This window comes from Micromonospora globbae, from assembly GCF_036184225.1.
Classification (GTDB): Bacteria; Actinomycetota; Actinomycetes; order Mycobacteriales; family Micromonosporaceae; genus Micromonospora; species Micromonospora globbae.
In genome coordinates this window covers 1777253-1833498 of the sequence record NZ_CP108084.1, presented here as the reverse complement: position 1 = coordinate 1833498, position 56246 = coordinate 1777253, and the positions used below count along the sequence as shown (strand labels likewise).

The following is a 56246-nucleotide window of genomic DNA, read 5'->3' as shown; positions in this document are numbered from 1 at the left end:
GCGCGGTCCAGTCGCCGTCGACGAGGTGGGTGAGCAGCCGGACGTACGCGCCGAACATCGCCTCGGACACGCCGGGCGGGAAGAGTTCGGCCACCAGGTCCCAGTTCAGGTAGAGGCCGCCCTCGCGCTCGGTGACCTGGTTGTCCAGCCACACCTGCGGGGTCTGCGAGCTGGTCCACACCGGGTCGCCGAAGCACTCCCGGACGTCGGTGTTGAACAGTTCGCCGAGGCTGAGCGCGCTCGTGAAGACGACGGGCGCGAGCACGCCCCGGTCGGACCGGGCGCGGGCGAGGTCCCGCAGCACCTCCACCCCGGAGTACGCGCTGTGCGCCACGTCCCGCGCGAACTGCTCCTGCAACCGCCGGGCCCGCGCGACGAACGGGATGTCGTCGGTGGCGTCGACCTCGAGCAGCAGCAGGTTGGTGAAGTCGCCGCTGAGCAGCGGCACGTCCGGGTGGTACGGCGTGCGGTCGTACAGCGGCAGGTTGAGCAGGAAGCGGTGCCGGCTGCTCCAGGCGGCCAGAACCTCGGCGAAGGCCGTGAGGAAGACCATCGACAGGGTGATGCCGTGCTCGCGGGCGCGGGCGGCGAGTCGGTCCCGGTCGGTCCCGGAGAGCCAGTGGTGGTGGCGGACCACCCGGTGCCCGGAGATCCGCTCCGGCGCCACGGCGACGGGCAGTTCCGGGCCGCCGGGCAGCTCGGGCACCCGCTGCCGCCAGTACGCGGCGGCGGCCTCGCGGCTGTCGGCGCGGCGGCGTTCGTGGGTGGCGAGGTAGCGCGGGTAGCTGTAGTCGATGGGCGGCAGTGGTTCGTCGGGCCGGCGGTAGAGGTGGGCCAGGTCGGCGAGGAGCACCCGGAAGCTGTGGGCGTCGGCGACCAGCATCTCGATCTCCACGTGCATGCGGGTCGCGCCGTCGGGCAGCAGGGAGAGCTGGATGTCGAAGACCTCGCCGCGGTCCACGCGCAGGCTGCGGTGCGACAGGGTGTCGCGCAGGTCGGTGAGCCGCCGTTCCCGGTCGGCCTCCGGCAGGTCGCGCAGGTCGTGCACGGTGAGACCGGGCCACGCGCCGTCGGGGGTGACCTGCTGGCGGCCGTCGTCGAGGAAGCGGGCCCGGAGCATGTCGTGTCGGCGGATCAGCGCCCGCACGGCCCGTTCCAGCCGCGACGGGTCCACGTGCCGCCCGTCGAACTCGTTGTAGAAGTGCGCGCCCACGCCACCGAGGGCCTGGTCGGCGGCGCGTCCGACCCAGTACGCGTGCTGCATCGTCGCCAGGGGGAACGGCGCGTCCGGATCGACCTCGACGTCGTCCTCGACCGGCTCGCCGCCGCCGGTCGCGTCGGCGGCGCCCGGGCCGACGAGCCCGTGCCACTGCCGGACGGTGCGGTGCTCGATGAGCTGCGCGAAGGTGAGGTCCGCGCCGGCGGCGGCCCACGCGGCGGCGAGCCGCATGAGGCCGATCGAGTCGAGTCCGCGTTCGAGCAGGTCGTCGTCGGGTGACACCGGCTCCTCGAGCAGCGCCGCGACGTCGGCGCACATGCCCTCGATGGTCAGGGTGGTCGGCACTGGCATCGCTACTCCAGGTCAGGCGCGGGGGACGCGGATCGAGCGGTCGGCGAACCCGATGAGGTCCAGTCGCTCCAGACCCTCGCGGACCCGGGGTGTGAGCAGGCCGATGTTGGCGAGGGCGGTCACCACCCGGGCGAAGATGGCCTGCCGGTACTTGATCATCAGTTCGTTGTGGGACGCGAAGTCGACGCCCTCGGTGCGGTCGACCTCGATGCGCTCCCACACGTCCTCGAGGAGGAAACGGCGCCGCATGAGGCTCGCCGCGTCGAGCACCATCTCCTCCCGGTCGGCCAGCTCGGCCCGGGTCATCTCGCGGTAGATGCCCTCCAGCGACAGGACGCCGAAGGAGACGTGCCGGGCCTCGTCGCGGGCCACGAGACGGGTGATGTCGCAGATGAGACGGTCGTGGAAGGTGCTGTTGGCCAGCCGGAACGCGGCCATGGCCAGCGCCTCGACCACGATCTGCATGCCCAGCGCCGTGATGTCCCACCGGGTGTCGGTGAGCAGGTCCTCCAGCAGCTCGGCCAGGGCGGGGTTGATCGGGTACGGCTCGGGAACCTTCTCGCGCAGGTAGCGGGAGAACGCCTCGACGTGACGGGCCTCGTCGGCGGCCTGGCTGGCCGCGTAGTACTTGCTGTCGAGGTCCGGCACGACCTCGACCAGCCGCGCGGCGACCACCAGGGCGCCCTGCTCGCCGTGCAGGAACTGGCTCACCATCCAGGACTGCAGTTCCCACCGGAACGTGTCCCACATCCGCCGGCCGCGCCGGGCCAGCGGTGAGGCGTCGAACGACGCCATGGCGAACGCCGAGTCGTCGGGCAGCGGCTCGCCGAACGGCACCTCGATCGACCAGTCGACGTCGGTGCTGGCGTTCCACTGTGCGCTCTTGGCCCGCTCGTAGAGCGAGAGAACGCGGGGCATCTCGGAGTCGTACCGCCACGTCAGTCGGGCCGGCACGGGCGTGGTCACCGACAGTCCAGACATGCGCCCAAGGTACCGACAGTGGACACAAGATGCCAGACCCTTGATGACAGATACGATGAACGGCGGTACGGTCTCACCGTGGCGCCCCGATCCCTCCCGGCCTCCGTGGGGCAACGGCTGCTCGGCATCATCGACCACTACCGCGCCGACCACGGCGCGCTGAACTGCCCCCTGCTCTGCCGGGTCACCGGCGACGTCGACCTGGCCGCCCTGGAGGCCGCGCTGACCGGGCTCACGGCCCGGCACGAGGCGCTGCGGACCACGTTCGCGGGGCGGGGCCCCCGACTGTCCCAGCTCGTGCACGACCCGCGGCCCGTCGCGCTGCGCGTGGTCGACCTGCGGGGCGAGCCGGATCCGCACGCCGCGGCCGACGCCGCCGTCACCGCCGAACTGGCCACCCGCGTCGACGTGGCGCAGTGGCCGACCCGGGCCACCGCGTGGCGGGTGACCGACCACGAGGTGGTCCTGTGCTTCACCATGCACCACCTCGTCACCGACGCCTGGTCCTGCGGGCTGCTGTTCGAGGAGCTGCGCGCGCTCTACGCCCGGCAGCGCGGCCTGCCCGCCGAGCTGCCCCCGGTGCGGTGGCAGTACGGCCAGTTCGTGACCTGGCAGGAGCAGCGACTGGCCGGTGACGACCTGGAGCGGCAACGCGAGTTCTGGCGTACCCAGTTGACCGGGCTGCGGCTGCCCCGCCTGCCGTACCGCGAGCCGCCACCGGGCGCGACCCCCGGCGTGCTGGGCGGTGACCTCGACGCGGAGGTGGCCGGCGCCATGCGGGAGCTGGCGCGGCGGCACCGGATGACCCTGTTCACCGTGGCGCTGGCCGTCTACTACGCCGTCCTGCACCGGGTCACCGGGCAGGGCGACCTCGCCGTCGCCTCGCTGTTCGCCAACCGCACCCGACCCGAGATCCAGCGCACGGTCGGCTTCTGCGCCAACATGGTGGTGCTGCGCACCCGCCTGCCACCGTTCGCCACGTTCGAGAGCCTGCTGCGGGCCACGCACGCGACCACGGCCGCCGCGTTCGCCAACCAGGAGCAGCCCTACCAGGCGGTGCCGACGGGCAGCGCCAACCTGGGCGGCCGGGTCGACGACGTGGTGTTCCAGATGATGGCCGAGCTGGCGCACCGGGTACACGTGGGCGGGACCGAGTTCGAACTGCTCGTGCCGGAGGCCATCGGCAGCCGGTTCGGCACCGAACTGGCCGTCGCGCCGCGCGGGCACGGGCTGCGGGTCCTGCTGTTTCACACCCCGCGGCTGGCGCCCGCCGACGCCGAACGGCTGCTCGACGGGTACCTCACCGTCGCCCGGGCCGCCGTGGCCGAGCCCGGGGCGCCGCTGTCGGCCCTGCTGCGCCGCTGACCGCGCGTCGCCCCCGGGGCCACCGGTCGTCAGCCGACGATGAGCTCCGCAGCGCGCTCGCCCAGCATCATGCTGGTGAGCGCGGCGGGTGCCCGCAACGGCACGGGCACGATGGAGGCGTCGACCACCCGCAGGTTGGCCACGCCGCGCACCCGGCACCGGCCGTCGACGACCGCGCCCGGGTCGTCCGCCGCGCCCATCCGCGCGCCGCCCACCAGGTTCAGCCGGCTGTACGTGGTGGCCCGCAGGACCTGGTCGAGCTGCTCGTCGTCGGCCATGAGCCGGTCGTCGACGAGCGCGAACCGTGCCACCGTCTTGGTGAACGCGGCCTGGTTGGCGATCTCCCACGCGTGCCGGTACGCCTCCCGCATCCGCGCGAGGTCGCCCTCCGCCGAGTAGAAGTTGAGGTCCACCACCGGCGGCGCGGCCGGGTCGGCGCCGCGTACGCCGACGCGCCCCCGGGAGGCCATCGCCATGTCGCCGATCATCACGGTGTTGACCTGGTCGGCGCCCACGAGCTTGTCCAGGCCCGCCCCGGCGCCGCGCGAGGTGCTCATGCCGGTGAACAGGCTCAGGTAGAAGCCCTGGTCCGGCTCGTGGCCGGGGATGCCGGCGAGCCGGGCGATGAGCTGCGTACGCGGCCAGTCGCCGGTGATCGTCTCCGGCTCGGGCACCACGAGGATGATCGCGCCGGGCTGGTCGATCACGTCGGCGCCCACCCCGGGCAGGTCGACCAGCGGGGTGATCCCGGCGGCCCGCAGCTCGTCGGCGGGGCCGATGCCCGAGCGCAGCAGCAGGGCCGGGCTGTACGGCGAGCCGGCGCAGAGGATCACCTCGCCGGCGCCGATGGTCTCCCCCGCCACCTGCACGCCGACGGCACGCCCGTCGGCCAGCACCACGCGCTCCACCTCCGCGTCCCCGCGCACGACGAGATTGGCGCGGGAGCGGGCCGGGTCCAGGTGCGTGAGCGTCGTGGACATGCGCAGCCGGTCCCGCCGGTTCTGCGGGTACATCCCGATGCCGACGGCGTCGGGGGCGTTCATGTCCTCCTGGTACTCGTGGCCGAGCGCGAGCACGGCCTCCAGGAAGCCGTCCATGGCCGGGGTCAGCTCGCCACGCGACCAACGGGTGATCGGGACGGGGCCGTCGGCGCCGTGGTAGTCGCGGTCGCCGAACTGCTGGTCGCTCTCCAGCCGGCGGAACGCGGGAAGCACGGCCGACCAGTCCCACTCCGGCAGACCCCGGGCGGCCCACGCCGCGAAGTCGGCCGCCGGCGCGCGCATCGCGCCCCGGTCGTTGATCTGGGTGGAGCCGCCGACCACCCGGCCGCGCCGCAGCGGGGCCTCCCGGCCGGCGACGACCGTCGCCCGCAGGTCCCAGTCGAAGCCGTCCTCCGCGTCGACCGAGCCGGTGCGCAGCACCTCGGGCACCGCCGCCCCGGTGAGGTCCGGCCCGGCCTCCAGCAGCAGCACGGAGCGCCCCGGATCCTCGCTCAGCCGGGCGGCGAGCACCGCCCCCGCGGCACCCGCACCGACGATCACGTAGTCGTAGCGAAGCATGGGCACAGGGTAGCCGAATACTCGACATGCCACGCCGCACAGCATGTGCTATCCGCGATTCTTCATTAGACTCACGCCCATGAACACAGGTCCGGAAATCATCCCCACGCTGCGCTACCGTGACGCGCCGGCCGCCATCCGCTGGCTGGTGGACGTCATCGGTTTCCGTGAGAACCTGGTCGTCCCCGGCCCGGACGGTTCCATCAGCCACGCCCAGCTCAGCTGGGGCAACGGCATGGTCATGCTGGCCTCCGAGACCGACGGCAGCGACGGGCGCATGGTCATGCAGACCGGGCCCGCCGCCGTCTACGTGGTGCTCGACGACGTGGCATCGCACTACGAGCGGGTCGTCGCCGCCGGGGCCGAGGTCGTGCAGAAGCTGCGCGACGAGGACTACGGCGGGCAGGGATACTCCGTCCGCGACGCCGAGGGCAACCTCTGGAGCTTCGGCTCCTACCGGCCTTCCGTCTCCTGACCCACGCCACCCGCCGACCGGGCCGACCGGCCGGCCACGCATCAGCGCGGGTGGTGGCCGGCCGGGCCCCGGCCACCACCGCAGGAACCCGGCGCGGCTCAGCGCGTGTCGCCTGGCCCGTCCAGCAGCAGCCCGGCCAGCTCCGCCCGGAAGTCCGCGACCGTACCGTCGAACGTGGCCAGCCACCACGCCCTCCGGTACCAGCGGTGCAGCGGCTGTTCCCAGGTGAAGCCGCTCCCCCCGTACGTCTGGATGGCCGCCTCGCACGCGGCGGTCGCGGCCTCGCGGGCGGCGGCCGTCGCCGTGACGACCGCCAGGTCGGCCGCCGGCCCGGACTCCGCGTCGACCGACCAGGCCGCCCGGTAGGCCAGTGACCGGGCCGTCTCGACCTGGCCGTAGACCTCGGCGAGCGGGTGGGCGACGGCCTGGTTCGCGCCGATCGGCCGCCCGAACTGCGTCCGGCTGGCGGCGTGCCCGGTCGCCGTGGCGAGGGCCTGCGCCGCCACGCCGACGCCCTCGGCCGCGAGCAGCGCGAGCGCACGCCGCCGGGTCAGGGCGAGCACGTCCGCGGCCCGGTCCGGCGCGACGAGCGGGACCGACGGCACCGCGGCGAGTTCCACCGACGCCACGGGCCGGGTCGCGTCGAGCCCGTGCGGCCCCGCGTCGACCGGGCGCGGACGCAGGTGCTCCCCGTCGACGAGGCGCAGTTCGACGCCGTGCGCACCGGCCGCGGCCACCACGACGTCCGCGGCGTCCACGAGGTGCGGTACGCGTATCTTGTGTCCGGTCACCGTGCCGTCGGCGGCGACGACGCAGGTCGGCCCGGGATGCGCGCTGCCCTTCGCCGCCGCGGACCTGGCCGCCGTTCGGCCGCCGTTCGCCGCCGCGGACCCGGCGCCCGTCCGGGCCTCCCCGCCGCCGGCCACGGACCCGGCGCCACCGTCCGCGGCGCGGATCCAGGCGGCGAGGGTGTCCGGGCCGCCCGGCTCGGCCCACGCCAGCGTCGCGGGTCGCCGCACCGGCCGGCCCGCCGCCCCCAGTGCCGGGGCGGCCAGCCCCACCGTGGCCCACCAGGGCAGCGGGCTGCCCGCGCGGCCGAGCTGCTCGGCGATCAGCGCCAGCTCCACCGTGCCCAGCTCCGGGTCGAGCCAGCCGAGCCCGACGGCGTCGGCCCACGCCTGGCCGCTCCCCGCGGACGCCCGGCCGTCGGCCAGGTACTTGGCCGCGGTGTCCCGCAGCGCCTCCTGTTCGCCGGTCAGTGCGAAGTCCATCTGCTGTCTCCTCGTGGGCGGGGCGGATGAGGTCCCACGGCGCGGCGGGCCGCGGGCGGATGAGGGATGCCGGCGCGGGGGGGCGGACGAGGCGCGGGCTGCGGGGGCCGCCACCGGTCAGTACGACCGGGGCAGGCCCAGCACCCGTTCGGCGACCACGTTGCGCAGCACCTCGGAGGTGCCGCCCTCGATGGTGTTGGCGCGGCTGCGCAGCATCTGGTGCTGCCAGTAGCGGTCCCAGCCGTCCGGCTCCCCGCCGCCGGCGAGCAGCCGCACCGCGAGCGTCGTGAGCCGCTGGTGCGCCTGCGACCAGCGCAGCTTGATCACGGAGGTCTCCGGGCCGGGTACCCCGGTACGCGCCAGCTCGGCCAGGGCGCGCCGGTTGGTCCAGCGCAGGCCCTCCAGCTCGACGTAGCGGGCGGCGATCTCGTCGCGGACGAGCGGGTCGCCGTCCCTCCCGCGGGCGCGGGCGGTCGCGACCAGGCGGCGGAACGCCACCTCCAAGCGGGCGGTGAGCGTGAAGCCGAAGGTGCCCCGCTCGTGGGCAAGGGTGGTCATCGCCACGCGCCAGCCGTCACCGATGCCGCCCACCACCGCGTCGACCGGCACCCGGACCTCGTCGAACTCGATCTCGGCGAACTCCGCCTCGCCGGTCATCTGCCGGATCGGGCGGACCGTGACGCCCGGCGAGCGCAGGTCGACCAGGAGGCAGGACAGTCCACGGTGGCGTTTCTCCTGGGGGTCCGTGCGGGCGAGCAGCAGGCAGTGGTCGGCGAGGTGGGCGTAGGACGACCAGACCTTGCGCCCCGTCACCACCAGCTCGTCGCCCTCGCGCCGGGCCACGGTACGCACGGCGGACAGGTCGCTGCCGGCCTCCGGCTCCGAGAAGCCCTGGCAGAAGACGATCTCGCCACTGAGGATGCGGGGCAGGTACCAGGCGCGCTGTTCGGGCGAGCCGCAGGCGATGATCGTCGGACCCACCATCCCGAGCCCGATGACGCCGATGTGCTCGGCCGCCTCGGCCCGCGCGGTCTCCTCCAGGTAGATGGCCTGGTAGACCGGGGACAGGCCGCGCCCGCCGTGCTCGGCGGGCCAGGTGATGCCGGCGTAGCCGGCGGCGTGCAGCGCCGACGTGAACGCCCGGACGGCGGCGATGTCGCCCCACCGGCCCTGGGGCGGGGCCCCGTCCGGTCCGGCGGCCGCCGGGACGCTGCGGGCCAGCCAGTCCCGCAGCCCGGCGCGGAACTCGGCCTCCTCGGGACTGTCACGCAGATCCATGCGCCGCATCGTACTCGTATCTCGTATTCTTTTGCAGTATCTTGGGTCGACGCGTTCCCTGCCCGGAAGGGGTGCCATGGCCAGCCTCGCGGACGACGCCGCGGTCGAACCCACCACTCCCGGCCGCTACCGGGCGCACCTGTCCGAGGACTGGTCGGTGTGGGGGCCCAACGGCGGTTACCTCGCGGCGGTCGCGCTCCGCGCGGCGGGGCACGCCGCCGGCGGCATGCTGCCGGTCAGCCTGAGCTGCCAGTTCCTCGCACCACCCCGGTACGGCGAGGTCGAGGTGGAGGTCAGCCGCGTCCACGGCACCCGCCGGGCGGCGGCCTTCCACGCCGTCCTGCGGCAACGCGGCCGGACCGTGCTCGCCGCCCACGTCTGGACGATCGCCGGCGGCCTCGTCGGGCCCGAGCGGCGCTGGATGCCGCCGCCGGACCTGCCCGCGCCCGAGGAGCTGCCCACCCTGGTCGACCTCATGCGCCGCGACGGCCTGCCGGTGCTGCCGATCTGGGAACAGTGCTACGAGGTGCGGCTGTCCGGCTGGCCCGCCGGCGGCTGGACCCCGCAACGGGACGGTGTGCCGACGATCCGGGGCTGGCTGCGGCTGCACGAACCGCTGCCGGCCGGCGCGGACCCGTGGCTCGCGGCGGCCCGCCTGGTCTTCGCCGTCGACGTGGTGCAGTTCCCCGCGATCGTGCAGGCGTTCGAGCGGACCACGTTCATGGCGCCGAGCATGGACCTGTACGTGGGCTTCCAGGGCGCGGCCGGCGCCGACGCCGGTGAGTGGCTGCTGGTGGAGGGAGAGGCGGCCGCCGCCACCGGCGGGATGCTCGGCGCCCGCGCCCGCGTCTGGTCCGACGCCGGCGAACTGCTCGCGACCGGCGGGCAGCAGATGCTGTACCGGATGGCGAGCCCCGCCTGACGGCGCCGGGGGCGCGCCCCACGTCACCGCGCCCGGCGGTGCCGGCGCTCGCGCACCACGTCACGACCCCGGCACACGCGCCACGTCATCCCCGCGACCGCACGCCGGCCGCGCCGCCCCGGACGGTCGGTCCCCGGGGCGGCGCGGCCGGACCAGCGTGTCGTGCGGACGGCGAAGCGGGCCGTTGCGTCAGGGGGCCGTGCGGCGGGCGTAGCGGCGCAGCGCCACGAGCAGGCAGATCCCGCCGAGCCCCACCACCCAGGCGGCGGTCTGGAGCACCGGGACCAGCACCGGCCCGCCCGCGGAGAGGCCGACCAGCGCCTCCGTGGCCACCGAGAACGGGTTGGCCCGCACCACCGGCTGCACCACCTCCGGGAACGCCGACACCGGCACGAATCCGGAGGAGAAGATGAACAGCAGTGTCGCGGGACCGGTCAGCGACGGCGGCAGGGACTGCTCGTCGCCCGGGCCCGAGCCGCGCCAGAGCGCGATGGCCGCCCACATCAGACCGAACAGCGCGATCACCGCGACGAAGCCGACGGCGGCCAGTGCGCCCTGCCGGAACCGGAAGCCCAGGAGCATGGCCACGCTCGTGGTGAGCAGTCCGATCAGGACGATCCGCAGCACGTCGCCGGCGACCCGGCCGGCCAGCAGCGCGCCCGGGCGTACCGGCATGGTGCGGAGCCGGTCGACGAGCCCGCCGTGCAGGTCGCGCAGGAACCCGACGGCGCTCGACGGCGCGCCGAACGCGGCGGTCGACAGCACCACCAGCGGGGCGAGCCGCTCCAGGTAGTGCTGGCGGTCGCCGTCGCCCACGATGCGGCCGAAGACCGCGTACTGGGTGAGCAGCAGCAGGACGGGGAAGGCGAACGCGTACACGAGCGCGGGTGGTGCCCGGAAGAACCGGCGCAGGTTGCGCCCGGCGAACAGCGACGCCTGTGCGAGAGTGCTCATCGGCTCCTCCGGAACGAACGCGCGGCGGCGAATCCGAACAGCAGCGCCAGGGCCAGCAACCACACCAGCGCCGGCCACACCGCCTCGTCGGCGCCGTCGGTGGAGAGCGCCCGCAGGGCGTCGACCTGGGCGGAGAACGGCGAGACCCGGACCACCGGCTGCAGCCAGCCCGGGAAGGCGTCGACCGGCACGAAGGCCGTGGAGACGGTGGTGAGCACCAGGTACGGCAGCGTCAACGCCGAGTACACGTGCTCGGGGTCGCGGGCGCCGAGCCCCAGCGCCGTGCAGCCGGCCGCCAGCACCACGGCGAAGCCGACCGCCAGCAGCACGAACCCGACCGCCGCGGCGGCGCCGGCGGTGAACCGGAAGCCGACCACCGTGGCGGCGACGAGGATGACGGCCACCGCGACGGCGGCCCGGGCCGCGTCGACGACCAGCCGCGCCAGCGGCACCACGGCCGCGCCCATCGGCAGCGTCCGGTACCGGGCGATGAGGCCGCTGCGGGCGTCACCGGCGACCATGTAGCAGGCCGACATGGCGACCAGGGCGGTGGTCTGCACGACGATCGCCGGTGGCAGGAACTGCTCGTAGGCGATGCCGTAGTCGGCCATCAACCGGCGGAAGACCACCATGAAGCCGGCGAAGAACGCCAGCGGGAAGACGACGGTCAGGCCGACGGACCGGCCGGCGCGGGCCTGTCGCAGGTTCCGGGCCGCCAGCACCGCGAACTGCTGGACCGGGCCGGCCGCCGGCGCCGCGGTCGCGCTCACCGGCGGGCTCCCGCCGGATCGGGCACGCCGGCGCCGGTGAGGGACAGGAACACCTCGTCCAGGGTGGGCCGGCGGACGGTCACGTCGTCGGCCTCGACGCCGGCCGACTCCAGCCGCCGGACGACCTCGGTGAGCGTGCCGGAGCCCGCGGCCAGCCGCAGCACGTCCTCGTCCTCGGTCAGGTCGGGGAAGGCCGCGCGCAGCTGCGCGGACGCCGCCGCCCGGTCCCGCGGGTCCTCGATCCGCACCTCGCAGACCGCGCCGCCGAGCCGGCCCTTGAGGTCGTCGGGCGTGCCCTCGGCCACGACCCGGCCGTGGTCGACGAGCAGCACCCGGGCGGCCAGCTGGTCGGCCTCCTCCAGGTACTGCGTGGTCAGCAGCACCGCCGTGCCGTCGTCCCGCAGCTGCCGGACCACCTCCCACAGGGCCCGTCGGCTGCGCGGGTCCAGCCCCGTGGTCGGCTCGTCGAGGAAGAGCACCGGCCGGTCCACCACGAGGCTCGCGGCCAGGTCGACGCGCCGCCGCAACCCGCCGGAGTACGTGCGTACGGCCGCGCCCGCGACCTCGCCGAGGTCGAAACGCTCGATCAGCTCGTCGGCCCGGGCGGCGGCGGCCCGCCGGCCGAGCCCGAGCAGCCGGCCGAACAGGACCAGGTTCTCCCGTCCGGTCAGCATCTCGTCCAGCGCCGCGAACTGGCCGGTCACCGCGATGCTGCGGCGGACCTCGGCGGCCTGCCGGACCACGTCGAAACCGGCGACCCGGGCGGTCCCGGAGTCCGGCCGCAGCAGGGTCGTGAGGCAGTGGATGGTGGTCGTCTTGCCCGCGCCGTTGGGCCCCAGCAGGCCCACCACCTCGCCGGCGGCGACCTCGAAACCGACCCCGTCGACCGCCACCGTCGCGCCGAAGGACCGGCGCAGGTCGCTCACCTGGATCATCTGTTGTGACATCGCACCACCCTCACACCAGGAATCCCCGAGACCATATCAACGCTCGTATCTGGAAACCAGATACGAGAATGGGTCAGTGGTCGACGCGGGCCGGCCGCACGACGCGCCGCCGCCGGGACGAGGCCGCGAAGGCCGCCTCGACCCGACCCACCAGGCCGGACCGGACGCACTCCGCGGCGATGCCCACGCTCGCCTCCACGTCGGCGGCCTGCGCGGTGCCGTGGCAGATCACGCACACCCCGCGTACGCCCAGCAGCGCGCCGCCCGCCTCGGCGGCCAGACCCGACCGCACCGCCCGCGTCACCCGGCGCTGCCGCTCCCGCGCCAGCGCGCCGATCGGGGAGAACGCCCGCACCGCGTCGAGGGCCAGGCCCACGGTGGCGTCCAGCGTGCGCTCGTACATCTTCAGCGCCACGTCCCCGGTGAACCCGTCGGTCACGGCGACGTCGACCCGGCCGCCGAGCACGTCGTACGCCTCGATCTGGCCCACGTAGCCGGGCATCGCGGCGAGCAGCAGGTGGGCGTCGCGGCGCACCGGCCCGCCCTTGACCGACTCGTGGCCGTTGGACAGCAACCCGATCCGGGGCCGCTCCAGCCCGAGGCGGCAGCGGGCGTACTCCGCGCCGAGCACCGCGAACTCGACGAGCCACTCGGGCACCGCGGTCGCCGTCGCGCCGATGTCGAGCAGCACGGTCGGGCCGGCGCCCGGCACCGGCAGCACCGTGGCCAGAGCCGGGTTGGTCACCCCCGGCACCCGTCCCAGCCGGACGGCCGCCGCGAGCACCGCGGCGCCCGTGTTGCCCGGCGTCACCATGGCGTCGGCGCGGCCCGCCGCCACCTCCCCGGCCGCGACCAGCAGCGAGGAGCGCCGCTTGGCGTACGTCGCGGCGACCGGCTCGTCGGCCATCCCGACGACGTCGGGGGCGTCGACCAGCCGTACGCCGGGCGGCGGGGCGCCGGCGGGCAGGAGCGGACGCACGAGCGCCCGCGGGCCGACGAGCGTCACGTCCACGGTGGCGGCCGCGGCCAGGGCCCCCGCGACCACGGGCGCGGGTCCCAGGTCGGCGCCGGCGACGTCGACGGCCACCCGCAGCCGCCTGCCCGCCGGGTGCCGCGCGGTCACCGGCGCGCTCCGCCGGTGAGCGTGTCGGCCGTGGACGTACCCCGGCGGTCGTCCGGCGGTGCGTTCCCGCCGTCGCCACCGGCGGCCGTGACCGCGCCGTTTTGGTCCGGTGTGGCCGGCTGGTCTCCGGCGGCCGGTGCGCCCCGAACCGGCGCGTCGGCCGACGCGCCGGTGGTGAGCCGGGCGCGCAGCGCGGCCCGGGCCGGCGCCAGTTCCGCCGCGAACGCGGCGAGCAGACCGGCCTGGTCCGGCCCGTCCGGGACGGCCGTCCCGTCGGCGGCCAGGTCGGCCGCGAGCAGCGCCACCCGCCCGGCCAGGTCGCCGCCGCGCCAGCCCAGCGCGTAGCCGAGGGCGGCCTCGTCCCAGGCGCCGGCGCGGCCGGGAAGGCCACCGCGGGCACGGCAGTCGGGATCGACGAGTTCGACGGCCGCGAGCAGCGCCTCGGCCTCGGCGAGGACGGCCGCGGCGGCGAAGCGCCAGGCCTGGTCGCGGGCCCACCGCCCGCTGCGCCGGGCCGCGGCGACCAGGTCGAGCAGAGCCGCGAGGAGCGCGCCGACCGCGGCCACGGCGGGTCGGTCGCCGGCGGCGGCGAGGGCCGCGGCACGCACGGCCGGGGCCGGGGCGTACGGGCGCAGCCGCAGCCGCGCGACGCGGACCAGGGGCTGCGGCGCCCTTGCGTACGCGTCGGCCAGCACCGCGCGGCCGTCGTCCGCCCGCCCGTTGCCGGCGGCGAAGCGCTCCAACCGCCACTGCAACTGGTCCAGCATGATGTGGCTCGTGCCGTCGAAGACGCCGTAGAGCAGCACGTCGCGTACGCGGGCGGCGTACCCGGACTCCTCCACCAGCGCCCGGGCGCCGAGCACCGCGCGTCCCTCGGTCACCGCCTGCTCGGCCAGGACGCAGCAGGCGTACTTGGCCACGGCGGTGACGTGCGCCGCCGCCGGGCCGATCGCGTTGATGAGGAAGGTGGCCTTCAGCGCCGTCGACGCGACCAGCACGTCGAGCGCGGCGGCCCGGAACAGGTGCTCGGCGATCGCGCCGAGGTGGACGATCGGCTCGCCGTAGACGTCCCGCTCGCGGGCGTACCGCAGGGCGTCGGCCAGTGCCCCGCTCGCCGCGCCGGAGGCCAGCGAGCCGATCCCGCCCCGGGACAGCGCCAGCGTGAGTTGCAGCAGGTTCGGCCCCTCCCCCGGCGCGCCGATCACGTCGGCCGGTGTGCCGGTGAACCGTACGCCGGAGATGTCCGCGGCGGCGGCCGGCAGCGTACGCCAGCGGGGCAGGGCGGTGACCGTCTCGTCCCGCTCGGCGAGGAACAGGCCGAGGTCGTCGGTGCCGGCCACACGGGCCAGGGTGACCAGCAGGTCGTGGCGGGTGCCGCCGTTGATGAGGTGCTTCTCGCCGGTGAGCCGGTGCCCGCCGTGGACCGGCTCGGCGCGGGTGCGGGTCCTAGCGAGGTTGCTGCCGTTGTCGAGTTCGGTGAGGAGCAGGGCGGCGGCCCCGCCCCGCCGCAGCACGGCGCCGGCCCGTCGGCACTGCTCGGGGGTGCCGGCGACGTACAGGGGAAGCAGGGCCAGCGCGTTGACGCCCAGCGTGATGGCCAGGCTGCCGCTGTGCCGGGCGGCCACCGCGTTGAGCGCGTTGACGTGGACGGCGGTGGCGGTGTCCGGGTCGAACACGGCCGTGACGCCGAGGTCGCGCAGCTCGGCCAGGACGTCGTCCGGCGGGCAGCGGGTCGCGTCGGCCGCCGCCAGCCGGCGGGCGACCTCCGGGCGGTCGAGGTGGCCGGCGAGCGCCGGCACGGGAGCGAGCTGGTCCGTCGACAGCGGACAGAGCCGCTGCCACGCCGACGCCTCGTCTGGTGTCACCGGCACCTCACCCGCGTGGACAACAGATACGAGATACATGATAGCGGTCCGTGGGGCGCCGGCTCACCCCCTGACGTACGCCTCGACGGCCGGACTCCCGGCGGTGGCGCGGGTCCCGTGGCCGTCACCGTCCCCACGGGCGTCATGCGCCGGGCCCGGCGCTCACCTCTGCGGCTTGGGGTGTCCCGGCGCTCACCTCGCGCGGCTGCGGCGTCCCGGCGCGGTCGAACTCCCCGTGCGGGGACCGCGTCCGGGCGGGTGAGCGGCGCACGAGCAGGCACCCGGTCAGCGCCGCGGCGATGCCGGCCAACCCGGCCGCCGCGAAACCGCCCGCGGGCACGGACAGGTCGACGGCCACCCCGACGATCGGGGATCCGAGCGCGAAGCCGGCGCTCTGCGCCGAGGACTGCATGCCGGTCGCCTCCCCCCGCACGGCGGCCGGCGCCAGCCGGCTCACGGCGTCGGCCACCGAGGACAGCGTCGGCGCCGCGAGCAGCCCGGCGCCGACGACGGCCAGGCACAGCAACGACCAGTCGGTGGCCAGCCCGGCGGGAATCGTCACGAGGCCGAGCAGGCCGAGGAGCAGCCACGTGGGCGCCGGCCGGGGCAGCACGCCGTAGACCAGCCCGCCGGCGACGGAGGCCAGGCCGAACACCGCGACGACCGCGGCGGCCCAGGAGACCTGACCCGCTTCCTCGAGGGCCGCGACGATGGCGAGGTCGACGCCGCTGAGCAGCGTCGTGGTGCCGAACGCCATCACCAGTACGGCGATCATGCCGGCGCCCAGCCATTCCCGGCGCGGGGCCGGGCCGGCCGCCCCGACGTCCGCCTCGCCCTCGGCGCGTACGGGCGGGTTCAGCAGGGCGATCCCGGCTCCGCCCGCCACGATCGCCGCGCCGACCCCCCACGCCACCACGCCGGGGGACGTCGTCGACGCGCACAGGATCACCACGGCCGGGCCCACGACGTACGACAGCTCACCCTGCACCGATTCGAGCGCGAACGCCGCGCGGCGCTGTCCCGCGGTCGTCATCGCGGTGATCGCCTGCCTGGTGATCGCCTGGGCCGGCACCATCAGCAGACCCGCCGCGAAGGCGGCGCCCAGCAGGACCGCGTACGGCAGGACCGGCACGCCCAGCCAGAACACGACCTGCGCGACGGTGGTCACGAGCAGCACGGCACGCGGACCCCGCCGGTCGACCATGCGGCCGAGAAGGGGCCCGCCGAGCGCCACCCCGGCGGTCAGAGTCGCCGCGACCCCACCCGCCGCCGCGTAGCTGAGGTCCAGGCCCAGCACCACGTACATCGTCAGGGCCATCACGTCGGCCGTGATCGCGGTGCGGGCGAGCAGCGAGACGCTCAGCAGCGGGGCCATGCCTGGCACGGCGAGCACCTGCCGGTATCCGGTCACCCGAGCGACGCTAGATCACCCACCGGGCTCCAGGAACTCCTTAACTTGTTGCCACCAGCATAATGACTTCTTATGGCCAGGGATCTTGAGCCCGTGCTGCTCCGCGCGTTCGTCACCGCCGTGCGGGAGGGCAGCATGAGCCGCGCCGCGACGGTGCTCGGGCACACCCAGCCCGCGCTCAGCCAGCAGGTGCGCAAGCTGGAGGGCGTCGTCGGCCGTCCGTTGCTGCACCGGTCACCGTCGGGTGTCTCGCCGACCCGGGCGGGTGAGGAACTCCTGCCGTACGCCGAACGCATCCTCTCCCTCTCCGCGCAGGCACTCACCGAGACCGGGCGCGTGCTCACCGGCCACTGCGGCGTCGGGTTGCTGGAGGACCTCGCCGCGTCCCGGCTTCCGCAGGCCCTCGCCGACCTCGCCCGGCTGCACCCCGGCGCCACGCTGGAGGTGCTCTGCCTCTCCACCGCCGCGATGCGGGAGGCCTACGACGCGGGCCGCGTCCATCTCGTACTCGACGAGGTGCCGCACATTCCCGGGCCGCCGCGCTGGACCGTACGCCGCCCGCTGGTCTGGGCGATCGGCCAGGACGTGGACGTGACCGCCGACCCGCTGCCGGTGGTGCTCTTCTCGAACACGTGCGCCTGGCGTACCGCGGTCGTGGAGACACTGGACCGCGCCGACCGGCGCTGGCGGGTGGCGTTCGAGAGCAACAGCCTGGTGGGCGTGCTCGCCGCGCTGCGGGCCGGGCTCGGCGTCGCGGCGCTCATGCCGGTCAACCTCGAGCCGGCCATGGCCTGCCACGACGCGGACGCCCTGCCCCGCCTGCCGGACGTCGAACTCGGGCTCGCCCGGCACCCCCGGACCGACGGTGATCCGCTGGTCGACGCCGTCGAGACCGCACTACGGCGCATGATCTGAGGTCCACGGCCGGCCGGCGCGCCGGTCTCCCCCGCCGAGAGAAAAGAACCGGCCGCGGACAGTCAAAAAACGAGAAACGAGGAGCGAAGAACCGCGTTCCAGCCGATACGCTCCCCTCATGGCTACGGCTGGACTGCTGCTCGCGGCCGGCGCCGGGCGCCGGCTCGGCATGCCGAAGGCCCTCCTGCCCTACCGGGGGCGACTCCTCGTGGAACACGCCGCCGACGTCCTCACCACCGCGGGCTGCCGTCCCGTCGTCGTGGTGCTCGGCGCGGAGGCCGACCGGGTCCAGGCCCGGGCGCGGCTGCCCGAGGTGGTGGTGAACGGCGACTGGGCGACCGGGATGGGGTCGTCCCTGCGGGCCGGGCTGTCCGCGCTCACCGACGACACGGCCGAGGCCGCCGTCGTCACGCTCGTCGACATGCCCGGCCTGACCCCGGCCGCCGTACGCCGGGTGGCCGCCGACGCCACCGCCGACGGCCTCGCCCAGGCGACCTACCGCGACGGCCGCCGGGGCCATCCGGTGCTGCTGGGCCGTCTCCACTGGCCGGCGGTGGCGCACGCGGCCACCGGCGACCGGGGCGCCCGGGACTACCTGCGCGCCCGGGGCGACACGGTCCGCCTCGTGCCCTGCGCCGACGTGGCCGACGACACCGACATCGATCTTCCGGAACAGGCGGTGGGTCTGGATGCGTGACCACCTGGTCGACCTGCTGACGTGGTGGGAGGCGGGAGCACCGGTGGCGGTGGCCACGGTCACCGGCACCCGGGGCAGCTCGCCCCGTCCGGTGGGCACCGCGATGCTCGTCGGCCCCGGCGGCACCGTGGTCGGCAGCGTGTCCGGCGGGTGCGTCGAGGCGGCGGTGTACGCCGAGGCCGAGGAGGTCCTCGCCACCGGGCTGCCCCGCGCGCTCCGCTACGGCGCCGGCACGGAGACGGCGACCGGCGTGGGCCTGACCTGCGGCGGCGCGATCGACGTGTTCGTGGAGCGGATCGACCGCGACACCTTCCCCCGGTTGCCCGAGGTGGTCGCGGCCGTGCACGCGGGTGAGGCGGTGGCCGTGTCCACCTGCGTGGCCGGGCCGGCGGCGTGGCTGGGCCGCCGCGTGCTGGTCGGCCCCTGGGGCCGGCACGGCTCGCTCGGCCCGGCGTGGCTCGACGAGGCGGTGGCCCGGGACGCCCGTGACCTCCTGGCCGAGGCGCGGACCGAGGTCCGCCACCACACGGTGGACGGCGCGGAGATCGCCGTGCTGGTCGCCGCCTACCCGCCCCCACCCCGGATGATCGTGTTCGGGGCGACGGACCACGTGGCGGCCGTGGCCCGCGTCGGCGCACTCCTCGGCTACCGCGTCACCGTGTGCGACGCCCGACCGGCGTTCGCCACCCGTCGGCGCTTCCCCGACGCCCACGAGGTCGTCGTGGACTGGCCGCACCGCTACCTGGCCGCCGAGGCGCGCGCCGGCCGGGTGGACGGGCGCACCGTGCTGCTCGCCATGACCCACGACCCGAAGTTCGAGCTGCCGCTGCTGCGGGTGGCGCTCCCCCTGCCGGTTGCCTACCTCGGGGCGCTGGGCTCCCGGCGCGCGCACGCCGACCGGGTGGCGCAGCTACGGGCGGCCGGGGTCGGCGAGCAGGCGCTCGCGCGGCTGGCCGCGCCGGCCGGGCTCGACCTGGGCGCCGCCACGCCGGCGGAGACCGCTGTCAGCATCGCGGCCGAGGTGATCGCCGTGCGCAACGGTCGCGCGGGTGGCCGGCTCACCGACGGCACCGGCCGGATCCATCCCCCACGCCCGTCGAGCAGCCTCGACGGCCCTTCCGACGAGGACGCCGACCGCGTTGATGTTTGCCGGTCGACGGCGATGGCGCCCGGGGCGTCCTAGCTCGCCGCCGTCCTGCGAAGTCGGTCCTCCTGCGCCGGGGGCTGACCCGAAGCCCGGCGCTGCCTTGAAAGGATCTGCCGGGATGGTGTCGTATCGGGGCCCCGCCGTTCGTGGAACCAGTGTGCGGCGGCTGGCCGGGCCGCCGGTGGTCGGGAAGGGCCTCGTCCGGGGTCTGGGAGGAGACGAGCGTGACGGAGTACCTGATCAGCTTCAACGACGAGTGGGTGCCCCCGCACACGGCGGAGGAGATACGCGAGAAGGGCGTGGCCGGCCGGGCCGTGATCGAGGAGATGCGGGCCCACGGCGTCCTGGTCTTCAGCAACGGCGCGCTCGACCGGTCCACGGCCGTGTGCAGTGTCGAGTCGGTCGACGGCAAACCCGTCTTCACCGACGGCCCGTACGTGGAGACCAAGGAGCACCTCGGCGGCTTCGCCGTCGTGGACGTGCCCGACGACGAGACGGCGCGGTACTGGGCCGGCAGACTCGCGACCGCACTCGACTGGCCGCAGGAGGTGCACCGGTTCCCTGGTCCCGGGGAGAAGTGAGCGCCGTGCCCAGGCGCGCGCGGTCCGACCTCGACGTCGCCGTGCCGCCCGCGGGTTCGTCGGCGCGCGGCGGCCCCGTCGAGGTGCGCCCCCTCCCCACAGCGGAATCCGTCCGAGCGCCGCTGGTGTCGTGACCGTCCCCACCGTCGAGCAGGCGATCACCCGTGCCCACCACGAGGAGTGGGCGCGGCTGGTGGCCGGTCTCGCGCGCCGCTTCGGCGACCTCGACGTCGCCGAGGAAGCGACAGCCGATGCGTTTCTGACGGCTGCGGAGCGGTGGCCGCGCGAGGGCGTGCCACCCAACCCCGGCGGGTGGCTCGCCACGACCGCGAACCGCAAGGCGATCGATCGGCTCCGCCGCGAGTCGCAGCGCGACGCCCGGCACCGGGCGGCCCGCCTCGTGTACGACGACACCCCCGCCGAGCCGACCGGCCCGGTCGAGGACGACCGGCTCAGACTGGTCTTCACCTGCTGCCACCCCGCGCTCGCCCCGGAGGCCCGGGTGGCGCTCACCCTGCGCCTGCTCGGCGGCCTCACCGTCGCCGAGATCGCCCGCGCCTTCCTGGTGCAGGAGGCCACGATGGCGCGACGGATCACCCGCGCCAAGGCGAAGATCACCGCGGCACGCATCCCCTACCGCGTGCCCTCGGCCGACGACATCCCCGCGCGGCTCGCCGGCGTCCTCGCGGTCGTCTACCTCATCTTCAACGAGGGCTATCTTCCCGGCGAGGGGGACGAGCCGGTACGCGTCGACCTCACCGCCGAGGCGATCCGCCTCGGCCGTCTGCTGCGCACTCTCCTCCCGGACAACGGCGAGGTCGCCGGCCTGCTCGCCCTGATGCTCCTCACCGACGCCCGGCGGCCGGCGCGCGTGTCCCGCACCGGGGAGTTGGTGACCCTCGCCGAGCAGGACCGCGGCGCATGGGACCGCACCCTCATCGCCGAGGGCAACGCCCTGCTCCGCGAGCGGATCGACGCGGTGGCGGCCGGCGGTGACCCACCCGGGCGCTACCAGTTGCAGGCCGCGATCAACTCGGTCCACACGGACGCGCCGTCCGTCCGGGACACCGACTGGTCGACGATCGCCGCCCTCTACGACCGGCTGGTGCTGCTCGACTCGTCGCCGATCGTGCGGCTCAACCGGGCGGTCGCGGTCGCCGAGGTCGACGGCCCCGGGGTCGGGCTCGCCGAGGTCGACCGGCTCGCCGAGGTCCTCGACGGCTACCACGCCTTCCACGCCGCGCGCGCCGACCTGCTGCGGCGGCTCGGGCGCGGCGGCGAGTCGCGGGCGGCGTACGACCGGGCCATCGGTCTCGCCGGCAACCCGGCCGAGCGCGCCTACCTCGCCCGCCGCCGCGACCAGCTCGCCAGCTGACCGAGACGCCGACCCCGCGCGCCCTGGCCCGCGCCCAGCCGCACATAACTGTGATTATGGTGTGCGTTGGTTATGTCGCGATTGTCCGGACTAATTATCGGATTATCGTTACTAGCAATCCGATAATTAGCGCGCGGCGCTGCGAAGAGGAGCGCGCGGCGGATCAGGAGTCGTCAGACCGACGACCGCCCCCAGCCGCAGCAGGCGCGGCGTCGGCAGCGGTCAGAGCGGCGGGCCCGGTGTCGCCAGGGCCGGAGCGCGGCAGCGGGAAGAGCGGGGGCCCGCTCAGGCCGGCGGGGCCAACCGGCCGGCGGCGGCCAGACGCCGCACGGCGGCGTCGAGCGGTACGGCGTGGCTGGTGCGACCGCCCACTCCCCTGGTGGTCGTGGCGGTGAAGAGCGAGTTGAGCAGCGCCTCCTCGACCGCGTCGAGGACGGCCGCGAAGATCGGGTCGAGGGCCGAGTCCGGGATCGCCGGCCGGGTCGGCGGGGCGGTGCTGAACGCGATCGCGTAGTCGCCACTGCCGTGGCTGTACGACGCGCCGACGCGTCCCATGGCGAAGACGGCGCGGCGGGCGACGCGGCCGAGCTGCCGGGCGTCCAGCGGCGCGTCCGTGGCGACGACGATCATGCACGAGTTGCCGGCCGGTTCGGTGCGGTCGCGCTCCGGGATCAGCTCGTCGGCCGGCAGCGGCACCCCCCGTACGGTCAGCACCCCGCCGAAGTTGGACTGGGTGAGGGCGCCGACGGTCACCGGCTCGCCGCCGGCGCGCACGGTCCGGGACGAGGTGCCGATCCCTCCCTTGTAGCCGAGGGCGGTGGTGCCCGTGCCCGCGCCGACGCAGCCCTCCGCGACCGGGCCGCCCGCCGCTCCGGTGATCGCGTCGAGCACGTGCTGCTCGGTGACGGGCCGGCGGCGGATGTCCGACAGGTGGCCGTCGTTGGTCTCCCCGACGAGGGGGTTGAGCGACACCGCGTCCGGCCGGCGGCCCATCAGGTACGTGAGCACCGCGTCCGCGGCGCGGAACACCGACAGGGTGGCGGTGAGGACGACCGGGGACTCCAGGACGCCGAGTTCGTCCACCTGGGTCGAGCCGACCAGCTTCCCGTAGCCGTTGCCGCGGTACACGGCGGCGGGCAGCGTCCACCGTTGCGGGCCCAGATGGCTCGGGACCACCGCCGTGACGCCGGTGTGCAGCTCGGCGCCGTCGTCGACGGTCGTGTGCCCCACGAGCACGCCGGGAACGTCGGTGACGGCGTTGTGCGGCCCGGTGGGCAGGTCGCCGACGACGACGCCGAGGTCGCGGACGCGGGCGCGGGGCGGGGAGCCGGCGGCGGGCCGCCGCGAGGCGCGCTCACCCATGCGAGTCGCGGGGCCGGGGCGCGCCGAACCAGGTGGTCAGCGCGTCGAGGAGGTCGTCGGTGCCGTCCGGGCCGAGGGCCCACGCGACGTAGCCGTCCGGGCGGACGAGAAGGGCGTCGGCGGGTGGCGGTGCCGGTACGTCGGCGGTGACGAGGTCGACGCGGTCGCGCCATGCGTCGGTCAGGTCGGCGAGGTGACCGGAGCCGGTGAGGTCCACCAGCAGTGGCCGTCCGGAGTGCATGAGGTCGGCGAGGCGGGTGGCGCGGGATCCGACACGCAGGTCGAGGTCCGGGGCGAAGCGGCCGGTCAGGGCGTGCGGTGTGCCGTGGTGCATCCGGTAGCGGACGTCCGCGCCGGCCAGGAGGTCGGTGATCTGCGCGGTGGCGTCGGGGGTTTCGAGCAGCTCGGCGACGACCTGACGCAGTGCGGTGATCGCGGGTCCGGGGGACATCAGCGCGAGCTGTGCCTGGCTGTGCGTGGTGACCCGTTCGGCGGCCGGGTGGCGTTCGGCGTGGTAGCTGTCGAGCAGTCCGGGTGGGGCCCAGCCGTGCACCTGCGCGGCGAGTTTCCAGCCGAGGTTGGCCGCGTCCTGCAGACCGAGGTTGAGTCCGGGCGCACCGACCGCGGGATGCACGTGCGCGGCGTCTCCGGCGAGGAACACCCGATCGCTCCGGTACGCGGTCGCGACCCGGGCGTTCGCGGCGTACCGGCGGCGGAGCAGGTGCGGTCCCGGGGTCGTCGGTGCGGCGATCGGCAGGTCCTGTCCGAGGACCCGGCTCAGGCTGGCGCGTAGCTCGTCGATGCTGACCGGGGTCCCGTCGGCGATCGGGGGTCCGTTCCACTCGATCACCGACACCATCACCACGCCGGGCGCGTACGGCACCACCGCGTAGGCGCCGCGTTCGGTGCGGTGCCAGGCGTACAGGCCGATCCGGTCACCGCTGGGCAGGACGAGCTCGGCGGTGGACGTGCTGATCGACGAGGGTGGCACGGCCACGTGCGCGGCGCGGGAGACGACGCTCGGATCGGTGAACCCGGCGAACGGAACACCGACCTGCTTGCGTACGCCGCTGCGGGCGCCGTCGCAGCCGACGAGATGACTGGCACGCATCTCGTAGTCGCCGTCGGGGCCCTCCACCTGCACGCTCACATGGTCGTCGGCCTGGCGTAGTTCCCGTAGCCGGTGTCCGCGACGCAGGTCCACGCCGAGGTCGAGGGCGCGCCGCTCCAGGTGCCGTTCGAGGTCGGCCTGGCGGATCCGCAGGCCGTACAACGGGTTGTCGGCCAGGTCGGACAGTTTCAGGGGCAGCGCGCCGAACTGGAACGCGGGAGTGGGCTGCGGTCGGTCGCCGGGGCCGCCGAGGGTCTGGTACAGCCCCCGGTGGTCGAGGAAGCGGACGACCTGGCCGATCAGGGCATTGGCCTTGTGTTCGGTGCCGGGCTCGGGCAACTGTTCGAGCACGACCGGGCGTACGCCGGCGAGCGTCAGTTCGGCGGCCAGCATCAGCCCGACGGGACCGCCCCCGACGATGATCACGTCGTCGTTCATCAGATCCTCCCCCCGCTCGGGTTGGCGGCGCGGGCGGTGCGGCGAGCCCGCCGCACCGCCGCGTCCGTCGTCGCGGGCGCCCGGATGGCACGGACCTCCCGCCGCCAACACGCATGCGGGGCACCGTAGCGACCACGGATCGCGCCGGACGCCACTACCCCTCGTAGTTCGAGACAGTGCTCGTGGGATAATGAGGTAGACGTCGGCTGATGCGCCGTGACCATCGGCGCGGCGCCGGACGTACGCGTCAGCCCATCGCGTCGAGGACCGGCACGAGCTGTTCCTCCTCGTACGCGAGGTGCCGCTCCAACTCGTCGGTGAGCTGGTCGACGCGCCGGCGTACGTCGGCCGGGTCGGCGGCCCGGTCGCCGACGGCCGCCCTCAGCTGGTCGACGAGGTCCGCCACGCGGGCGTGTTCGGCGCGGAGCCGTTCGAGGGTCGGCCCGAGTCGCGGGTGCCGCGCGGCGAGTCCCACGAACATGCCGGTGTCCTCGTACGTGTGGTGCAGGTGCAGTCCCTGGCAGACGGCCAGGCAGTTGACCCGCAGCTGGGCGCCCAGTCGGGGTCCCGTCGTGGCGACCTCGCGGCGGATCAGTGCCAGTTCCCGACGGAACCCGTCGTGGATCCGGACGAGGGCCGCGCCGAGGGACGGCGCGTCGGGTGGTCCGCCGCTGGTCCGCTCCAGCGCGACGACGGGGATGACCCGCTCGGTCTTCGCCTGGCACGCGGCCCAGCCCGGGTCGGCCTCGACGGCGCGGGCGAACACCTCGTCCCGTTCCGATCCGGTGAGGACGGTGGCGCGGGCCCGGTAGGTGAAGGTGCCGTCCTCGACGGTGGCGGTCGGGTCGGCGAGGAGGTTGTGGAACCAGTCCGGGTGCCGGGGCGCGCCGCCGGCCGAGGCGATGACGAGGATCCGGCCGCCGTCGTCGGGCAGGTAGCACAGCGGGGTGGTGTGCGACCTTCCGGTGCGCGCCCCGGTGGTGGTGAGCAGGATCAGCCGCGCGCCCTCGAAGGGCCCGCCGACCCGCCCGCCGTTGGCGCGGAACTCGTCGATGATCTGTTGGTTGACGTCGTTCGGCAATGCATCGCTTTCGTGTGAGCAGCAGGGAACGCGCGCGACGCCGCGGCGTGCGCGTACGCGAGGTGGAAGGCGGGTGCGGCCGAGAAGAGGCCGCGGATCGCGTGGCAGCGGGGACGGGCGGGCCGCGAGGCCGCCGCGTGCTCACTCCGCGGCCGGGTGCCTCACTCGCTCGTGGCCCATGGCCGACCCGGCAGTCACGCGTCCGACCCTATTGCCGCAACCGGCCAGCGGCAACGGCATTCCCGACGCCGCGGGCGGCTCGGCCACGACGCTGACGCTCGCGGGGCTCGGCGAACCCGGGCTCGGCGGCGTACGCCTGCGCTGGTCGACCCGCTGAGCCGCCCGGCCGTCCCCGCCGCACCTCCCGGACATGCCGCCGTCGACCGAGGTGCCGCCGGCCGAGGACGCGTCAGCCCCGCGCGACGCTCGCGCCCAGGGCCTCGCGCATCTGCGCGGTGTGGGCGTCGGCGAGGTCGGGGCGGCCGTGGTACTGGGCCGGGGTGTTGTGGAACAGCGCGACGCGCCACACCCCGTCCCGCCGCACCGCGACGAGCGACTGCACGGCGTTCACCGCCGGGTTCACGTCCGCCTGACCCGGTGGCACCATCCCCACCCGGGCCCGCAACAGCGCGGCGTCGGCGCCCAGGGACCGCACCTCCTGCACCCGCCAGACGTAGGACGCGGTCGGATGGTCGGCGAAGATGGGCGTCAGGTGACCCTCCACCTCGGACCCGTCGACCTGGCTGCCGTCGAAGCCGACCAGGCAACCGTCCTCGGTGAACAACGCGGCGTACCGGCGTGCGTCGCGGTCGTTCCAGGCGGTCAGCAGCTCCTCGTAGAGCCGCTGCACCGCGGAGCGTACGTCAGCCATGCCGCCCATCCTGCCAGTTCCGGCCGCGGCGCGGGTCACTCCGCGGGCGGGCCGGTCTCCGTCAGCCGGCCGTCGTCGAGGCGCAGCCACCGGTTCACGCCGATCTCCCGCAGGAACCGCTCGTCGTGGCTGACCACCACGAACGCGCCCCGGTACGCGGCCAGCGCGCTCTCCAGCTGGGCCACGCTGACCAGGTCGAGGTTGTTGGTCGGCTCGTCGAGCAGCAGCAGCTGCGGCGCCGGGGAGGCGTTCAGGACGCAGGCGAGGGTGGCGCGCAGCCGTTCGCCGCCGGAGAGGACCCCGACGGGCAGGTGCGCGCGGGTGCCGCGGAACAGGAACCGGGCGAGCAGGTGCATCCGCTGCTCCGCGGTGAGCGACGGCGCGTACGCGGCCAGGTTCTCCGCCACGGTGCGGTCGAGGTCGAGCAGGTCGAGGCGCTGCGACAGGTACGCGACCCGCCCGTCGGCCCGCCGGATCCGCCCGCCCTGCGGCGTCAGGTCGCCGTTCATCAGTCGCAGCAGGGTGGACTTGCCGGCGCCGTTGCGGCCGGCGAGCGCGATGCGCTCCGGGCCGCGGACGGTCAGGTCGACGCCGTCGCCGGCGAAGACCGCCCGGTCACCCAGACGGACCTGCATCCGTTCGCCCTCGAAGACCGTACGCCCGGCCGGCACGGCCGTGTCCGGCAGCTCGATGGCGATCTTCTGGTCCTCGCGCAGCGCGCGGCTGGCCTCGTCGAGCCGCGCCCGGGCCTCGTCGACCCGCGCGGCGTGCGTCTCGTTGGACCGGCCGGCGGACTCCTGGGCGCTGCGCTTCAGCCCCCCGGCGACGATCTTCGGCAGGCCGGCGCTCTTGAGGTTGCGGGCGGCGGTGCTGGCGCGGCGGGCGGCCCGCTCGCGGGCCTGCTGCATCTCCCGCTTCTCCCGCTTGAGCTCCTGCTCGGCGTTGCGGACGTTCTTCTCGGCGACCTCCTGGGCGGCCCGCACCGCCTCGGTGTACGCGGTGAAGTTGCCCCCGTACAGGCGCAGCTCGCCGCGGTCCAGTTCGGCGATGCGGTCCATGCGGTCCAGCAGCGCCCGGTCGTGGCTGACCAGCAGCAGGCAGCCGTGCCAGCCGTCGAGCACCTCGTACAGGCGGTGGCGGGCGTCGGCGTCGAGGTTGTTGGTGGGCTCGTCGAGCAGCAGCACGTCGGGGCGCTTGAGCAGTTGGGCGGCCAGGCCGAGGGACACGACCTGCCCGCCGCTGAGGGTGTGCAGGCGCCGGGTGAGCGCCACGTCGGCGAGGCCGAGCCGGTCCAACTCGGCGCGGGTGCGTTCCTCGATGTCCCAGTCGGCGCCGATGGTGGCGAAGTGCTCCTCGCTGGTGTCGCCGGACTCGATGGCGTGCAGCGCCGCGATCAGCGGGGCGACGCCCAGCACCTCCGCCACGGTCAGGTCGGCGGCCAGCGGCAGGGTCTGCGGCAGGTAGCCGACGACCCCGTCGACGGTGACGCTGCCGGCCGTGGGGCGGTACTCGCCGGCGATCAGCTTGAGCAGGGTGCTCTTGCCCGCGCCGTTGGGCGCGACGAGGCCGGTGCGGCCCTCGCCGACGGTGAACGACAGGTCGGTGAAGACCGGGGTGTCGTCCGGCCAGGAGAAGGAGAGGTGGGAGCAGACGATGGACGCGCTGGACATGGGACAGACCTCGGGAAAGGTGGTGGGCGCGCTGCGGCGACGCCCGGCGGACGACAGGGTCTACGGGTGCGCGGCGGCGCGGCCGGGAAGCGGCGTCGCGCGCCGCCGGCCGGAACGCCGGGCATGTCCGGTATCACCCGGAGATGTCGTCGTCACCCACCATGTCTGGTCTCCCTGGTCTTGATCAGGTGCGGTCCCCACCGTAACAACCGGCTCCGGGACCGCGCCACGGCATTGCGCGCGGTCAGCCGGCGGGCTCGGCCGGCCGTACGTGCCGGTGCCCGTCGCGATCGGCCGAACGGGATCGGCGTCGCGGGATCGCGGGTCAGGCCGCGCGACGGCGGCGCCACGGCCACCGGAACCGCCCGGGCGTACGGTCGGCGGCCGGCGGTGTCGCGTCGGGCGCCGGCGGCGGGGTGGCGGCGCGGCGCTCGTCGCGCCAGCGGTCGACCACCGCGTCGGCGTCGACCGGGCGTACGACGACCTTCGGGCCGGTGGGCGCGCGCAGGAAGGCGACGATCTCCTGGTTGAGCAGGGCGCAGTAGGCGCGTACGGCCTCCTCGCTGGGCAGGTCGCGCACCTCCTCGGGCACCCGCTCGATCTTGCGCCGCAGTTGCAGGGGCGTCGGGAGCAGCAGGTCGGTGGGGAGCTTCTCCCGTTGCAGGAAGCTCTTGATCCACCACGACTCGTCGTACGGCATGTTCCGGCCGGGGATCGGCTTGCCGGCGCCCGGCAGGTTGTCGAACTCGCCGCGTTCCTGGGCGGCGCGGATCTGCGCCTCCACGCCGGCTTCCCACCTGCTCATCGGTCACCTCCCCGGTCTCACCGTAACGCGCCGCCCGGCGGCGGCCCGCCGGTACGCACAGCGCCCCGCACGTCGCGCCGCATTCCCGGCCCGCGGGGCGTCCCGCAGTCCACGGCCCGCGGACTGGACCTCGGTTACCGCTGCCGCCCCCGGTAGCGTCGACCTAGTTGATCAACAACCGGGGGTGCGCTGATGGTCGGTACGGGTGCGCTGGTGGGGATGGCGCTGGTGGCGTTGGGCATCGTGCTGACGCCCGGGCCCAACATGGTCTACCTGGTGTCCCGCTCCGTGACGCAGGGCCGGCGCGCGGGGCTGGTCTCGCTGCTGGGGGTCGCCGCCGGGTTCGGGGTCTACCTGGTGGCCGCGGTCGCCGGCCTGGCGACCATCTTCGTGCTGGTGCCGGCGCTGTACACGGCGGTGAAGCTGGCCGGTGCGGCGTACCTGCTGTGGCTGGCCTGGCGCACGCTGCGCCCGGGCGGCTCCTCGCCGTTCACGCCCGCGCCGTTGCCGCTGGAGCGGCCGCGGCGGCTGTTCACGATGGGCCTGGTCACCAACCTGCTGAACCCGAAGATCGCGATCGTCTACGTGTCGGTGCTGCCGCAGTTCGTCGACCCGCAGCGGGGGCACGTGGCGGCGCAGAGCCTGGTGCTCGGCCTGACCCAGATCGCCGTGGCGGTGACGGTCAACGCCCTGATCGTGCTCACGGCGGGCACGCTCGCCGGGTTCTTCTCCGGCCGGCCGCTGTGGCTGCGGGCGCAGCGCTGGGTGATGGGCACCGTGCTGGGCGCCCTCGCGGTCCGTATCGCCGCCGACCGGTCCCGGGCGGCCGTCGCCACCCCCTGACCGGCCCGACCCCCACGACTGACAGGAACAGGTCTTCGACCGGCTCACCGAGGGCTGGAGCGAGCAGCGACGCCGCGACTTCCAGCAGGCGATGACGGACCTGATCGACCGGTCCTACGCGCTCGACGCCGCGCCCGCCTCGCCGCCCGAGCGGTCGAAGGGCGACGGTGGCCGCCGCGGCGGCGCCGCCTAGACTCCGCCTCGATGGACGCCCAGCCCACCGCCGCCGACACCCGGCCCTGTGCCCACTGTGGACGGCCGGTGCCGCAGCGTGCCGGCGCGGGCCGGCCGTTCCGCTACTGCCGCGACAACGACGGCGCCTGCCAGCGGGCCTCCCGCAACAACCGCATGCGGCACCGCAACGCGCCGGGTCTGCCCGGACAGGTGGCCCGCACGTGGGAGGCCGTGGACCGGCTCGAACAGGTCGTGGAGACCCTGACCGAGGCGCTGCACGCCGAACTGTCCCCGGTCGGGGTGGAGCGGCAGCTCGCCCAGGCGCGCGCGGACGCGGCCGCCGAGGTCGCCGCGGCGCAGGCCGAACGCGACGAGGCCCGCCGGGACGCCGAGGACGCCGAGGCGGCCGCCGCGCGGGCCCGCGACGAGGCCCGGACCGCCCGCGAGGCCGCCGACGCGGCCCGCGCCGACGCCGCGCGCGCCGCCGAGCAGGCCGAGCGGGACGCGCGGCGGGCCCGGGAGGCCGACGAGGCCCGCGACGAGGCGCGCCGGGCGGCCACCGCCGCGGAGGCGCTGCGCGTGCAGGCCGAACGGGACCGGGATGCCGCCCGGCAGGAACTGCGCACCGTACGCGCGGAGCGCGACGCCGAGCGGCGCCGCGTCGCCGACCTCACCGCCGAGCGCGACACCGCCCGCGCCGACGCCGAGCGGGCCGCCCGCGAGGCCGCCGAAGCCGCGGAGCGCGCCGAGCGGTGGCGGGCCGAGGTGGAGGACATCCGCCGCCAGATCGACCAGGCCCGCACCGAGACGGCCCGGACGCGGGCCGCCGCCGCCGACGCCGTCCGCGCCCGCGAGGAGGCCGACCGGGCCCGCGCCCGCGCGGAGGCGGCCGCCCGGCAGGCCGAGGCGGCCCTGCTGGAGGCGGTCGCCGAGGCCGGTCACCTGCGCAGCGAGCTGACGGCCGCCGCCGCGCAGCGCGACGCGGCGGCCGCCGAACTGGCCGCCGCCCGCCGGTCGGCGGCCACCGCCGAGGGCCGGCTCACCGAGCTGACCGCACGGCTGCGCGCCGCCGAGTCCGACCGGGACGCCGCCCAGCAGCGGGTGGCCCAGCTCGCCGGTCAGGTCGGCGACCTGGCCGCGGCGCTGGCCCGCCTCGGCGTGCCGCCCCCGTCCACTCCGGACGCGAGCCCCACGGCCGGCTGAACCGCCGCAGGCCGCCCGGGGTGATCCGTGTGCTGGGACGGCGCCCGGGCGGGCGACGCCGGTGACCTCGGCGCGGGAGGATGGCCGGGTGGGCAAGACACACGAGCGCATCGAGGGCCGGCTGCGGTCCTTCATCGAAGAGCAGCCGATGTTCTTCACCGCCACCGCGCCGCTGGCCGGTGACGGCACCATCAACCTCTCCCCGAAGGGCCTGCGCGGGTCGTGGGCGGTGCTCGACGAGCGCACCGTGGCGTACCTCGACTTCGCCGGCAGCAACGCCGAGACGATCGCCCACCTGCGGGAGAACGGCCGCATCACGCTCATGTGGTGCGCGTTCCAGGGGCCGCCGAACATCGTGCGGGTGCACGGCCGCGGCGAGCCGGTGTTCCGCGACGATCCCCGCTGGCGGGAGCTGATCGGTCACTTCCCCGACATCGACCCGAGCGTGCACGGCCTGCGGGCGATCATCGTGGTGCGCGCCGACCTGATCCGCGACACCTGCGGGTACGCGGTGCCGTTCATGACCTACGAGGCCGACCGCGACCTGCACGGCCGGCGGTTCGCGCGGGAGGACGACACCTCGTTGAGCGCCTACTTCGCCGGCAAGGAGCACGTGGCGACGAGCATCGACGGCCTGCCCGGCCTGCCGTTGCCGCTGCCGCCGACCCCGGCGGCCTGACCGGGGCCGGCGACCGGACCACCCCGGCGACCGGACCACTCGGCGGCCGCAACCTGCCCCCGGCCGGGGCGGTTAACATCGCCGGTGACAGTCGATGCCACTCCACCGTCGCGACCCGGCCGGGCACGAGCCCGCCGGGCCCCTGTGACGGCCGGCTACCCTTGGTCGGGCCCGGCCGTGGGCGTCACGCGCCCTCGGGCGGGAATGGCCTGGCGGGCACCGGCCGTTACACGATAAGTCCAGCACCACGAACGAGGGGAAGTCGATCATGGGCGAGCGTATGCTGCGCGGAAGCCGCCTGGGCGCGGTCAGCTACGAGTCCGACCGCAACACGGAGCTCGCGCCACGGCAGACCCGCGAGTACCTCTGCGCCAAGGGCCACCAGTTCGAGGTGCCGTTCGCCGTCGACGCCGAGGTCCCCACTACCTGGGAGTGCAAGTTCGACGGCAGCGTCGCCCGGCTGGTCGACGGCAGTGAGCCCGAGCAGAAGAAGGCGAAGCCGCCGCGCACCCACTGGGACATGCTGCTGGAGCGCCGCTCGATCGCCGAGCTGGAGGACATCCTCGCCGAGCGGCTCCAGGAGGTCCGGGCCCGCCGCGGCCGGGCCTGACGAGGCACGACACGACGGCGCCCCCGGGAGGTTTCCTCCCGGGGGCGCCGTCGTGTCCGGTGTCACCGCTCGACGATCTCACCCTCGATGGCCCGGCCCCCGTCGACCACGACGGGCGGCTCCGTTTCCGGCTGCGGCGCCGGCCGTGGCGCGCCGCGGCGCACCCGTACCCGGCGGGGGCCGAACAGGTCACCGGCGACCATCGACGACACCCGCCGCTCCGTGGCCCGTTGCACGCCGACGCGGGCCACGGCCCGCACGGGCGGCACCAGCAGCAGAAGCCCGACCAGGCCGCTGACCAGACCGGGCACCGCCAGCAACAGGGCACCCAGCAGCCCCACGAGCCCGTCGGTCACCTGCCGTCCCGGCGGCTGGCCGGCCTGCGCGGCCGTCCGGAAGCCCCGCCAGGCGCGCATCCCCTCGCGCCGCAGCAGCACCATCCCCAGCAGCGACGCGGCCAGCACCAGCAGCAACGCGACGCCGAACCCGACGGCCCGCCCCACCAGGACGAAAACGGCCAGCTCCAGCACGAGCGCGGCCAGCATGGCCAGCGGTACGAACCTCAGTCCTCGGCGCATCTCACCTCATCGGTCGTCGTGGCGCCGGTGGCGCCGGCGTGGCCCCGCGTCAAGCATGACACGGTGGGGCTCACGGCCACCGCACCTGCCCGGTGGGGGTGCCGTGCAGGCCGCGCCGCACGGCCTGCCGCCGGTCCTGCACGGCCCAGGTGGTGATCCGCCACAGGGCCTCCGCCACGATGAGGGGGCTCATCTTGCTGTCGCCGCGTTCCCGCTCGGCGAAGGTGATCGGCACCTCGACGATGCGCATCCCGGCGCGGTGCGCGAGCCGGGACAGCTCCACCTGGAACGAGTAGCCCTGCGAGCACACCGTCGCGAGGTCCATCGCCTCGAGCGCGCCGCGCCGGTAGACGCGGTAACCGCCGGTGGCGTCGGTGACCGGCACGCCCAGCGCCAGCCGCGCGTACAGGTTGCCGCAGCGGGACAGGGCGTGCCGCCGCAACGGCCAGTTCACCACCCGCGCCCCACGGGTCCACCGCGACCCGATGACCACGTCGGCGTCGCGGGCGGCGGCCAGCAGCGCCGGCAGGTCCTCCGGGGCGTGGGAGCCGTCGGCGTCCATCTCCACCACCGCGTCGTAGCCGCGTTCCCGCGCCCACGCGAACCCGGCCAGGTACGCGGCGCCGAGGCCCTGCTTGCCCTCCCGGTGCAGCACGTGCACGCGGGGGTCGGTCCCGGCCATCGCGTCGGCGATGGCCCCGGTGCCGTCGGGGCTGTTGTCGTCGGCGACGAGGACGTCCACCGCCGGGGCGGTGCGGCGTACCCGCGCCACGATGTCGCTGACGTTGGCGGCCTCGTTGTAGGTGGGGATCACCACCAGCACCCGCCCGACGCCGTCGACGCCGGTCGCCTCGGTCGCCTCGTGCACGGTCCCCTCCGCTCCCGCCGGCGTACCGGCTGGTCGTCTACGCGGACCCGACGCGCTGCCTCCGGCGTAGCACCGCCGCGCCGGCCAGGGCGGCCACCGCCAGGCCGGCCAGCACCACCTCGGGCCACAGCCCGACACGGGTGGCCACGGTGCGCCCGTCGGCCAGGCGCAGCTGCCGCACCACCACCTCGCGGGTGTTGAACCCGGTGGCGTCGCTTACCCGCCCGTCCGGGGCCACGAACCCGGACACCCCGACCGTGGAGGCCATCAACGCCGGCCGGCCGTGCTCGACCGCCCGCAGCCGCACCATGGCCAGTTGCTGGCGGGCCTCGGCCACGTTGAACGTGGCGTTGTTGGTCTGCACGACGAGCAGCTGCGCGCCGCCGGTGACGGTGTCGCGGACCACCTCGTCGTACGCCACCTCGAAGCAGATCACGTCGCCGAGCACCACCGGGCCGGCGCGCACCACGCCCGGGGCACTGCCGGGCACGAAGTCCGCCCGCACCCGGTCGACCTGCTTGCTGACCATGCGGGCGATGTCGCGCAGCGGCACGTACTCGGCGAACGGCACGGGGTGCCGTTTGACGTACAGCTGGTCCAGGTCGGGGCCGGCGCCGGGCCGCCACAGGATCCCGGCGTTGCGGACCTGCCCGTCGCCGGGCCCGAGCAGCACGGCGCCGACGAGGATCGGCGCGCCGATCGTGTCGGCGGCCTGGGCGATCCGCGCCCCGGCGGCCCGGTTGCGCAGCGGGTCGATGTCGCTGGCGTTCTCCGGCCACACCACCAGGTCGGGTCGGGGCTGCGTCCCGTCGGCCACGCGGGCGGCCAGTTCGAGGGTGGCGTCGGCGTGGTTGTCGAGCACCGCCTGCCGCTGGGCGTTGAAGTCCAGGCCCAGCCGGGGCACGTTGCCCTGCACGATCGCCACGGTGACCGTGGCGCCGCCGCCGGCCGGTCCCACCGGCACCAGGAGTCCCGCCGCGCACACCAGCACCGCCCCGACCGTCAGCCCGGCCACCGGCCGCCACCACCGGGCGCTGCGCAGCCCGGCGGCGTCCCACCGCCGCCACCCGGCGGCCAGCAGCAGCCCACCGGCCACGGCCACGGCGAACGTCACCAGCGGGGCGCCGCCGAACGCGGCCAGCCGCAGCAGCGGCGCGTCGCCCTGGCTGAACGCGAGCCGCCCCCACGGGAACCCGCCGAACGGGGTGCGGTCGCGCAGCGCCTCCTGCCCCACCCACAGCACACCGGTCAGCGGCGCCCAGCACCACCGGGCCCGGTCGGCCAGCGGCGACACCCAGGCGGTGGCGGCGCCGAGCAGCGCCAGGTAGGCGGCCTGCAGCAGCGACAGCAGCACCCACGGCAGGTAGCCGGTGTGCAGGTTCGTCCAGGCCAGCAGCGGGGCGAAGAACGCCACCCCGGTCAGGAAGCCCAGCCCGGCGCCGGCGCGCAGCCGCCGCCGGTGCGCGGCCGCGGCCAGCAGCGCCACACCGACCGGCGCGAGCGGCCACACCCCGTACGGGGGGAACGCCACCAGCAGCGCCAGCCCGGCCAGCACCGCCGCCGGCACCGCCACGGCGAGCGGCAGCGGGCGCGGCGGGGTGGCCGGGGGCGGCGGGGCCGCCTCGGCGCGCGTCTCGTCCCGCTCGACGGCGGTCACCGGTGCCTCACCACGATCACGGACGTGAAGGCTACCCGCCCGGGCTGCCCGGCCGCCCTCCCCGGCACCCGGGGCCGGGGCGGCCGGCGCTCCCCCGTGCGGTCGTGCCGCCGGGTGGACCTCCGGCCCCGTGTCCGGCGGCGCCCCCGGCGCCGCCGGACACCCCCGCCGGTCAGAAGCGGCGGCGGCCCACCAGCACGGCGTCGTGCACGGTGACGTCCCGGCCGTCCGGGTCGACGGCGGCCCGCGACCTCGTCTCCGCCCGCACCTCCCAGACGGCCGGATCGAGTTCCGCCGCGATCTCCTCGGCCGTGTACATCATCTCCGGCATGTGCAGCCGGTGGGCCGTGGTGCGCAGGTCCCGCGGGTGGTGCCCCACGATCAGCAGCGTGCCGCCGGGCGCCACGGCGGCGGCCAGCCGCGCGAACAGCGCCCGCCGCTCGTCGGCCGGCAGGTGCATGAACTGGGCGCTCACCAGGTCGTACGCGGACTCGGCGGGCGGCTGCTCGCGCAGGTCGGCGTGGACCCACTCGATGCGGGCGGCCACGTCGGCGCCGGCGGCGTCGGCGTGCGCGGCGGCCCGCTTCAGCGCGGTGCCGGAGATGTCGGCGCCGGTGACCCGCCAGCCCCTCTGCGCGAGCCAGACCGCGTCGGCCCCCTCCCCGCTGCCCACGTCCAGGGCCCGGCCCGGGGCGAGCCCGCTGGCCTCGGCGACGAGCTGCGGGTTGGGCCTGCCGCTCCACACGTTCGGCCGCGACGTGTACCGCTCCTCCCACGCCTCCTCGGTGAACATGGTCGCGAGCCCCTGCCGGCGTTCCTCCACCGCCGCCCGGGTGTCCTCGGTCACCAGGTCGGCGTTGATCGCCGCGGCGGCGTTCAGGCCGGCGGCCGCCGAACCGATCACCTGGGCGCGGACGTCGGCGACGTTGCCGGCCACCCACACGCCGGGCACCTCGGTGGCGCCGCTCTGGTCGGCGGGGATCTGGCTGCCGAACACGTGCCCGCCCATCTCGACGGGCACCGGGGTCAGGCCCAGCCCGGCGAGCAGGCCGGCGCGGGCGGTGAACCGCGGCGCCACCACCACCGTGTCCAGCTCCACCACCTCGCCGTCGGCCAGGCGTACGCCGGTGAGCGCGTCACCGTCGACCACCAGCTCGGCGACCGGGCCGTCCACGACGGGGATCTCCCGGGCCGCGAGCTGCTCGACCTCCTCGGCGCTCGGCTGCGGCGCGCCGTGCAGCAGCAGGAGCACGTGCGGGCTCCACTGCCGCCACAGCTGCGCCTGGTGCACCCCGAACGGCGAGGTGGCGAGCACCCCGATCCGCCGGTCCCGCGCCTCCCAGCCGTGGCAGTACGGGCAGTGCAGCACGTCGCGTCCCCACCGGTCGGCCAGGCCGGGCACGTCGGGCAGCTCGTCGACCAGCCCGGTGGTCACCAGCAGCCGCCGCGCCCGCACCGTGCGGCCGTCGTCGAGGGTGACGGCGAACCCGTCGCCGTCGCGGACGGCCGTCTCGACGCGGCCGTCGACGATCCGCCCCCCGTACCCGGTGACCTCCGCCCGCCCGGCGGCCAGCAGCTCGCCCGGCGGGGTGCCCTCCCGGGCCAGATAGTTGTGCACGTGCCCGGCCGGCGCGTTGCGGGGTTCACCGGCGTCCACCACCAGCACGGAGCGGCGGGCCCGGGCCAGCGCGAGCGCACCGGACAGCCCGGCCGCGCCGCCCCCGACCACCACCACGTCGTACCTGTCGTCCACCTTCCACCTCCTGGTCGTGTCCGTCGCCGCCCACGGTGCACCCGACCCGGCGGAGACGACAAGTATTGTTGCTGTTATGGCAAACGACGAGGAGGCGGTGCTGGCCGCGGTGGGCCCGCGGCTGCGGGCGCTGCGCAAACAGCGCGGCACCACCCTGAGCCAGCTCGCCGACGCTACCGGCATCTCCGTGAGCACCCTGTCCCGGCTGGAGTCCGGCGGCCGCCGCCCCACCCTGGAGCTGCTGCTGCCGTTGGCCCGCGCCCACCAGGTGCCCCTGGACGAACTGGTCGGCGCCCCCCAGGTCGGCGACCCGCGGGTCCGGGCCCGGCCCATCGTGCGGCACGGCATGACGTTCCTGCCGCTGACCCGCCGACCGGGCGGGCTGCAGGCCTTCAAGCAGATCATCCCGCCCGGCACCCCCAGCGGCGATCCCGGTCTGAAGACCCATGAGGGTTACGAGTGGCTCTACGTGCTGTCCGGCCGGCTGCGGCTGTTCCTCGGCGACCACGACCTGACCCTCACGCCCGGTGAGGTCGCCGAGTTCGACACGCGCGTGCCGCACGGCCTGCACAACCCCGGCCCCGGCACCACGGAACTCATCAGCCTCTTCGGCCCGCAGGGGGAACGCCTGCACGTCCGCGCCCGCTCCCGCCACGACTGACGACCCCGGGGCCGCGCGGCGTGCCCGGTCGGGGCACCGCCACGGCCAGGCGGGCAGCGGTCGCGCAGGGAACCGCCCGGGCACGACGCGCTCGCGGGCAACGAAAATCGGGGCGCGGCTCGCGCCGCGCCCCGATGCTCCCAGGCCCTTCCCGGCCGGTGGGGCGAGGATGCGGCACGCCGACCTTCGGACCGACCAGACGCGGACTGGCTGCCCCCGCCGGGCCGTTGTCTACTGGCCGTGCGCCTCACCCTGCCCGTACACCGGTAACCGCGGCCGGTTCGCGCCGCCCCGCCGACCCCCGCCCGCTGGACCTGGCCGCCGCGACACCGATACCGTGCCGCTCGGCCAGCGGACGAAGGGACGAAGCGAACAACAGCCGCTTCCCGTAGTAGGACTCAAAGACGGTACGTGCTGCCCCCCGGGCCCTGTCAACCCGCCCCCGGCCTGTCGCGTGTCGCGCCTCGGCGTGTCGCGCCCGACCGTCCTCCGTCCACCGCCAGGTACCGGCCCAGCAACGCCCCCGCCACCTGCGGATGCTCCGCCGCGAGCAGCCCACCGGCCGCCAACACGTACTCCACGTCGACCACCGCCCGCGCCGCCCGCGGCAGCGCCCACCCGCCGGCGTGGTCGGCCAGCACCGCCGCGAGCACCTGCGCCGCGTGCCCCGCCGGCGCGTGCCGCAGCACCCCACCGGACCCGACCAGCAGCCGCACGTCCCGCAGGTCCCGGCCGCCCCGCTCACCGGTCGCCCCACCACGGGCGTGCCGGCGCACCGCCACCGTCGCCGCCAACTGCGCGATCCGCCGGTCCACCGCCCGCTCCGCCTCCCCGGCGGGCAGGAACCCCGGATCGGCCGCCCGCGCCGCCGCGGCCCGCGCCAGGTCCTCCTCCTCCCCCGGCGCGAGCAGCCGCTCCTCCGCCGCCGCCCGCACCACACCCGGCGCGCTCCACCGCATGCCCAGGTCCCCCTCCACGGTGCGGGCCCGCCACAGCGTCCCGGCCACCTCCCGGCCCGGCCCGCCGGCCCGCTCGTCCGGGACGAGCACCGAGTACACGTCGGTGGTCGCCCCACCCACGTCCACCACCGCCAGGTCACCGCCGACCCGGTCGGCGAGCACCTCCACACCGGTCAGCACCGCGTCCGGCGTCGCCGCCCGCACCAGCCGCGCGAACCGGCTCCCCCGCGACAACCGCTTCCCGCCGATGACGTGCCGCAGGAACACCTCCCGGATCGCCGCCCGCGCCGACCCCGGCGCCAGCACACCGATACGGGGCAGCACGTTGTCGGCCACCGTCACCGGCACCCGCGCCGCCGCCAGCAACCCGGCCAGCTCGTCCCGCACGTCCACGTTGCCCGCGAGGACCACCGGCACCCGCCACCGCGCCCGCGCCAACCGGGTCGCGTTGTGCGTCAACGTGTCCGCGTCCCCGCCGTCGGTGCCACCCACCAGCAGCACCACGTCCGGACGGGCCGCCCGCAACGCCGACAGGTCCGCCGCGCCCAGCCGCCCCGCGGCCACGTGCACCACGTTCGCCCCCGCCGACAGCCCCACCCGGCGGCCCGCCTGCGCGGTCACCAACTGCTCGTAGCCGACCACCGCCAGCCGCAGCCCGCCACCGGCCGACGAGCACACGTACCACGGCGCGTCCCGCACCCTGAGCCCCGCGGTCGCCGCCGCCACCGCCGCGTCCAGGCCGTGCAGCACGTCCGTGGCCACCGTCGTCGGCGCCGCGGCCGCCGCGACCAGCTCACCGCCGTCGAGGTCGACCACCGCCACCTTCGTGTACGTCGACCCGACGTCGGCGCAGACCGCGACCGTCACGCCGGCGCGGGAACGACCACGGTGCCGGTCGCCGTGACCGCCACCACCGGCGGGTCGAGCACCTCCGCGGCCGACTCCGACCGGTCCGGCCGCCCCCGGCACACCACCCGCGCCTCGAACTCCAACGTGCGGCTGCGGGTGCCCACCCGGGTCACCGTCGCCGACACCTCCACCACGTCACCCGCCCGGATCGGCGCCCGGAACTGCACGTCCGAATAGGACGCGAACAACCCCTCGTCGCCGTCGGCCCGGATGCACACCTCCGTGGCCACGTCACCGAACAACCCCAGGGCGTACGCCCCGTCGACCAGGTTCCCCCCGTAGTGCGCGTGCGCGTACGGCACATACCGCCGATGCGTCACCGTCAACCCGGGCCTCGCCGCGGTCATGCCCTCGCCCTTCTGTTCGTGATCAACGCGTGCACCAGGTAACTGGCCACCTCACCAGGGGTGGTGCCCCGCCCGAAGATGCGGTCCACCCCCAACTCCTCGGCCATCGTCTCGTCGAACCGCGGCCCACCCACGATCAGCAGCGGACGCTTCCCCGCCGGCATCGCCTCCCGGAACGCCGCCGACATCTCCCGCGTGTTGTGCAGGTGCGCGTCCCGCTGCGTCACCACCTGCGACACCAGCACCGCGTCGGCCTTCTCCACCCGGGCCGCCTCCACCAGCTCCGGCACGCTCACCTGCGCACCCAGGTTGGTGACCTTCAACTCCCGGTAGTACTCCAGGCCCTTCTCACCCGCGATTCCCTTCACGTTCAGGATCGCGTCGATGCCCACCGTGTGCGCGTCCGTGCCGATGCACGCCCCCACCACCGACAGCTTCCGCCGCAGCTTCTGCTTGACCAGGGCGTTGACCTCCTTGGCCGACAGCAGCGGGTAGTCACGCTCCACCACCTGCACCGCCGACACGTCCACCAGGTGGTTCACCCGCCCGTACACCACGAAGAACGTGTACCCGTCGCCGATCTGCTTCGCGTGCACCAGCATCGCCGGGTCGATGCCCATCTTCCCGGCCAACTGGATCGCCGCGCCCTCGGCACGCTTGTCGTGCGGCACCGGCAACGTGAACGACAGCTGCACCATCCCGTCGCCGGTCGTGTCCCCGTACGGCCGGACGATCTTCTTCTCCACCGCCCCGGTCACGCCCGCGCCCCTTCCAGGATCTCCGTGGCCGGGTTCCAGTAGTCGTCCTCGTGCCGGGCCACCCCGTCCAGACCCTTGCCCCGGTCCGGCGGCCGCTTCATGATCCCGAACGTCCCCTCGGCGATCGCCGTCAACAGCGACTGCTCACCGATCCGCTCCAACAGCCGCACCGCCTCGGCCAGCACCCGGTGCGCCCGCTGCTGGATGAACCCGCCCGGCGCCGGCACGAAGTCCTCGTGCAACCCACCCGCGGCGCCCAGCACGTACCGCACGTTCTGCAGCGCGATGTCCCGGTCCGACAACCACGGCGTCACCACCGCCTCGGTCATCATCCCCACCAGCAGGATGCCCTGCCCCGTCATCGTGCCCACCAGGTTGAAGAACCCGTCCAGCAGGTTCCCCCGGAACACGTCCCCGGTCATGTGCTTCGTCGGCGGCATCCACTTCAACGGCGCGTCCGGGAACAACTCCCGCGCCAGCAACGCGTGCGCCAACTCCAACCGCAACGACTCCGGCACATCCGGGTTGATCTCGAACGCGTGCCCCAGCCCCAACTGCCAGTCCGCCAACCCCGCCTCGTGCGCGAAGAACTCGTTGAGCAGCTGCGACACCGTCACCGTGTGCGCCTCCTCCACCGCGTCCGCGGTGGTGAGGTAGTTGTCCTCCCCCGTGTTGATGATGATCCCCGCCCGCGCGTGCACCTGCCGCGAGAACCGCTGGTCCACGAACGTACGGATCGGGTTGATGTCACGGAACAGGATCCCGTACATCGAGTCGTTCAACATCATGTCCAGCCGCTCCAGGCCGGCCAGGGTCGCCATCTCCGGCATGCACAGCCCCGACGCGTAGTTCGTCAACCGCACGTACCGGCCCAACTCCCGCGACGAGGCGTCCAACGCCTCCCGCATCAACCGGAAGTTCTCCTGCGTCGCGTACGTGCCCGCGAACCCCTCCCGGGTCGCCCCCTCCGGCACGTAGTCCAGCAACGACTGCCCCGTCGACCGGATCACCGCGATCACGTCCGCGCCGGCCCGCGCCGCCGCCTGCGCCTGCGGGATGTCCTCGTAGATGTCACCCGTCGCCACGATCAGGTAGATCCACGGCCGCTGCGCCGGATCCCCGTACCGCTTGATGAGCCGCTCCCGCTCGGCCCGCCGCCGGTCGATGCGCCGGATCCCCGCCGCCACCGCCCGCCGCGCCGCCCGCCGCGCCGCCGTGGCGTCCTTCCCCACCGGCTGCCGGAACCGCACCGACCCCGCCGCCGCCTTCTGCGCCAGCAACGTCACATCGGTGATCTGCTCCCGCGCCAGGGCGTCGAACACCGCCGCCGCCACCCCGTGCCCCAGACCGACGTCCGCCGCCACCGCGTCCACCAGCCGGTTCACCCACGGGATCCCATCCGGGTCGGCCCCGGTCACCCCCGCCAACCGCAGCACCGCCCGCTCCACCGACACCGTCGTGTGGCTGCGGGCCAGATCCACCACCGGCTGCCCGGCACGCCGCGCCAACTCCCGCGCCCGCGCCACCAGCGCCGGATCCAGGTCAAGCTTTCCTGTCACGAACGGCCTTCCTCGTAGATCACGTCCCCGCGCAACACCGTGCGCCGGCACACCGGCAGCGGCGTCGGATCCTCCGGCCCCCGCGCCTCCGGGTCCTCCGCCACCAACACCGGCAGACCCCGGTCCACACCCGCCGGCGTCTCCCACACCGCGAACGTCGCCGGCGCCCCCAACGCCAGCACCCCCTCGTTGTCCAGGTGCACCGCCCGCCACCCACCCCGGGTGTGCGCCGCGAACGCCGCCCGCACGCTCATCCGCTGCACCGGGTTGTGGTGCGACACCGCCGCCCGCACCGAACCCCACGGGTCCAGCGGCGTCACCGGCGAATCCGACCCGAACGCCAACGCCACACCCACCCCGTGCATCGCGCCCATCGGATTCGACGCCAACGACCGCTCCAACCCCAGCCGCGCCTCGTACATCCGCCCGGCGCCACCCCACAGCCGGTCGAACGCCGGCTGCATGCTCGCCACCACCCCGTACTCCACGAACCCGGCGATCAGCCGCTTGTCCATGATCTCCGCGTGCTCCACCCGGTGCCGGGCCGCCCGCACCCGCTCCACACCCAGCTCCCGCGCCGCCGCCGCGAACCCGTCGAGCACCGTGCCGATCGCCGCGTCACCGATCGCGTGGAACCCGCCCTGCAGCCCGTGCGCCGCGCAGTCCACCAGGTGGTCGCGCACCTGCTCCGCCGTCAGGTACCCGTGCCCGCAACCGTCACCGTCCCGGTACGGCTGCGACAGGTGCGCCGTCCGCGACCCCAACGCCCCGTCGGCGAACAGGTCACCACCGGCGCCCACCGCGCCCAGCTCCCGCGCCCGCGCGGCCCCGCCCAGCTCACCCCAGTACCCGTACACCTCCGGCACGCCCGCACCCGAGACGGCCAGCAGACCCGTGAAGTCCTCCTCGTCGGAGATGTCCGGCCCACCGCACTCGTGGACCGCCGCGATGCCCAGCGACGCCGCGTGCGCCAACGCCACCCGCTGCGCCGCCACCCGCTGCGCCCGCGTCACCGACCCGAACGCCGCCGCCCGCACCACGTGGTGCGCGTCCCGACGCACCCAACCCGACGCGTCGTACCCCGCCGCGGACACCACCTCCGGCACCGCCGCCAGCAACGCCCGCGACACCAGCGCCGAGTGGATCGACGCCTGCGACAGGTACACCCGCCGCCCGCCGCCGGCCCGGTCCAACGCCTCCGCGTCCGGCAGCTCCCGCACCGCCCACGTCGACTCGTCCCACCCGTGCCCGAGCACCACGGCGTCCGCCGGCAACCCGGCCGCGAACGCCGCCACCGCGTCCAGCAGCTCCCCCGCCGACCGCACCCCCGACAGGTCCAGCCCCGACAACGCCAACCCGGTGTCCGTCGCGTGCACGTGCGCGTCCACGAACGCCGGCGTCACCAGCGCCCCGTCCAGATCCACCACCCGGTCGGCGGCGGGCGCGTCCGCGTCCACCCCCAACCAGGTGATCCGCCCACCGGACACCAGCAACGCGGTCGCCTGCGGATCGGCGGGGCAGTGCAGCACTCCGCCGCGGTACAACGTCGAGGGGTTCGTCATGGCGTCAGTCTGCCGCCAACCGCGACTCGAAGAGCCGGCGGACCCCCGGCTCGGCCCGCAGCAACCCCAACGCCAGCTCCGCGTGACCCGGCACGTACCCGTTGCCCACCAGCATCGTCACGTCCGCCGCCAGACCCTCCGCGCCCAGCGCCGCACCCGCGAAACTCGTCGCCATCGAGAAGAAGACCACCGTGCCGCCGTCGGCCGTGGCCAGGATCGCCCCGTGCTCACACCCGGGCACGTCCACGCACACCACCGTCACGTCCGCCGGCACCCCCAGCGCCGTCGTCACCGCCGTCGACACCGCCACCGGGTCCCGGGCGTCGGCCAACGCCACCGCGTCGGCCAGGCCCGCCGCCGTCAGCGCGTCCCGCTCCGCCGCCACCGGCACCACCCCGACCGTACGCGCGGCACCCGCCCGCCGCGCCGCCGCCAGCGACAACAAGCCGCTCTTGCCCGCACCGCCGATCACCGCCACCGTCACCGGCCGGGCGTCCCCCTCGCGCGCCCGATCGGCCACGTACCGCGACACGACCCGGGCCGTCAACGCCGGCGCCCCGCACACGTCCAGCACCGCGAGCGACAGCTGCGGATCCTCGTCCTCGGGCAGCACGGCGGCGATCGACCGGGCGAACAGGATCGCGTGCCCCTCGCACGGCACCTGCTCGCTCCGTCCGTCCCACCGCGCCAGCCCGTCGGTGACCACCAGCGGCGTCAGCGTCAACGACACCAGCGTCGCCACCCGCTGCCCCGGCCGCAGGCCCAACGGCGACCGCGGGCCGGCCTCCTCCACCGTGCCGATGAGCATCCCGCCCGAGCCCGTCACCGGGTTCTGCATCTTGCCCCGCGTGGCGATGATCTCCAGCACCTCGGCGCGGACCGCGTCCCCGTCACCGCCGTGCTTCTCCCACAGCTGCCGGAAGCTCGCCGCGTCCAGATTCAGCCGCTCCACCCGGATCCGCACCTCGTTCGCCGCGATCTCCGGGCGCGCGTCGAGCCGCCAGGCGGCCTGCGGCAGCACGCCCGCCGGTTCCAGGACACGGTGCAGACCCACCAGCGACGTCACGCCGACCTCCCCTGTACAACCGCCCGAAGCCCCGGCCAGGACTCGCATCGCGGGAAAACTTCCGGCAGACTAATTTCTTCACCGGATATTTTCCAGTAGCCTTCGGGCCGCTGATCACCCGCACCACACTGAGGAGGGGCCGTGACCCAGACACAACCGGTGGAGACCATCCCCACTGCCCGCCCCACCCCGGCAGCGGTCCCCACCACCGGACAGCCCTACGAGTACCGGCGGGCCCCACTCGTCGAACCCGACTGGACCCGCTTCCCCGGCTGGCGCCACGTCACCCGCGAGCAGTGGGAATCCGCCCAGTGGCAGCGGGTCAACTGCGTCAAGAACATCAAGCAGCTGCGCGCCGTCCTCGGCGACCTCGTCGACGACACCTTCTACGACGACCTCGCCGCCGACCAGGCCACGCACGCCACCATGTCGATGCTCGTGCCGCCGCAGATGCTCAACACCATGGTGCCGTTCGCGCCCGTCACCACCGACGCCTTCTACGCCGACCCCGTCCGGCGCTACATGATCCCCGTCGCCTCCGACCGGCGCACCGACTGGCCCTCCCACCCGTACGCCACCCGCGACTCACTGCACGAGCACGACATGTGGGTCGCCGAGGGCCTCACCCACCGCTACCCCACCAAGGTCCTCGCCGAGCTGCTCTCGACCTGCCCGCAGTACTGCGGCCACTGCACCCGCATGGACCTCGTCGGGAACTCCACCCCCACCGTCGACAAGCTCAAGCTCACCCTCAAACCGGTCGACCGCTACGACGCCCACATCACCTACCTCAAGGCCCACCCCGGGGTCCGCGACGTCGTCGTCTCCGGCGGAGACGTCGCCAACGTGCCCTGGAAGAACCTCGAGAGCTACCTCATGCGGCTGCTCGAGATCGAGACCATCCGCGACATCCGGCTCGCCACCAAGGCGCTCATGGGCCTGCCGCAGCACTGGCTCCAGCCCGACGTCGTCGAGGGCCTCGAACGCGTCGCCCGCACGGCCGCCCGCCGCGGCGTCAACCTCGCGATCCACACGCACGTCAACCACGCCCAGTCGCTCACCCCGCTGGTCGCCCGCGCCGCCCAGACCGCGCTCGACGTCGGCGTCCGCGACGTCCGCAACCAGGGCGTCCTCATGCGCGGCGTCAACGCCACATCGAAGGACCTGCTCGACCTCTGCTTCGCGCTCCAGGGCGAGGCCGGCATCCTGCCGTACTACTTCTACATGTGCGACATGATCCCCAACGCCGAGCACTGGCGCGTCCCGGTCTGGCACGCCCAGCAGCTCCAGCACGACATCATGGGCTACCTGCCCGGGTACGCGACCCCGCGGATCGTCTGCGACGTGCCCTTCGTCGGCAAGCGCTGGGTGCACATGCTCACCGAGTACGACCGCGAGCGCGGCATCTCCTACTGGACCAAGAACTATCGCACCTCGATCGAGTCCGCCGACCTCGAAGCGCTCAACAAGCGCTACGCCTACTACGACCCGATCGACACCCTGCCCGAGTCCGGGCAGGCCTGGTGGGCGGCCCACCGCGACGACTGACCGCGCCACGAAGGGGCCCGTCACCCTCGCGGGGTGACGGGCCCCTTCGCATGCCCGCGTACGCGCCTCACCTGTCGAACGCGTCGCGGACGTCCCGCCCGGCCTCCGTACGCTGAGCCCGCGCCGTGCTCTGCTGGCTCGCGCCCTCGGCCCGCAGCCGCTCGTTGTCGGTGGCGTCGCCGATCCGCTCCTTCACGGCGCCGGCCAACTCCTGGATGCGCTCCTTCGCCCGGTCGGTGAAGCTCATCTCGCCTCCTCGGTGTGCCGCCGATTCGTTCCGTCGCCTGCCCGGCGTGCTCGTCCGCAAACCCCCGTGGGTGCCTCCGCGCATGTGTGCGTGGCCGCACACCGCGTATGGCGTCCTAGGAAGATAGGTAACGTCACCAGGGCAGCGGCCCGGACGCGGCCACGTACGTGCCGGTGGGGCCGTCCGGAGCCACCTGGGCCATCCGGACGATGATCTCGGCGCCCTCCTCGACGGTCTGCGTGCCGGTCCGCCCGTTGAGGTCCGTCCTGGTGAAACCGGGCTCCACCGCGTTGATCCGCATCCGCGGGAAGGCCTTCGCGTACTGCACGGTGACCGCGTTGACCGCCGCCTTCGACGCCGGGTACGCGACACCGGGATAGCCGTACGCTGGCGTCGTCGGGTCGGTGAGCGCGGTGAGGGACGCCAGGCCGCTGCTCACGTTCACCACGACGGGCGCGGCCGAGCGCCGCAACAGCGGCAGGAAGGCGTGGGTGACCCGGACCAGCCCGAACACGTTCGTCTCGAACAGCGTCCGCATGTGCTCGGCGGTCACCTCCCCCGCGCCGACGATCCCGTTGTCCGCCGTGCGCCCCTCGATACCGGCGTTGTTGACCAGCACGTCCAACCCGCCCTCGGCCTCGACCGCCCGCACCGCCGCCGCCACCGAGGCGTCGTCGGTGACGTCCAGCAGGACGAACCGGGCGCCGAGCCGCTCGGCGGCCCGGCGGCCACGTTCCGCGTCCCGGCTCCCGACCCAGACGGTGTGCCCCGCGGCCACCAGCCGCCGGGCGGTCTCGAACCCGAGTCCCTTGTTCGCTCCGGTGATCAGTGTCGTCGTCATGCCCCCACGCTGCGCCCGCGCCGGGCGACCAGCCAGGCGCCCGGTCTTCCTGGGACCGTCAGGGCCACCCCGGGGCGCCGCCGTCGCGGCAGACTGGAGGCGTGACGACCACGGAGTTCGGGCGGACGGTGCGCCGCTGGCGCGACCGGGTACGCCCCGAGGCCGCCGGACTGCCGGCCGGCGGACCACGGCGCGCCGCCGGCCTGCGCCGGGAGGAGCTGGCCCTGCTGGCGGGCATCTCCGTCGACTACCTCACCCGCCTCGAACAGGGCCGCGCGTCCCATCCCTCGGCGCAGGTCGTCGCGGCCCTGGCCCGGGCGCTGCGGCTCTCCGGAGCCGAGCGCGCCCACCTCCACCGGCTGGCCGGGCTGGCGCCACCCGGCCCGCACACCATGCCCACCGAGATCACCGCGAACGTCCAGCGGCTGCTCGACCGGCTGGCCGGCACCCCCGTCGCGGTCTACGACGCGTCATGGACGCTGCTCGTGGCCAACCCGCCGTACGCGGCGCTCATGGGTGACCCCTCCGCGCGGCGGGCCGAGGAGAACAACGGCGTGTGGCGGCAGTTCCTCGGTGCCGACTCCCGCACCCGACTCACCCCCGAGGAGCGCCTGGGCCTCCAGACCGCGCTGGTCGGCGACCTGCGCTCCGCCGTCGCGCGCTACCCCGACGACCCGCGCCTGCGACGGCTCGTCACCGAGCTGCGGGCGCGCAGCGACCGCTTCGCCGAGCTGTGGGACTCGGGTGTCGTGGGCCGGCACGAGTCCGCCCGCAAGACCATCGACCATCCGCACGTGGGCACGCTGACACTCGACTGCGACGTGCTCACCGTCGCCGGCAGCGACCTGCGGATCATGGTCTACACCGCGGCGCCGGGCACCGAGGACGCCGAACGGCTCGCCCTGCTGACCGTCCTCGGCACCCAGTCCCTGGCCGGGTGACCGCCCCTCGGCACCACCGCCCGGCGCTCACGACCACGATGGTTAACTGGGCCCATGGGTGAGATCCTGCTGATCCGGCACGGCGAGACGACCTGGAGCGCCAGTCGCCGGCACACGTCGTACACCGACCTGGAGCTCACCCCCGACGGCGAGCGGCAGGCCCGCACGCTGGCCGCCTTCCTGGCCGGCCGGCGCTTCGTCACCGTGCTGGCCAGCCCCCGGATCCGGGCCTTGCGCACCGCCCAGCTCGCCGGGCTCACCGTCGACGCCGTCGACGAGGACCTCGCCGAGTGGAACTACGGCGAGTACGAGGGCCGCACCACCGTCGACATCCACGAGCACGACCCGCACTGGAACATCTGGACCGACGGCTGCCCCGGCGGGGAGTCCCCGGGTCAGGTCGGTGAGCGCCTCGACCGGGTGCTCGCGCGGGTGCCCCCCCTGCTCGACCGGGGCACCGTCGCGCTGGTCGGCCACGCGCACAGCCTGCGGGTGCTCGGCGCCCGGTGGATCGGCCTGCCCCCGTCGGCGGGCGGGCTGCTGCGGCTGGACACCGCCACCGTGAGCGTGCTCGGCCACGAGCACGGGCGGCGCGTCATCCTGCGCTGGAACCAGCCCGCTCCTCCGGCGCCCGGGACCGCGCCCGATTCGGCTGCTCGGCACTGATCTTCGGCGGCCGGTTCTCGTACGGGGTGGAGAGCACGACCGTGGTGCGGGTCGTGACGTTCGCCGCCGTGCGGATCTCCTGGAGCACCCGCTCCAGGTCCGCCGGGCCGGCCACGCGCACCAGCAGGAGGTAGAAGTCCTCCCCCGCCACCGAGTAGCACGAGTCGATCTCCGGCAGGTGGGCCAGCCGCTCGGGCGCGTCGTCGGGCTGGGACGGGTCGAACGGCCGGATCGCCACGAACGCGGTCAGCGGCAGGTCCAGCGCCTCGAACGAGACCCGCGCCGCGTACCCCTTGATGACGCCCCGCTGCTCCAGCCGGCGCACCCGCTGGTGCACCGCCGAGACCGACAGGCCCACCTTCTCGGCCAGATCGGTGTACGACAGCCGCCCGTCAGCGGTCAGCGCGGCGACGATGGCACGGTCGGTCTCCTCCACGGCGTGCAACCTACCGGGAAAAACGCGCCACGGCGACGAGGCGGGGCGGCCGGGGCCGGCCGGCGGAGCCGCGATCGACCGACCGCACCGGCCCCGCCACCGTCGGTCAGTCAGCCCTTCGCGAGCGCCCGGGAGATCACCACGCGCTGGATCTGGTTGGTGCCCTCGACGATCTGGAGCACCTTCGCCTCGCGCATGTACCGCTCGACCGGGTGGTCCGCCACGTAGCCGGCGCCGCCGAGCACCTGGACCGCGTCGGTGGTCACCCGCATCGCCACGTCGGTGGCGAACAGCTTCGCCTTGGCCGCCTCGGTGGCGTACGGCCGGCCGGCGTCGCGCAGGCGGGCGGCCGCGAGCGTCAGCGCCCGCGCCGCGGAGATCTGGGTGGCGTGGTCGGCCAGGATGAAGCCGAGGCCCTGGAAGTCGATGATCGCCCGGCCGAACTGCCGCCGCTGCCGGGCGTAGTCGACCGCGTAGTCCAGCGCCGCCTGGGCGAGACCCACCGCGCAGGCCGCGATGCCCAGCCGCCCCGAGTCCAGCGCCGACATGGCGATGGTGAAGCCCGTCCCCTCGGCGCCGATGAGCCGCTCCGCCGGCACCCGGGCGCCGTCGAACGCGATCTGCGCGACCGGCGAGGACCGCAGCCCCATGGTGCGCTCGGCGGCCTGGGGCACGATGCCCGGCGTCGCCCGGTCGGCGAGCAGGCAGGAGATCCCCTTCGGGCCGGGCCCGCCGGTGCGGCAGAAGACGGTGTAGAAGTCGGCCACCCGGGCGTGGGTGATCCACGCCTTCGTGCCGGTGAGCACGTATCCGTCGCCGTCGCGCTCCGCCCTCGTGGTCAACGCCGCGGCGTCCGAGCCGCCCTGCGGCTCCGTGAGGCAGTACGCGCCGAGCAGTTCCCCGCCGATCATGTCGGGCAGGAGCTTGCGCTGCTCGTCCGTGCCGAACTGGACGAGGGGGTAGCAGGAGAGGGTGTGCACGCTGACCGCCTCGGCGACCGCGAGCCAGCGGCTGGCGAGGATCTCCAGCACCTGCAGGTACACCTCGTACGGCTGGGCCGCGCCGCCGTACTGCTCGGGGTAGGGCAGGCCGAGCAGCCCGGCGCGGCCCAGGGTGCGCAGCACCTCGCGGGGGAACTCGGCGCGCTCCTCGTAGGCGGTGACCTTCGGCGCGAGTTCCCGGTCGGCGAGCTCGGTGGCGAGGCCCAGCAGGTCGCGGGCCTCGTCGGTGGGCAGGATCCGATCGACAGTCATAGCGCGATGAGCTCCGTGGGGGTGGTGTTGAGCCGTTGCCCGCCGTCCGTCGTGCAGACGACGATGTCCTCGATCCGGGCGCCGTGCCGCCCCGCGAGGTAGATGCCGGGTTCGATGGAGAAGGCCATCCCGGCCTCCAGCGGCCGGGCGTTGCCGGCCACGACGTAGGGCTCCTCGTGCCCGTCCAGCCCGATACCGTGCCCCGTGCGGTGCAGGAAGGCGGGACCGTAGCCGGCGACCGTGATGATGTCCCGGGCGACGGCGTCGACCGCCTCGGCGCTCACCCCCGGGCGTACGGCCGCCACGGCCGCGCGCTGCGCCTCCCACAGCACGTCGTAGTAGTCGCTGAACTCGGCCGGGGCCGGCCCGCCCGTCACGTACGTGCGGGTGCAGTCCGAGCGGTAGCCCGACGGCATGGTGCCGCCGATGTCGACGACGACCGGCTCGCCGGCGCCGATGGGGCGGTCGGAGGTGCTGTGGTGTGGGCTCGCGCCGTTGGGTCCGGCCGCGACGATGACGAAGTCGACGCTCACGTGGCCGGCGGCCCGGATCGCGGCCGCGATGTCGGCGGCCACCTCGGCCTCGGTGCGGCCCGGGCGCAGCCACTCCCCCATCCGCCGGTGCACGGCGTCGATCGCCGCGCCGGCCTCGGCCAGCGCCGCCACCTCGGCCGGGGACTTGCGCACGCGCAGCTCCCGCAGCACGTCACCGGCGAGCCGCTGCCGGGCGCCGGGCAGGGCCGCGCGCAGGGCGAGGACCTGCTCGGCCCACATCCGGTCGGCCAGCCCGACGGCGGCCACGGGCCCGCCGAGGGCAGCGGTGACCAGCGGGTACGGGTCGGTGCCGTCGGCATGGTCGACGATGCGCACGCCGGTGTCGGGCGCGGGGGACGCCTCCGCGGCGGGCCGTTCCAGCGTCGGCACGATGAGCGTCGGCTCGCCCTCCACGGGCAGCACGAGGCACGTCAGCCGCTCGCTCACGCGCGCGTCGTAGCCGGTCAGGTAGCGCAGGTCGGAGCCGGGCGTGAGCAGCAGCGCGGAGAGCCCCGCGGCGGCGGTGGCCCGGCGCGCGGCGGCCAACCGCTCCGGCGGATAGAGGGCATCGGTTCCCACGCCCGTCAGCTTAACGGTCGTTTGGGCGCTGACCTAGCAGCCGGCGCGTCGGGAAGCGCTCTCCGATCCATCGAGCAACATCGTTGACTCTGATAGTTAACACTCTTTAAGATTTGGCTGCCTCGAGGAACCCCTGTCCGCACCCGTACGCCCGGCCCGGCGGCGCCGACCGCCCGGCCGCGGCGCACCGCGACCCTCCACGGGAAGGCCCTCGATGTCCTCACCACCCCGCCGCTCCGCCCTCGCGGCCGGCCTGCTGGCGCTGGCCACCGCCGGCGCCACCCTCGCCCTCTCCCCCGCGACCGCCGAGGCCGCGGTGCTGCCGAACAACTTCAAGAGCGTCGGCTACCTGCCCTCCTGGAGCGGCGACGTCACCGCCGTCCAGTACGGCAAGCTCACCCACGTCAACTACGCCTTCGTGCTGCCCAACAGCAACGGCACCCTCCGCCCCGTGGAGAACCCCGGCAAGCTCTCCCAGCTGGTGTCGCTCGGCCACGCGAACAACGTCAAGGTGTCGATCGCCATCGGGGGGTGGAACAACGGCGACGACTCGGCCTTCGAGGCGCTGGCCGCCAACGCCAGCACCCGCACCACCTTCGTCAACAGCGTGGTCACCTTCGTCGACCAGTACCACCTCGACGGCGTCGACATGGACTGGGAGTACCCCGACCCGGGCGCCTCCGCGACCAACTACGGCCTGCTGATGCAGCAGCTCAGCAGCGCCCTGCACAGCCGCGGCAAGCTCCTCACCGCCGCCGTCGTCTCCGAGGGCTACTACGTCCAGGGCGTGCCGACGTCGGTCTTCGGGCAGGTCGACTGGCTGAACATCATGGCGTACGACGGCGGCAGCCCGCACGCCAACTACGACTGGTCGATCGCCAGCGTGAACGGCTGGAAGTCGCGCGGCCTGCCGGCCGCCAAGGCGGTGCTCGGGGTGCCCTTCTACAGCCGCCCCGGCTACTACACGTACTCCGCCCTCGTGGGCATGGACCCGGCCAACGCCAACCGGGACTGCACGACCGTCGGCGGGGTCCAGCAGTGCTACAACGGCGTACCGACGGTGAAGCGGAAGACCCAGTGGGCCATGGCCAACGCCGGCGGGATGATGAACTGGGAGCTGTCCCAGGACCGCAACGACTCGACGTCGCTGGTCGGCGCCATCTACGACACCGTCATGGGCGGCACCCCGCCCACGGGGCGCACCGGCCCGATCACCGGCATCGCCGGCAAGTGCGTGGACGTGGCCGCGGCCGGCACCGCCAACGGCACCGCCATCCAGCTCTGGACCTGCAACGGCACCGCCGCGCAGCGCTGGACGGTCGGCGGCGACGGCACCCTGCGGGCGCTGGGCAAGTGCGCCGACGTGGCCGGCGGCGGCACCGCCAACGGCACGAAGGTCCAGCTCTGGGACTGCAACGGCACCGGCGCCCAGGTGTGGCAGGCCCAGTCCAACGGCACGCTGCGCAACCCGCAGTCGAACAAGTGCCTGGACGCCACCGACAACAGCTCGGCCGACGGCACCCGGCTGCAGATCTGGGACTGCTTCGGCGGCGCGAACCAGGTGTGGCGCCTGCCGTGAGGCCCACGGTGAGGGGCCCCGCCCGGGAGGGGGGCCCTCACCGGCCGGCGGTGGCACGTTGGACCAGGTCGAGCATCTCGTCCACCGAGCCGGCCGGGTCGGTCACCGGGAACTGGACGGCACGGACCACCGTGGCCGGGTCGACGAGCAGCGTCAGCCGCTTGAGGCGCGCGACCCCGCCGGCCCGGAACGTCGGCAGCAGCAGCCCCGCGGCGAGCCGTCCGTCCTGGTCGGACAGGAGCGGGAACGGCAGCCGGGCGTACGCGGCGAAGTCGGCGAGCTGGTCGGGGCGCTGGGTGCTGATCCCGCGCACCTGCGCCCCGGCGGCCCGGAAGTCCGCGTACCGCTCGGCGTACGTCGCCGACTCCAGCGTGCACCCCCGGGCGCCCGGGATCTCCGCCCACCCGGGCGGGTAGTCCCCGGCGCCCGGCGCGTACGCCCCGGGGAAGACGTACAGGACGGTCCACTCGCCGGGGGCGGCCGGCGCGACGTGCCGCCCGTCCGGCCCGGGCAGCGTGAGCGCGGGCAGCCGCCGTCCCACCAGGTCGTGCGCCCGGCGGGCCTCGGCGGACCCGGCCTGCGCCGTCGCGGTGAGTTCGCCGTCGCCCATGACGTGCCGCGTGCCCCAGTCCTGCAACGCGACGAGGGCCGGCAGCAGCCCCTCGCCCTTGCGGGTGAGCACGTAGTCGTAGCGGGGCGGGTGCTGGGAGTACGGACGCCGTTCCAGGACCCCGTGCCCGACGAGCGCGGCCAGCCGTTCGGTGAGCGCCCGCCGGCTGACGCCGAGCGCCCGCTGCAGCGCGTCGAATCGGGTCGTCCCGCCGGCGACGTCGCGCACGATGAGGAACGTCCACCAGTCGCCCAGGACGCCGAGCGCCTGCGCGATGCCGCAGTCCGCGTCGGCGAGATCGGTTCGCCGCACCTCCCACCTCCACGGGTCGTGCCGCCTCGACTATAGTCCGTTTCAGATTGGAACTGACTGGCTCGTGGAACGGGGGGCGACGGCATGGGCGTCGGTGCGGGAGCCGGAACGTTCTGGCGCTGGTGGACGGCCGGCACGACCAGCCTGGTCGGGTCGGCGGTCGGCGCCGTGGCCCTGCCGCTGACCGCGCTGACCGTGCTCGACGCGTCCCCCTTCGAGATGGGCCTGATCGCCGCGGCCAGCTACGTGGCGTGGATCGTCATCGGGCTGCCGGCCGGGGTCATCACGCAACGCCTGCCGCTGCGCGGCACGCAGGTGGGCGCCGACCTGGCCCGCGCCGCCGCCGTCGCGTCGATCCCGCTGGCCTGGTGGTGGGGGCAGCTCACCGTCGCCCACCTGGTCGTCACCGCGCTCGTCGTCAGCTTCGCCAACGTGCTCTTCGACGTCGCCAACTCGACGTTCCTGCCGAGCATCGTCGAGCGGGACCAGCTCCAGTCGCGCAACAGCCTCACCTCCGCCACCCACGCCGCGTCCCAGCTCAGCGGCCCCTCGCTCGGCGGCCTCACCGTGCAGGTGCTCGGCGCCGTGCCGACCCTGCTGGTCGACGCGGTCAGCTACCTGGTCTCCGCGGCACTGCTGCGCACCCTTCCCGCCCGCCGCGTCGACGCGCCGGACCGCTGGCCGCCCATGGGCGCGCTGATCCGCCAGGGCTGGCGCTTCGTGGCGCACCACCCCGTCATGGGACCCGGGATGTGGGCGGCGACCGCCATCAACTTCGTCTGCGGTGCCCAGCTCGCGCTCTACCCCCTCTACCTCGTCCGCGAGCTGCACGCCCCGGCCGGCCTCGTCGGCGTGCTGCTCGCCGTCGAGGGCGTCGGCGCGCTCGTCGGGGCCGCGCTCACCAACCGGATCACCGCCCGGCTCGGCACGGCCCGCGCGCTCGTCGTCGCCGCTCTCGTCACCGTCGTCGGGGCGTTCCTCGTCCCCCTGGGCACCGGCTGGCCGGCGTACGCGGCGTTCGCCGCGGGCAACGTCGTCTTCTCCTGCGGCACGGTGGTGCTCAGCGTCACCACCCGGACGTACCGGCAGATCGCCAGCCCGCCCGACCTGCTCTCCCGGGTGATGGCCACGGTCCGGTTCGTCTCCTGGGGCGCGATCCCGGTGGGCGGCCTCGTCGCCGGCGCGCTCGCCGGGCCCATCGGGGCGCGGGCCACGCTGCTGCTCTTCGCCGCCTCCCTGGTGTGCGCGCCGCTGGCGCTGCTGCTCTCCCCGGTCCGCCGGCTGCGCGACCTCACCGACCACGACCGCGACGCCGAGGCCGCGCCGGTCCCGCAGCCGGTGGCCGGCCGCTGACGGCTCCGGCGGGCCGCGTCTCCTCCCCCGCCGGCACCGTCTCCCGGTTCGTCCCCGGACCGCCCGCCGCGCATCCCCGTTCCGCGCCTGCCCCGACCCGCCGGTCGATAGCCTGGGGACGGGCGCCGTACGGGCGCCGGGACCGGAGGGACCGACGGTGGCAGGGAACGCCCGGAACCCCCACGTGGTACGCCGGCGACGCAACCTCTGGGCCGGCGTGCTCGCCCTCGTGGGCCTGATCCTGCTGGTCGTCGGGCTGACCGCGGCCGACGGGGTGGCCGCCTGGGTCGAGGTGGTCGTCGCCGCCGTGCTCCTGCTCACCAGCTACCTGGTCCAGGCCGCCGCCCGGCGGCAGACCGCGTACCGCCGGGAGGACCGGCGCTGAGCGAACGCCCCGGGCCGCCGACCCGACGCGGTGCTGTCGTTCGTCGGTGGGCTGTGCCAGGCTGTCCGGCGTGGCACACCGACCCCCGATCCTGCTGATCGACTCCCCGAGCCTCTACTTCCGGGCCTACTTCGGCGTCCCCGAGTCCGCCGCCCGGGCCGAGGACGGCACCCCGGTCAACGCGGTGCGCGGTTTCCTCGACATGCTCGCCACCCTGATCCGCACGCGCCGGC

Annotated in this window: 54 protein-coding genes (2 of these 54 running past the window's edge); 21 read left to right on the top strand and 33 right to left on the bottom strand. The window is 74.9% G+C overall.

From position 1 onward, the window contains the following. Both OG994_RS08155 and OG994_RS08150 read right to left on the bottom strand, forming a co-directional pair. Window positions 1-1570, bottom strand: partial view of a non-ribosomal peptide synthetase gene (locus OG994_RS08155; protein ID WP_328852710.1) — the start only. The gene continues 4865 nt to the left of window position 1, outside the view; 1570 of the gene's 6435 nt are visible here — the first part of the coding sequence; its start codon is at window positions 1568-1570; the stop codon falls past the left edge of the window. A 12-nt stretch (window positions 1571-1582) separates the two neighbouring features. Next, window positions 1583-2551, bottom strand: coding sequence for a ferritin-like domain-containing protein (locus OG994_RS08150; protein ID WP_120330750.1), 969 nt, complete (start codon window positions 2549-2551; stop codon window positions 1583-1585). A gap of 78 nt (window positions 2552-2629) precedes the next feature. On the opposite strand from OG994_RS08150, the gene OG994_RS08145 reads away from it, so the two are divergent. Next, window positions 2630-3916 (top strand): condensation domain-containing protein, encoded by a 1287-nt coding sequence (locus OG994_RS08145; RefSeq protein WP_328852709.1) that lies wholly within the window; start codon window positions 2630-2632, stop codon window positions 3914-3916. Between the two features lie 29 nt (window positions 3917-3945). On the opposite strand, the gene OG994_RS08140 is transcribed toward OG994_RS08145, so the two are convergent. Beyond that, the gene (locus OG994_RS08140; RefSeq protein WP_328852708.1) at window positions 3946-5475 is read right to left on the bottom strand and encodes a GMC family oxidoreductase; all 1530 of its coding nucleotides are present in this window, start codon (window positions 5473-5475) and stop codon (window positions 3946-3948) included. Between the two features lie 79 nt (window positions 5476-5554). Between OG994_RS08140 and OG994_RS08135 the strand changes: the two genes are divergently transcribed. Beyond that, a complete protein-coding gene (locus OG994_RS08135) occupies window positions 5555-5950 on the top strand; it encodes a VOC family protein (protein ID WP_328852707.1) in 396 nt (131 codons plus the stop codon). 98 nt (window positions 5951-6048) lie between these two features. On the opposite strand, the gene OG994_RS08130 is transcribed toward OG994_RS08135, so the two are convergent. Together OG994_RS08130 and OG994_RS08125 are read right to left on the bottom strand one after the other, a co-directional pair. Beyond that, a complete protein-coding gene (locus OG994_RS08130) occupies window positions 6049-7221 on the bottom strand; it encodes an acyl-CoA dehydrogenase family protein (RefSeq protein WP_328852706.1) in 1173 nt (390 codons plus the stop codon). Window positions 7222-7338: 117 nt separating this feature from the next. Then, window positions 7339-8499 (bottom strand): acyl-CoA dehydrogenase family protein, encoded by a 1161-nt coding sequence (locus OG994_RS08125; RefSeq protein ID WP_328852705.1) that lies wholly within the window; start codon window positions 8497-8499, stop codon window positions 7339-7341. Between the two features lie 76 nt (window positions 8500-8575). Here OG994_RS08125 and OG994_RS08120 point away from each other — a divergent pair, with 76 nt between their 5' ends. Further along, the gene (locus OG994_RS08120) at window positions 8576-9421 is read left to right on the top strand and encodes an acyl-CoA thioesterase (protein WP_328852703.1); all 846 of its coding nucleotides are present in this window, start codon (window positions 8576-8578) and stop codon (window positions 9419-9421) included. A 189-nt stretch (window positions 9422-9610) separates the two neighbouring features. Here OG994_RS08120 and OG994_RS08115 read toward each other — a convergent pair whose 3' ends face one another. The 6 genes from OG994_RS08115 to OG994_RS08090 form a co-directional block, all read right to left on the bottom strand. Continuing rightward, the gene (locus tag OG994_RS08115) at window positions 9611-10375 is read right to left on the bottom strand and encodes an ABC transporter permease (protein ID WP_328852702.1); all 765 of its coding nucleotides are present in this window, start codon (window positions 10373-10375) and stop codon (window positions 9611-9613) included. Next, window positions 10372-11145, bottom strand: a complete 774-nt coding sequence (locus OG994_RS08110; protein ID WP_120330743.1) for an ABC transporter permease — start codon at window positions 11143-11145, stop codon at window positions 10372-10374. The genes OG994_RS08115 and OG994_RS08110 overlap by 4 nt, the downstream gene beginning before the upstream one ends. Next, window positions 11142-12092, bottom strand: coding sequence for an ATP-binding cassette domain-containing protein (locus tag OG994_RS08105; protein ID WP_120330742.1), 951 nt, complete (start codon window positions 12090-12092; stop codon window positions 11142-11144). Before OG994_RS08105 ends, OG994_RS08110 begins: the two co-directional genes overlap by 4 nt. Window positions 12093-12165: 73 nt before the next feature. Next, window positions 12166-13215 carry a phosphate acyltransferase gene (locus tag OG994_RS08100; protein WP_158610139.1) on the bottom strand — a complete coding sequence of 350 codons (1050 nt, stop codon included), beginning with the start codon at window positions 13213-13215 and terminating at the stop codon, window positions 12166-12168. Beyond that, complete coding sequence (locus OG994_RS08095; RefSeq protein WP_328852701.1) at window positions 13212-15080, bottom strand: acyl-CoA dehydrogenase family protein; 1869 nt, start codon at window positions 15078-15080, stop codon at window positions 13212-13214. Before OG994_RS08095 ends, OG994_RS08100 begins: the two co-directional genes overlap by 4 nt. A 142-nt stretch (window positions 15081-15222) precedes the next feature. Then, window positions 15223-16491, bottom strand: a complete 1269-nt coding sequence (locus tag OG994_RS08090; RefSeq protein WP_328852700.1) for an MFS transporter — start codon at window positions 16489-16491, stop codon at window positions 15223-15225. Window positions 16492-16563: 72 nt separating this feature from the next. Here OG994_RS08090 and OG994_RS08085 point away from each other — a divergent pair, with 72 nt between their 5' ends. The 5 genes from OG994_RS08085 (at window position 16564) to OG994_RS08065 (ending at window position 21206) form a co-directional block, all read left to right on the top strand. Continuing rightward, window positions 16564-17406 carry a LysR family transcriptional regulator gene (locus tag OG994_RS08085; RefSeq protein WP_328852699.1) on the top strand — a complete coding sequence of 281 codons (843 nt, stop codon included), beginning with the start codon at window positions 16564-16566 and terminating at the stop codon, window positions 17404-17406. Window positions 17407-17524: 118 nt separating this feature from the next. Further along, window positions 17525-18103: a nucleotidyltransferase family protein gene (locus OG994_RS08080; RefSeq protein WP_328852698.1), complete on the top strand. Its 579-nt coding sequence runs from the start codon at window positions 17525-17527 to the stop codon at window positions 18101-18103. Continuing rightward, the gene (locus OG994_RS08075) at window positions 18096-19286 is read left to right on the top strand and encodes an XdhC family protein (RefSeq protein ID WP_328852697.1); all 1191 of its coding nucleotides are present in this window, start codon (window positions 18096-18098) and stop codon (window positions 19284-19286) included. The genes OG994_RS08080 and OG994_RS08075 overlap by 8 nt, the downstream gene beginning before the upstream one ends. A 188-nt stretch (window positions 19287-19474) precedes the next feature. Next, the gene (locus OG994_RS08070) at window positions 19475-19831 is read left to right on the top strand and encodes a YciI family protein (RefSeq protein WP_120330736.1); all 357 of its coding nucleotides are present in this window, start codon (window positions 19475-19477) and stop codon (window positions 19829-19831) included. A gap of 130 nt (window positions 19832-19961) precedes the next feature. Next, window positions 19962-21206 carry an RNA polymerase sigma factor gene (locus tag OG994_RS08065; protein WP_328852696.1) on the top strand — a complete coding sequence of 415 codons (1245 nt, stop codon included), beginning with the start codon at window positions 19962-19964 and terminating at the stop codon, window positions 21204-21206. Window positions 21207-21491: 285 nt separating this feature from the next. Here OG994_RS08065 and OG994_RS08060 read toward each other — a convergent pair whose 3' ends face one another. The 3 genes from OG994_RS08060 to OG994_RS08050 all read right to left on the bottom strand — a co-directional run bounded on the left by OG994_RS08060 (window position 21492) and on the right by OG994_RS08050 (window position 25198). Continuing rightward, on the bottom strand, window positions 21492-22568 hold the full coding sequence (locus tag OG994_RS08060) for a P1 family peptidase (protein ID WP_328852695.1): 1077 nt from the start codon (window positions 22566-22568) through the stop codon (window positions 21492-21494). Continuing rightward, complete coding sequence (locus OG994_RS08055) at window positions 22561-24117, bottom strand: FAD-dependent monooxygenase (protein ID WP_328852694.1); 1557 nt, start codon at window positions 24115-24117, stop codon at window positions 22561-22563. Before OG994_RS08055 ends, OG994_RS08060 begins: the two co-directional genes overlap by 8 nt. 247 nt (window positions 24118-24364) lie before the next feature. Next, window positions 24365-25198 carry a nitroreductase/quinone reductase family protein gene (locus OG994_RS08050; protein ID WP_328852693.1) on the bottom strand — a complete coding sequence of 278 codons (834 nt, stop codon included), beginning with the start codon at window positions 25196-25198 and terminating at the stop codon, window positions 24365-24367. A gap of 178 nt (window positions 25199-25376) precedes the next feature. Here OG994_RS08050 and OG994_RS08045 point away from each other — a divergent pair, with 178 nt between their 5' ends. After that, a complete protein-coding gene (locus OG994_RS08045; RefSeq protein WP_328852692.1) occupies window positions 25377-25535 on the top strand; it encodes a hypothetical protein in 159 nt (52 codons plus the stop codon). A 72-nt stretch (window positions 25536-25607) separates the two neighbouring features. Here OG994_RS08045 and OG994_RS08040 read toward each other — a convergent pair whose 3' ends face one another. The 3 genes from OG994_RS08040 to OG994_RS08030 form a co-directional block, all read right to left on the bottom strand. Then, the gene (locus tag OG994_RS08040; protein WP_328852691.1) at window positions 25608-26069 is read right to left on the bottom strand and encodes an SgcJ/EcaC family oxidoreductase; all 462 of its coding nucleotides are present in this window, start codon (window positions 26067-26069) and stop codon (window positions 25608-25610) included. 35 nt (window positions 26070-26104) lie between these two features. Then, on the bottom strand, window positions 26105-27739 hold the full coding sequence (gene abc-f, locus OG994_RS08035; RefSeq protein ID WP_120327052.1) for a ribosomal protection-like ABC-F family protein: 1635 nt from the start codon (window positions 27737-27739) through the stop codon (window positions 26105-26107). 325 nt (window positions 27740-28064) lie between these two features. Beyond that, window positions 28065-28544 (bottom strand): DnaJ family domain-containing protein, encoded by a 480-nt coding sequence (locus OG994_RS08030; RefSeq protein ID WP_328852690.1) that lies wholly within the window; start codon window positions 28542-28544, stop codon window positions 28065-28067. 192 nt (window positions 28545-28736) lie between these two features. Here OG994_RS08030 and OG994_RS08025 point away from each other — a divergent pair, with 192 nt between their 5' ends. From OG994_RS08025 to OG994_RS08010, 4 genes are all read left to right on the top strand, one after another. Then, window positions 28737-29387 (top strand): LysE family translocator, encoded by a 651-nt coding sequence (locus OG994_RS08025; RefSeq protein WP_328852689.1) that lies wholly within the window; start codon window positions 28737-28739, stop codon window positions 29385-29387. Between the two features lie 204 nt (window positions 29388-29591). Next, complete coding sequence (locus OG994_RS08020) at window positions 29592-30764, top strand: hypothetical protein (RefSeq protein ID WP_328852688.1); 1173 nt, start codon at window positions 29592-29594, stop codon at window positions 30762-30764. A gap of 88 nt (window positions 30765-30852) precedes the next feature. Beyond that, window positions 30853-31443 carry a pyridoxamine 5'-phosphate oxidase family protein gene (locus OG994_RS08015; RefSeq protein WP_328852687.1) on the top strand — a complete coding sequence of 197 codons (591 nt, stop codon included), beginning with the start codon at window positions 30853-30855 and terminating at the stop codon, window positions 31441-31443. Window positions 31444-31711: 268 nt separating this feature from the next. Continuing rightward, the gene (locus OG994_RS08010; protein ID WP_091349210.1) at window positions 31712-32053 is read left to right on the top strand and encodes an RNA polymerase-binding protein RbpA; all 342 of its coding nucleotides are present in this window, start codon (window positions 31712-31714) and stop codon (window positions 32051-32053) included. A 62-nt stretch (window positions 32054-32115) separates the two neighbouring features. Here the strand turns inward: OG994_RS08010 and OG994_RS08005 are convergent, their stop codons facing one another. The 4 genes from OG994_RS08005 to OG994_RS07990 all read right to left on the bottom strand — a co-directional run bounded on the left by OG994_RS08005 (window position 32116) and on the right by OG994_RS07990 (window position 36909). Continuing rightward, window positions 32116-32631: an FxsA family protein gene (locus tag OG994_RS08005; RefSeq protein ID WP_328852686.1), complete on the bottom strand. Its 516-nt coding sequence runs from the start codon at window positions 32629-32631 to the stop codon at window positions 32116-32118. 70 nt (window positions 32632-32701) lie between these two features. Continuing rightward, a complete protein-coding gene (locus tag OG994_RS08000) occupies window positions 32702-33499 on the bottom strand; it encodes a polyprenol monophosphomannose synthase (RefSeq protein WP_328852685.1) in 798 nt (265 codons plus the stop codon). A gap of 37 nt (window positions 33500-33536) precedes the next feature. Beyond that, on the bottom strand, window positions 33537-35156 hold the full coding sequence (gene lnt / locus OG994_RS07995; protein WP_120327045.1) for an apolipoprotein N-acyltransferase: 1620 nt from the start codon (window positions 35154-35156) through the stop codon (window positions 33537-33539). A 172-nt stretch (window positions 35157-35328) separates the two neighbouring features. Beyond that, window positions 35329-36909 (bottom strand): FAD-dependent oxidoreductase, encoded by a 1581-nt coding sequence (locus OG994_RS07990; RefSeq protein WP_328852684.1) that lies wholly within the window; start codon window positions 36907-36909, stop codon window positions 35329-35331. Window positions 36910-36985: 76 nt separating this feature from the next. Between OG994_RS07990 and OG994_RS07985 the strand changes: the two genes are divergently transcribed. Continuing rightward, entirely contained in the window at window positions 36986-37570 is a 585-nt protein-coding gene (locus OG994_RS07985) for a helix-turn-helix domain-containing protein (protein ID WP_328852683.1), read from the top strand. A 431-nt stretch (window positions 37571-38001) separates the two neighbouring features. Here OG994_RS07985 and OG994_RS07980 read toward each other — a convergent pair whose 3' ends face one another. The 6 genes from OG994_RS07980 to kdd are packed head-to-tail and all read right to left on the bottom strand — an operon-like array spanning window position 38002 to window position 44778. Continuing rightward, a complete protein-coding gene (locus OG994_RS07980; RefSeq protein ID WP_328852682.1) occupies window positions 38002-39396 on the bottom strand; it encodes a glutamate mutase L in 1395 nt (464 codons plus the stop codon). Next, a complete protein-coding gene (gene kal, locus OG994_RS07975; protein ID WP_120327041.1) occupies window positions 39393-39785 on the bottom strand; it encodes a 3-aminobutyryl-CoA ammonia lyase in 393 nt (130 codons plus the stop codon). Before kal ends, OG994_RS07980 begins: the two co-directional genes overlap by 4 nt. Further along, a complete protein-coding gene (kamE, locus tag OG994_RS07970; protein WP_120327040.1) occupies window positions 39782-40543 on the bottom strand; it encodes a lysine 5,6-aminomutase subunit beta in 762 nt (253 codons plus the stop codon). Before kamE ends, kal begins: the two co-directional genes overlap by 4 nt. Next, a complete protein-coding gene (gene kamD / locus OG994_RS07965) occupies window positions 40540-42102 on the bottom strand; it encodes a lysine 5,6-aminomutase subunit alpha (RefSeq protein ID WP_328852681.1) in 1563 nt (520 codons plus the stop codon). The genes kamE and kamD overlap by 4 nt, the downstream gene beginning before the upstream one ends. Beyond that, entirely contained in the window at window positions 42099-43664 is a 1566-nt protein-coding gene (locus tag OG994_RS07960; RefSeq protein WP_328852680.1) for an amidohydrolase, read from the bottom strand. The genes kamD and OG994_RS07960 overlap by 4 nt, the downstream gene beginning before the upstream one ends. 4 nt (window positions 43665-43668) lie before the next feature. Continuing rightward, window positions 43669-44778, bottom strand: coding sequence for an L-erythro-3,5-diaminohexanoate dehydrogenase (gene kdd / locus OG994_RS07955; RefSeq protein WP_328852679.1), 1110 nt, complete (start codon window positions 44776-44778; stop codon window positions 43669-43671). A gap of 93 nt (window positions 44779-44871) precedes the next feature. Here kdd and OG994_RS07950 point away from each other — a divergent pair, with 93 nt between their 5' ends. Continuing rightward, entirely contained in the window at window positions 44872-46278 is a 1407-nt protein-coding gene (locus OG994_RS07950) for a KamA family radical SAM protein (protein ID WP_120327036.1), read from the top strand. A 67-nt stretch (window positions 46279-46345) separates the two neighbouring features. Here OG994_RS07950 and OG994_RS07945 read toward each other — a convergent pair whose 3' ends face one another. Beyond that, entirely contained in the window at window positions 46346-46525 is a 180-nt protein-coding gene (locus tag OG994_RS07945) for a CsbD family protein (RefSeq protein WP_120327035.1), read from the bottom strand. A gap of 133 nt (window positions 46526-46658) precedes the next feature. Then, a complete protein-coding gene (locus OG994_RS07940; protein WP_120327034.1) occupies window positions 46659-47366 on the bottom strand; it encodes an SDR family NAD(P)-dependent oxidoreductase in 708 nt (235 codons plus the stop codon). A gap of 101 nt (window positions 47367-47467) precedes the next feature. Here OG994_RS07940 and OG994_RS07935 point away from each other — a divergent pair, with 101 nt between their 5' ends. Both OG994_RS07935 and OG994_RS07930 read left to right on the top strand, forming a co-directional pair. Continuing rightward, window positions 47468-48307: a helix-turn-helix transcriptional regulator gene (locus OG994_RS07935; RefSeq protein WP_328852678.1), complete on the top strand. Its 840-nt coding sequence runs from the start codon at window positions 47468-47470 to the stop codon at window positions 48305-48307. A 54-nt stretch (window positions 48308-48361) separates the two neighbouring features. Further along, the gene (locus OG994_RS07930) at window positions 48362-48973 is read left to right on the top strand and encodes a histidine phosphatase family protein (RefSeq protein ID WP_328852677.1); all 612 of its coding nucleotides are present in this window, start codon (window positions 48362-48364) and stop codon (window positions 48971-48973) included. Here the strand turns inward: OG994_RS07930 and OG994_RS07925 are convergent. From OG994_RS07925 to OG994_RS07915, 3 genes are all read right to left on the bottom strand, one after another. Further along, window positions 48903-49409: an Lrp/AsnC family transcriptional regulator gene (locus tag OG994_RS07925; protein WP_120327031.1), complete on the bottom strand. Its 507-nt coding sequence runs from the start codon at window positions 49407-49409 to the stop codon at window positions 48903-48905. The genes OG994_RS07930 and OG994_RS07925 overlap by 71 nt on opposite strands. 110 nt (window positions 49410-49519) lie before the next feature. Next, window positions 49520-50662 carry an acyl-CoA dehydrogenase family protein gene (locus OG994_RS07920; RefSeq protein ID WP_328852676.1) on the bottom strand — a complete coding sequence of 381 codons (1143 nt, stop codon included), beginning with the start codon at window positions 50660-50662 and terminating at the stop codon, window positions 49520-49522. Then, the gene (locus OG994_RS07915) at window positions 50659-51774 is read right to left on the bottom strand and encodes a M24 family metallopeptidase (RefSeq protein WP_120327029.1); all 1116 of its coding nucleotides are present in this window, start codon (window positions 51772-51774) and stop codon (window positions 50659-50661) included. Before OG994_RS07915 ends, OG994_RS07920 begins: the two co-directional genes overlap by 4 nt. A 214-nt stretch (window positions 51775-51988) precedes the next feature. Here OG994_RS07915 and OG994_RS07910 point away from each other — a divergent pair, with 214 nt between their 5' ends. Next, window positions 51989-53353 (top strand): glycosyl hydrolase family 18 protein, encoded by a 1365-nt coding sequence (locus tag OG994_RS07910; RefSeq protein WP_328852675.1) that lies wholly within the window; start codon window positions 51989-51991, stop codon window positions 53351-53353. Window positions 53354-53390: 37 nt separating this feature from the next. Here the strand turns inward: OG994_RS07910 and OG994_RS07905 are convergent, their stop codons facing one another. Beyond that, entirely contained in the window at window positions 53391-54275 is an 885-nt protein-coding gene (locus OG994_RS07905; protein ID WP_328852674.1) for a winged helix-turn-helix transcriptional regulator, read from the bottom strand. Window positions 54276-54359: 84 nt separating this feature from the next. On the opposite strand from OG994_RS07905, the gene OG994_RS07900 reads away from it, so the two are divergent. The 3 genes from OG994_RS07900 to OG994_RS07890 all read left to right on the top strand — a co-directional run. Next, window positions 54360-55628, top strand: a complete 1269-nt coding sequence (locus tag OG994_RS07900; protein ID WP_328852673.1) for an MFS transporter — start codon at window positions 54360-54362, stop codon at window positions 55626-55628. A gap of 157 nt (window positions 55629-55785) precedes the next feature. Continuing rightward, on the top strand, window positions 55786-56013 hold the full coding sequence (locus OG994_RS07895; protein ID WP_120327025.1) for a hypothetical protein: 228 nt from the start codon (window positions 55786-55788) through the stop codon (window positions 56011-56013). 70 nt (window positions 56014-56083) lie between these two features. Then, on the top strand, window positions 56084-56246 hold the 5' portion of the coding sequence (locus OG994_RS07890) for a 5'-3' exonuclease (RefSeq protein ID WP_120327024.1). It continues 758 nt past the right edge of the window; only the first 163 of its 921 coding nucleotides appear in the window; its start codon is at window positions 56084-56086; its stop codon lies beyond the right edge, outside the window.

Bases quoted from the DNA above. Each gene is read 5' to 3' on its own strand.
- OG994_RS08150 (WP_120330750.1), bottom strand. From the start codon at position 2,551: ATGTCTGGACTGTCGGTGACCACGCCCGTGCCGGCCCGACTGACGTGG.
- OG994_RS08140 (WP_328852708.1), bottom strand. From the start codon at position 5,475: ATGCTTCGCTACGACTACGTGATCGTCGGTGCGGGTGCCGCGGGGGCG.
- OG994_RS08135 (WP_328852707.1), top strand. From the start codon at position 5,555: ATGAACACAGGTCCGGAAATCATCCCCACGCTGCGCTACCGTGACGCG.
- OG994_RS08130 (WP_328852706.1), bottom strand. From the start codon at position 7,221: ATGGACTTCGCACTGACCGGCGAACAGGAGGCGCTGCGGGACACCGCG.
- OG994_RS08125 (WP_328852705.1), bottom strand. From the start codon at position 8,499: ATGGATCTGCGTGACAGTCCCGAGGAGGCCGAGTTCCGCGCCGGGCTG.
- OG994_RS08120 (WP_328852703.1), top strand. From the start codon at position 8,576: ATGGCCAGCCTCGCGGACGACGCCGCGGTCGAACCCACCACTCCCGGC.
- OG994_RS08115 (WP_328852702.1), bottom strand. From the start codon at position 10,375: ATGAGCACTCTCGCACAGGCGTCGCTGTTCGCCGGGCGCAACCTGCGC.
- OG994_RS08105 (WP_120330742.1), bottom strand. From the start codon at position 12,092: ATGTCACAACAGATGATCCAGGTGAGCGACCTGCGCCGGTCCTTCGGC.
- OG994_RS08085 (WP_328852699.1), top strand. From the start codon at position 16,564: ATGGCCAGGGATCTTGAGCCCGTGCTGCTCCGCGCGTTCGTCACCGCC.
- OG994_RS08080 (WP_328852698.1), top strand. From the start codon at position 17,525: ATGGCTACGGCTGGACTGCTGCTCGCGGCCGGCGCCGGGCGCCGGCTC.
- OG994_RS08075 (WP_328852697.1), top strand. From the start codon at position 18,096: ATGCGTGACCACCTGGTCGACCTGCTGACGTGGTGGGAGGCGGGAGCA.
- OG994_RS08060 (WP_328852695.1), bottom strand. From the start codon at position 22,568: ATGGGTGAGCGCGCCTCGCGGCGGCCCGCCGCCGGCTCCCCGCCCCGC.
- OG994_RS08055 (WP_328852694.1), bottom strand. From the start codon at position 24,117: ATGAACGACGACGTGATCATCGTCGGGGGCGGTCCCGTCGGGCTGATG.
- OG994_RS08045 (WP_328852692.1), top strand. From the start codon at position 25,377: ATGGCCGACCCGGCAGTCACGCGTCCGACCCTATTGCCGCAACCGGCC.
- OG994_RS08040 (WP_328852691.1), bottom strand. From the start codon at position 26,069: ATGGCTGACGTACGCTCCGCGGTGCAGCGGCTCTACGAGGAGCTGCTG.
- abc-f (WP_120327052.1), bottom strand. From the start codon at position 27,739: ATGTCCAGCGCGTCCATCGTCTGCTCCCACCTCTCCTTCTCCTGGCCG.
- OG994_RS08030 (WP_328852690.1), bottom strand. From the start codon at position 28,544: ATGAGCAGGTGGGAAGCCGGCGTGGAGGCGCAGATCCGCGCCGCCCAG.
- OG994_RS08025 (WP_328852689.1), top strand. From the start codon at position 28,737: ATGGTCGGTACGGGTGCGCTGGTGGGGATGGCGCTGGTGGCGTTGGGC.
- OG994_RS08020 (WP_328852688.1), top strand. From the start codon at position 29,592: ATGGACGCCCAGCCCACCGCCGCCGACACCCGGCCCTGTGCCCACTGT.
- OG994_RS08010 (WP_091349210.1), top strand. From the start codon at position 31,712: ATGGGCGAGCGTATGCTGCGCGGAAGCCGCCTGGGCGCGGTCAGCTAC.
- OG994_RS08005 (WP_328852686.1), bottom strand. From the start codon at position 32,631: ATGCGCCGAGGACTGAGGTTCGTACCGCTGGCCATGCTGGCCGCGCTC.
- OG994_RS07985 (WP_328852683.1), top strand. From the start codon at position 36,986: ATGGCAAACGACGAGGAGGCGGTGCTGGCCGCGGTGGGCCCGCGGCTG.
- kal (WP_120327041.1), bottom strand. From the start codon at position 39,785: ATGACCGCGGCGAGGCCCGGGTTGACGGTGACGCATCGGCGGTATGTG.
- OG994_RS07960 (WP_328852680.1), bottom strand. From the start codon at position 43,664: ATGACGAACCCCTCGACGTTGTACCGCGGCGGAGTGCTGCACTGCCCC.
- kdd (WP_328852679.1), bottom strand. From the start codon at position 44,778: ATGCGAGTCCTGGCCGGGGCTTCGGGCGGTTGTACAGGGGAGGTCGGC.
- OG994_RS07945 (WP_120327035.1), bottom strand. From the start codon at position 46,525: ATGAGCTTCACCGACCGGGCGAAGGAGCGCATCCAGGAGTTGGCCGGC.
- OG994_RS07940 (WP_120327034.1), bottom strand. From the start codon at position 47,366: ATGACGACGACACTGATCACCGGAGCGAACAAGGGACTCGGGTTCGAG.
- OG994_RS07930 (WP_328852677.1), top strand. From the start codon at position 48,362: ATGGGTGAGATCCTGCTGATCCGGCACGGCGAGACGACCTGGAGCGCC.
- OG994_RS07920 (WP_328852676.1), bottom strand. From the start codon at position 50,662: ATGACTGTCGATCGGATCCTGCCCACCGACGAGGCCCGCGACCTGCTG.
- OG994_RS07910 (WP_328852675.1), top strand. From the start codon at position 51,989: ATGTCCTCACCACCCCGCCGCTCCGCCCTCGCGGCCGGCCTGCTGGCG.
- OG994_RS07900 (WP_328852673.1), top strand. From the start codon at position 54,360: ATGGGCGTCGGTGCGGGAGCCGGAACGTTCTGGCGCTGGTGGACGGCC.